The 57,671-nt window shown below is 64.2% G+C and carries 49 protein-coding genes and 1 tRNA gene (1 of these 50 running past the window's edge); 25 read left to right on the plus strand and 25 right to left on the minus strand.

Going from position 1 to position 57,671, the window contains the following annotated elements:
* A partial coding sequence (nosD, locus tag G4223_RS11055; protein ID WP_205762483.1) for a nitrous oxide reductase family maturation protein NosD occupies positions 1–1,319 on the plus strand: 1,319 nt, incomplete at its 5' end.
* Positions 1,316–1,771, plus strand: a complete 456-nt coding sequence (locus G4223_RS11060) for a protein NosL (protein ID WP_163679277.1) — start codon at positions 1,316–1,318, stop codon at positions 1,769–1,771. The genes nosD and G4223_RS11060, both read left to right, overlap by 4 nt.
* Before the next feature lie 21 nt (positions 1,772–1,792).
* On the opposite strand, the gene G4223_RS11065 is transcribed toward G4223_RS11060, so the two are convergent.
* The 11 genes from G4223_RS11065 to G4223_RS11115 form a co-directional block, all read right to left on the minus strand.
* Positions 1,793–2,497 (minus strand): Crp/Fnr family transcriptional regulator, encoded by a 705-nt coding sequence (locus tag G4223_RS11065; RefSeq protein WP_163679279.1) that lies wholly within the window; start codon positions 2,495–2,497, stop codon positions 1,793–1,795.
* A gap of 81 nt (positions 2,498–2,578) precedes the next feature.
* Positions 2,579–3,286 (minus strand): pentapeptide repeat-containing protein, encoded by a 708-nt coding sequence (locus G4223_RS11070; RefSeq protein WP_163679282.1) that lies wholly within the window; start codon positions 3,284–3,286, stop codon positions 2,579–2,581.
* 93 nt (positions 3,287–3,379) lie between these two features.
* Entirely contained in the window at positions 3,380–3,865 is a 486-nt protein-coding gene (locus G4223_RS11075; RefSeq protein WP_163679284.1) for a TlpA family protein disulfide reductase, read from the minus strand.
* The gene (locus tag G4223_RS11080; protein WP_163679287.1) at positions 3,862–5,907 is read right to left on the minus strand and encodes a PP2C family protein-serine/threonine phosphatase; all 2,046 of its coding nucleotides are present in this window, start codon (positions 5,905–5,907) and stop codon (positions 3,862–3,864) included. Before G4223_RS11080 ends, G4223_RS11075 begins: the two co-directional genes overlap by 4 nt.
* Positions 5,904–6,689, minus strand: coding sequence for a hypothetical protein (locus G4223_RS11085; protein WP_163679290.1), 786 nt, complete (start codon positions 6,687–6,689; stop codon positions 5,904–5,906). Before G4223_RS11085 ends, G4223_RS11080 begins: the two co-directional genes overlap by 4 nt.
* Positions 6,679–7,392 carry a hypothetical protein gene (locus G4223_RS11090; protein ID WP_163679293.1) on the minus strand — a complete coding sequence of 238 codons (714 nt, stop codon included), beginning with the start codon at positions 7,390–7,392 and terminating at the stop codon, positions 6,679–6,681. Before G4223_RS11090 ends, G4223_RS11085 begins: the two co-directional genes overlap by 11 nt.
* A gap of 46 nt (positions 7,393–7,438) precedes the next feature.
* Positions 7,439–8,446, minus strand: coding sequence for an ABC transporter substrate-binding protein (locus G4223_RS11095; RefSeq protein WP_163679294.1), 1,008 nt, complete (start codon positions 8,444–8,446; stop codon positions 7,439–7,441).
* A complete protein-coding gene (locus tag G4223_RS11100; RefSeq protein ID WP_163679297.1) occupies positions 8,443–10,446 on the minus strand; it encodes an MFS transporter in 2,004 nt (667 codons plus the stop codon). The genes G4223_RS11095 and G4223_RS11100 overlap by 4 nt, the downstream gene beginning before the upstream one ends.
* On the minus strand, positions 10,443–11,231 hold the full coding sequence (locus tag G4223_RS11105) for a hypothetical protein (RefSeq protein WP_163679300.1): 789 nt from the start codon (positions 11,229–11,231) through the stop codon (positions 10,443–10,445). Before G4223_RS11105 ends, G4223_RS11100 begins: the two co-directional genes overlap by 4 nt.
* 1 nt (position 11,232) lies before the next feature.
* Entirely contained in the window at positions 11,233–11,898 is a 666-nt protein-coding gene (locus tag G4223_RS11110; protein WP_163679303.1) for an RraA family protein, read from the minus strand.
* Positions 11,899–11,902: 4 nt separating this feature from the next.
* Complete coding sequence (locus tag G4223_RS11115) at positions 11,903–12,877, minus strand: NAD(P)-dependent oxidoreductase (RefSeq protein ID WP_163679306.1); 975 nt, start codon at positions 12,875–12,877, stop codon at positions 11,903–11,905.
* A 174-nt stretch (positions 12,878–13,051) separates the two neighbouring features.
* Here G4223_RS11115 and G4223_RS11120 point away from each other — a divergent pair, with 174 nt between their 5' ends.
* Entirely contained in the window at positions 13,052–15,427 is a 2,376-nt protein-coding gene (locus G4223_RS11120) for an ATP-binding SpoIIE family protein phosphatase (RefSeq protein ID WP_163679309.1), read from the plus strand.
* Here the strand turns inward: G4223_RS11120 and G4223_RS11125 are convergent, their stop codons facing one another.
* Together G4223_RS11125 and G4223_RS11130 are read right to left on the minus strand one after the other, a co-directional pair.
* Positions 15,428–15,766 (minus strand): STAS domain-containing protein, encoded by a 339-nt coding sequence (locus G4223_RS11125; RefSeq protein ID WP_163679312.1) that lies wholly within the window; start codon positions 15,764–15,766, stop codon positions 15,428–15,430.
* Between the two features lie 12 nt (positions 15,767–15,778).
* Positions 15,779–16,198 (minus strand): DUF6524 family protein, encoded by a 420-nt coding sequence (locus G4223_RS11130; RefSeq protein ID WP_163679315.1) that lies wholly within the window; start codon positions 16,196–16,198, stop codon positions 15,779–15,781.
* 97 nt (positions 16,199–16,295) lie between these two features.
* Here G4223_RS11130 and G4223_RS11135 point away from each other — a divergent pair, with 97 nt between their 5' ends.
* Together G4223_RS11135 and G4223_RS11140 are read left to right on the plus strand one after the other, a co-directional pair.
* A complete protein-coding gene (locus tag G4223_RS11135) occupies positions 16,296–17,378 on the plus strand; it encodes a substrate-binding domain-containing protein (RefSeq protein ID WP_163679318.1) in 1,083 nt (360 codons plus the stop codon).
* A gap of 12 nt (positions 17,379–17,390) precedes the next feature.
* Positions 17,391–18,491 carry a hypothetical protein gene (locus G4223_RS11140; protein ID WP_163679320.1) on the plus strand — a complete coding sequence of 367 codons (1,101 nt, stop codon included), beginning with the start codon at positions 17,391–17,393 and terminating at the stop codon, positions 18,489–18,491.
* 74 nt (positions 18,492–18,565) lie between these two features.
* On the opposite strand, the gene G4223_RS11145 is transcribed toward G4223_RS11140, so the two are convergent.
* From G4223_RS11145 to G4223_RS11165, 5 genes are all read right to left on the minus strand, one after another.
* Positions 18,566–18,979, minus strand: a complete 414-nt coding sequence (locus tag G4223_RS11145; protein ID WP_163679322.1) for a hypothetical protein — start codon at positions 18,977–18,979, stop codon at positions 18,566–18,568.
* A gap of 18 nt (positions 18,980–18,997) precedes the next feature.
* Positions 18,998–20,338: a COG4223 family protein gene (locus tag G4223_RS11150; RefSeq protein ID WP_163679325.1), complete on the minus strand. Its 1,341-nt coding sequence runs from the start codon at positions 20,336–20,338 to the stop codon at positions 18,998–19,000.
* Positions 20,339–20,341: 3 nt separating this feature from the next.
* Entirely contained in the window at positions 20,342–21,034 is a 693-nt protein-coding gene (locus G4223_RS11155) for a ParA family protein (protein WP_163679328.1), read from the minus strand.
* Between the two features lie 3 nt (positions 21,035–21,037).
* Positions 21,038–21,760 (minus strand): hypothetical protein, encoded by a 723-nt coding sequence (locus tag G4223_RS11160; RefSeq protein WP_163679331.1) that lies wholly within the window; start codon positions 21,758–21,760, stop codon positions 21,038–21,040.
* A gap of 134 nt (positions 21,761–21,894) precedes the next feature.
* Positions 21,895–23,517, minus strand: coding sequence for a Na/Pi symporter (locus G4223_RS11165; protein ID WP_163679334.1), 1,623 nt, complete (start codon positions 23,515–23,517; stop codon positions 21,895–21,897).
* Positions 23,518–23,598: 81 nt separating this feature from the next.
* On the opposite strand from G4223_RS11165, the gene G4223_RS11170 reads away from it, so the two are divergent.
* Positions 23,599–24,759, plus strand: coding sequence for a hypothetical protein (locus tag G4223_RS11170; protein WP_163679337.1), 1,161 nt, complete (start codon positions 23,599–23,601; stop codon positions 24,757–24,759).
* A gap of 135 nt (positions 24,760–24,894) precedes the next feature.
* Here the strand turns inward: G4223_RS11170 and G4223_RS11175 are convergent, their stop codons facing one another.
* From G4223_RS11175 to G4223_RS11190, 4 genes are all read right to left on the minus strand, one after another.
* Entirely contained in the window at positions 24,895–26,652 is a 1,758-nt protein-coding gene (locus tag G4223_RS11175) for a SpoIIE family protein phosphatase (protein WP_163679339.1), read from the minus strand.
* On the minus strand, positions 26,645–26,953 hold the full coding sequence (locus G4223_RS11180; protein WP_163679342.1) for an STAS domain-containing protein: 309 nt from the start codon (positions 26,951–26,953) through the stop codon (positions 26,645–26,647). The genes G4223_RS11175 and G4223_RS11180 overlap by 8 nt, the downstream gene beginning before the upstream one ends.
* A 10-nt stretch (positions 26,954–26,963) precedes the next feature.
* Positions 26,964–28,976: a methyl-accepting chemotaxis protein gene (locus G4223_RS11185; protein ID WP_163679345.1), complete on the minus strand. Its 2,013-nt coding sequence runs from the start codon at positions 28,974–28,976 to the stop codon at positions 26,964–26,966.
* Positions 28,977–29,103: 127 nt separating this feature from the next.
* The gene (locus G4223_RS11190) at positions 29,104–29,547 is read right to left on the minus strand and encodes a CBS domain-containing protein (RefSeq protein WP_163679348.1); all 444 of its coding nucleotides are present in this window, start codon (positions 29,545–29,547) and stop codon (positions 29,104–29,106) included.
* 273 nt (positions 29,548–29,820) lie between these two features.
* On the opposite strand from G4223_RS11190, the gene G4223_RS11195 reads away from it, so the two are divergent.
* A complete protein-coding gene (locus G4223_RS11195; RefSeq protein ID WP_163679350.1) occupies positions 29,821–30,606 on the plus strand; it encodes a hypothetical protein in 786 nt (261 codons plus the stop codon).
* A 69-nt stretch (positions 30,607–30,675) separates the two neighbouring features.
* Here G4223_RS11195 and greA read toward each other — a convergent pair whose 3' ends face one another.
* From greA to carA, 3 genes are all read right to left on the minus strand, one after another.
* On the minus strand, positions 30,676–31,149 hold the full coding sequence (greA, locus tag G4223_RS11200) for a transcription elongation factor GreA (protein ID WP_163679352.1): 474 nt from the start codon (positions 31,147–31,149) through the stop codon (positions 30,676–30,678).
* Positions 31,150–31,337: 188 nt separating this feature from the next.
* Positions 31,338–34,592: a carbamoyl-phosphate synthase large subunit gene (carB, locus tag G4223_RS11205; protein ID WP_163679354.1), complete on the minus strand. Its 3,255-nt coding sequence runs from the start codon at positions 34,590–34,592 to the stop codon at positions 31,338–31,340.
* Positions 34,593–34,727: 135 nt separating this feature from the next.
* The gene (gene carA, locus G4223_RS11210; protein ID WP_163679357.1) at positions 34,728–35,912 is read right to left on the minus strand and encodes a glutamine-hydrolyzing carbamoyl-phosphate synthase small subunit; all 1,185 of its coding nucleotides are present in this window, start codon (positions 35,910–35,912) and stop codon (positions 34,728–34,730) included.
* Positions 35,913–36,225: 313 nt separating this feature from the next.
* Between carA and G4223_RS11215 the strand changes: the two genes are divergently transcribed.
* The 18 genes from G4223_RS11215 to G4223_RS11300 form a co-directional block, all read left to right on the plus strand.
* Positions 36,226–36,684, plus strand: coding sequence for a GatB/YqeY domain-containing protein (locus tag G4223_RS11215; RefSeq protein WP_163679359.1), 459 nt, complete (start codon positions 36,226–36,228; stop codon positions 36,682–36,684).
* Between the two features lie 26 nt (positions 36,685–36,710).
* Positions 36,711–38,567: a DNA primase gene (gene dnaG / locus G4223_RS11220; RefSeq protein WP_163679362.1), complete on the plus strand. Its 1,857-nt coding sequence runs from the start codon at positions 36,711–36,713 to the stop codon at positions 38,565–38,567.
* A gap of 104 nt (positions 38,568–38,671) precedes the next feature.
* Entirely contained in the window at positions 38,672–40,696 is a 2,025-nt protein-coding gene (gene rpoD, locus G4223_RS11225; protein ID WP_163679366.1) for an RNA polymerase sigma factor RpoD, read from the plus strand.
* 62 nt (positions 40,697–40,758) lie between these two features.
* Positions 40,759–40,834: transfer RNA gene (locus G4223_RS11230), tRNA-Ile, on the plus strand.
* A 175-nt stretch (positions 40,835–41,009) separates the two neighbouring features.
* Entirely contained in the window at positions 41,010–41,909 is a 900-nt protein-coding gene (locus G4223_RS11235; protein WP_163679369.1) for a hypothetical protein, read from the plus strand.
* 67 nt (positions 41,910–41,976) lie between these two features.
* A complete protein-coding gene (locus G4223_RS11240) occupies positions 41,977–42,225 on the plus strand; it encodes a hypothetical protein (protein WP_163679372.1) in 249 nt (82 codons plus the stop codon).
* Positions 42,225–42,938 (plus strand): hypothetical protein, encoded by a 714-nt coding sequence (locus G4223_RS11245; protein ID WP_163679374.1) that lies wholly within the window; start codon positions 42,225–42,227, stop codon positions 42,936–42,938. The genes G4223_RS11240 and G4223_RS11245 overlap by 1 nt, the downstream gene beginning before the upstream one ends.
* Positions 42,939–42,996: 58 nt before the next feature.
* Positions 42,997–43,710, plus strand: a complete 714-nt coding sequence (locus G4223_RS11250; RefSeq protein WP_163679376.1) for a hypothetical protein — start codon at positions 42,997–42,999, stop codon at positions 43,708–43,710.
* Positions 43,697–44,569: a hypothetical protein gene (locus G4223_RS11255; protein WP_163679379.1), complete on the plus strand. Its 873-nt coding sequence runs from the start codon at positions 43,697–43,699 to the stop codon at positions 44,567–44,569. The genes G4223_RS11250 and G4223_RS11255 overlap by 14 nt, the downstream gene beginning before the upstream one ends.
* Before the next feature lie 303 nt (positions 44,570–44,872).
* Complete coding sequence (locus G4223_RS11260) at positions 44,873–45,451, plus strand: tyrosine-type recombinase/integrase (protein WP_163679381.1); 579 nt, start codon at positions 44,873–44,875, stop codon at positions 45,449–45,451.
* Between the two features lie 64 nt (positions 45,452–45,515).
* Entirely contained in the window at positions 45,516–46,502 is a 987-nt protein-coding gene (locus G4223_RS11265) for a hypothetical protein (protein ID WP_163679384.1), read from the plus strand.
* Positions 46,503–46,511: 9 nt separating this feature from the next.
* Positions 46,512–47,393, plus strand: a complete 882-nt coding sequence (locus G4223_RS11270; RefSeq protein ID WP_163679387.1) for an ArdC family protein — start codon at positions 46,512–46,514, stop codon at positions 47,391–47,393.
* Positions 47,390–47,722, plus strand: a complete 333-nt coding sequence (locus tag G4223_RS11275; protein WP_163679390.1) for a DUF3768 domain-containing protein — start codon at positions 47,390–47,392, stop codon at positions 47,720–47,722. The genes G4223_RS11270 and G4223_RS11275 overlap by 4 nt, the downstream gene beginning before the upstream one ends.
* A gap of 111 nt (positions 47,723–47,833) precedes the next feature.
* A complete protein-coding gene (locus G4223_RS11280; RefSeq protein ID WP_205762484.1) occupies positions 47,834–49,048 on the plus strand; it encodes a Druantia anti-phage system protein DruA in 1,215 nt (404 codons plus the stop codon).
* The gene (locus tag G4223_RS11285; protein ID WP_163679395.1) at positions 49,038–51,881 is read left to right on the plus strand and encodes a hypothetical protein; all 2,844 of its coding nucleotides are present in this window, start codon (positions 49,038–49,040) and stop codon (positions 51,879–51,881) included. The genes G4223_RS11280 and G4223_RS11285 overlap by 11 nt, the downstream gene beginning before the upstream one ends.
* Positions 51,878–53,005, plus strand: a complete 1,128-nt coding sequence (locus tag G4223_RS11290; protein ID WP_163679398.1) for a hypothetical protein — start codon at positions 51,878–51,880, stop codon at positions 53,003–53,005. The genes G4223_RS11285 and G4223_RS11290 overlap by 4 nt, the downstream gene beginning before the upstream one ends.
* Before the next feature lie 59 nt (positions 53,006–53,064).
* Positions 53,065–54,207 (plus strand): hypothetical protein, encoded by a 1,143-nt coding sequence (locus tag G4223_RS11295; protein WP_163679402.1) that lies wholly within the window; start codon positions 53,065–53,067, stop codon positions 54,205–54,207.
* 32 nt (positions 54,208–54,239) lie between these two features.
* Positions 54,240–57,671, plus strand: the 5' portion of a protein-coding gene (locus G4223_RS11300) for a DEAD/DEAH box helicase (RefSeq protein ID WP_163679405.1). It continues 2,103 nt past the right edge of the window; 3,432 of the gene's 5,535 nt are visible here — the first part of the coding sequence; its start codon is at positions 54,240–54,242; the stop codon falls past the right edge of the window.

The following is a 57,671-nucleotide window of genomic DNA, read 5'->3' on the forward strand; positions in this document are numbered from 1 at the left end:
TTGCGCGGTCCGGCGCGGGACGGTGCGTGATGGCCCGCCGTCTTTGGGTCGTGCTGGTGGCGCTGGCGTTGTCCGGCGCCGCCCACGGCGTCACCGAGGCGGCGGACGACAAACCCGCCGGCTCCGCCTCGGCCTATCCGCCGATACAGCCGCTGATCGACGCCACGCCGGACGGCGGCACGCTGACGCTGGACCCCGGCACCTATGCCGGACCGGCGGTGATCGACCGTCCCATCACCCTGGACGGCCAGGACAAGGCGGTGATCGACAACGGCGGCGAAGGCAGCGTTGTCACCCTCAACGGCGACGGCAGCACCGTCAAGAACCTGACCTTGCGCAATTCCGGCCACATGCTGGACCGCATCGATTCCGGCGTCGACGTGCGCGGCCGCTCCAACGTGGTCAAGAACAACGTGATCGAGGACTGCCTGTTCGGCGTCAACCTGCAACAGGCATCGAACAACGTGGTGCGACAGAACGTCATTTCCTCGAAACATATCGACCAGGGCATGCGCGGCGACGCCATCCGGTTGTGGTACAGCACCGACAACCAGATCGTCGGCAACCACATCGAGGATTCACGCGATACCGTTTTTTGGTATTCGAAAGACAACATCATCCGCGACAACGTGGTGATTCGCGGCCGCTACGGCATGCATTTCATGTACTCTCACTATAACCTTCTCGAAGGAAACAGCTATTACGACAACACGGTCGGCGTTTTCCTGATGTACAGCGACAGCATCGTCATGCGCGGCAACCACATCGAACGCAGCCACGGCGCCTCGGGCATCGGCATCGGTTTCAAGGAAACCAGCGGTGTGACCATCGCCGACAACCAGGTGCTGGGCAACGCCACCGGGCTTTACATGGACGTCTCGCCCTATGACCGGGACATGACCAACACCATCGAGCGCAACCGCATCGCCTATAACGGCATCGGCATCTTGTTCCACAACGAATGGTCGGGGAACGTCTTCCGCGCCAACGACTTCATCAGCAACTTCACCGAAGTGGCGGTATACGGCGGCGGCGGCGCCACCAAACACCAGTGGGAGTCCAACCATTGGGACGCCTATGAAGGCTTCGACCGCGACCATGACGGCATCGGCGACACGCCGTTCCAGCACTTCCAGTACGCCGACCGGCTGTGGATGGATATCCCCGAGGCCCAGTTCTTCCGTGGCTCGGTGATCCTTGAGCTTTTGGATTTCATGGAACGGTTGCTGCCGTTCAGCGAACCCCGCCTGTTGCTGAGCGACGCCCGCCCGTCCCTGAACGCCAACATCGCCCCTCCATCGGCCAAGGAACAGCCATGATGCGCCGTCGTGATTTCCTTTCCTCCGCGTCCGCCCTGGTCATGCTGTCCATGACCGGCGGCTGCGGCAATCAGCGCCAGGGACCCGAAGCGGTCAAGCTGGACCGCGACGTCTGCGAGTTGTGCCGGATGATCATCAGCGACATCCGCTATGCCGCCGAAATTCGCGGCGGGCCACGCGGCAAGCTGGTGAAGTTCGACGACATAGGCTGCGCCGTGCAATGGATGCAGGGCGTGGCGTGGAAGGACGCGCCGGAAACCGAGTTCTGGGTCATGAACAGCCGGGACGGCAAGACCTGGCTCGACGCCCGCGTCGCGGCCTATGCGCCGGGCGCCACGACCCCCATGGATTTCGGCTTCGCCGCGCTGGCCACCCCCGAAACCGGTACAGTGCCCTATGCGGTGATGGCCGACGCGGTCATGGCCCGCGCCACGGTGACCCCGGCCGGCTGAGATGTCTTCATGGGTCGGTGTTCACGGGCCGTCGGAAGCGATGGCCCGCAGGCCGTTGACGTCGCATTCGTACATGTTGCGGCGCAATTGGCGGATGGTTCCGGTTCGTTTGAAATCGGCCACCATGCGCGAGGCGGTCTCGGTGCTGATGCCCAGCATGGCGCCCAAATCCTCGCGCCGGAACAGGCCGCAACGCTGATGGCGGCCGTCCTGGGTCAGATACAGGAACAGCCGCGCCAGACGGGTCCGGGCGCTGCCGGTGGACATGTTGGTCAGCCACTCATCGGCCAGCCGGATGGAATCGTGCCACCGCCGCATCAATTGCCGGTAAAGGCGCGGCGTCTCGACACACAGCCGATGCACTTCCTCGACTGGAATCCGGCAGGCCCGCACGTCCTGGAGAGCGATGGCGTGATGTTCGTAGGGCTGGTCCACCAGGGCCTCAAGCCCGATGGTGCTGCCCGCCCCCAACAGCCGCACGATTCGCTGGCCGCCGTCGGGCTGGTACTGCACCAGTTTCACCACCCCTTCCCGGATGGTGTAGATGGCGCCACCGCAATCGCCTTCCTCGAACAGGCTGTCGCCGACCTCCGCCACCACCTGCGACACCGGCAGGAACATGCGGGCGATGTCGTCAGGCGTCAGTTCGGCGAACAACACCGCCTTGCGGATGTCGCACCGCAAACATTCGGATCGCGTACGGTCGCTGGAGCACATGTGGTTCATCGCGGCCTCGGGCGCAGCTTGTTCCCTCACAGGAAAAGCCTACGCCCGGCCGGCGATGCTCCACGTTGACCGCAGTCAAGTCTATGGCGCAGGTCTGTTGCGCACGCCCTCCATCCGGGCCTCGCTCAGGTCGGCGTTGGTCAGGTCGGCCCCCTTCAGGTCGGCATCGCGCAAATCCGCCCGCGACAGCCCCGCCCCGCTCAGCACCGTGCCCGACAGGTTGGCGCCGGTGAACACCGCACCGTCGGCGCTGGCCCCGGTCAGATCGCTGCCGATGATTTCGCTTTCGGCGAAACGTCCGTCGATCATCACCGCCCGCAGCATGTAGGAATCGACGATCCGGCCATGGCTGAGATCGATGCCTTCCATGTTGACGTCCTTGAGGTAGGCCGCCGTCAAATCGGCCCCCACCGCCTTGGCGAAGTTCATCTTGGCCCCGAACATGTTGGCCCGGCGGAACGACACGCCGCTGACGTCGGCTTCGTCGAAGATGGTGTGGAACAACTGGGCGCCGGACATGTCGGCGTCACGGGCCGAAGCTTTTTGCAGATTGGCCCATTTCAGGTTGGCGCCCTGAAGGTTGGCGTGATCCAAGCGGGCGCCGCGCAAATCGGCGTTCTCGAACTTCGCCCCCGCCAGGTTGGCTCCGCTCATATCCTTGCCGACAAGGTTGCATCGCGAGAAATCCGCCGCCGGCGCGGGAGGCGCGGTGCAACGGTCGACGGCGTGGGCGGAAACCGCCGTCATGACAACCGTCACGCAGACGGCAAGGGAAAGGACGGCACGCATGCGCAAGACTCCTCGAAAGACCTGCCATAGCTTAACCATTGCCGCCGCCGGATAAATGACGCCGGGCAATTTCGAAGTTTTTTTGTTTGTCGTTCAGCGCAATTGCCCGAGCATCCGGCTCAACCCGGCCGAGGTCTCGGCCCCGACCAGCCGATGGCGCAGGCGACCGTCACGGTCGAACACCAGCATGTGGGGAAAGGAATGCACGTCGTTGACACGCGCCGCCACGCCCTGTGGATCCCGCAGCAGCGCAAAGCGTACACCGGCGGCGGCCAGGGCCCGCGACGCCACCTCGGGCTCCTCGCCGACATTGACGGCGAACACCGCCAGATCGCCGTTCCATTGTTCGGAAAGCGTCTGCAACTGGGCCAGTTCCTGGCGACAGGGCGGACACCAGCTGGCCCAGAACGCCACCACCGTCACCTTTCCCTTGCCGGCAACGGGCAGTTCCAGTGTCCCGCCGGGGGCTTCGACGACGAAGGGCGGCACCGCCTTGCCCTCTTCGGGATCGCCGTCGCAACCGGCCAGGACCGTCAAGGCCAGCACGGCGGCAATTGCCGCCATCCGCACCGTTCTCATGGCGTCGGTTTCCAGCGGGCGGCCAGACAGGTGATGTCGTCGAATTGCGGCGCCTCGTCCGCGAAATCAGCCACCGCGCGGTTGATCTCTTCGATCACCGTCGCCGGGTCCTGCCCGGCCAGGGCCGACAGCACCTGAACCAGCCGCGGATCGCCGAACAACTGGCCCTGGACGTCCTGGGCCTCGGTGACTCCGTCGGTGAACAGGAACAACAGGTCGCCGTCCCCGAGCTGGATGGCTCCGTCTTTTTGCGGCATGTCGGGGAACATGGCCAGGGCCGCTCCCTTGGTCCGCGGCAACACGCTGGTTCGACCATCGGCATGCAGCAGCAAAGGCGGGTTGTGGCCGGCGTTGCAATAGGACAGCTCGCCGCTGCGCAGATCGAGAATGCCGTAGAAGACGGTGACGAACAGGTCCTTTTCGTTGTTTTCCACCAACAGGTTGTTGAGGTTGGCGAGACACCGGGCCGGCGTCGCGCCGAACAGCGCGGTAGCCTTGAGCAAAGTGCGCGAGATGGCCATGAACAACGCCGCCGGAACGCCCTTGCCCGACACGTCGGCGATCACCACACCCAACCGGTCGTCGTCGATGAAGAAGAAGTCGTAGAAATCGCCACCCACTTCCTTGGCCGGATGCATGCGGGCATGCAGTTCGACCCTGGGATTGTCGCGGGGAAAGTCCACCGGCAGCATGGACAACTGGATTTGGCGGGCGATATCCAATTCCTGCTGCAATTGAAAATAGGCCGCTTTCATCTTCAGCGCCTCGGTCAGGTCATCAACCAGTTGCTGAAGGTGCTGTTGCTGCTGGCGCACCCGCAACGACATCTTGTGCAATGCCCGCGCCATCATGCCCAGGTCGCCCGGTTCCTCGTCGCCGCCGCCTTTCTCGATCTCGGCCAAATCGCGCAAGATCTCGTCACGCGCCAATTCGTCCAAGGTGCCGGCCAAGGTGTTCATTTCGTGATGGATGAAGCGCTCTTGCCGGCGACGCTGGTTCTTTTGGGCACGGTCCAACCGCGCCAACCGCGCCATGCGGTCGCGGAAAGAATCCACCGCCTGGGCCATCCGGCCGATCTCGTCGTTGCGCCCACCGGAATCCACCACGACCGAGGTGTCGCCCGCCGACAGCGCCCGCAAGGCGCCCACCGCCACCGCCAGGGGTGCGAACATGCGCTTGAGCCACACCCACAACCCGACCGCCACCGCCAACACGCCCAACGCCGCCAGCCCCAGCGACCAGGCTTGGGTCCGGGAACGGCGGGTGGCCAATTCGGTGACGTCGCGGGTCGAGACCAGCCGCGCCGTCAACCCATCGGGATAGGACAGCGGCAGCGACACCACCGCCAACACGCGCCCGTCCACCTCGACCCAATGCATGTCGGGATTGCCGTCGTCCAGCGCCTGCCACAAATCCGGGGCGGTGCCGGCCAGCAGGCGGCCGCGCCGGTTGACGATCATCACCTCGCCCCCCACCGCCTGGGCCAGTTGCTTCAAGGTGGGCGCCACACCGGCGCTGACCGTCAGCACCAGATCGGCCCCGACGGCGGCGGCATGCACCGCCACCACCGAGCGTGTCCAGTCGGTCTGAAGGACGTCGAGCGCGTCGCCTTCCAGGACATGGGCCACCGCTTCGGCCCCCAAGATGGGACGCCAGACGAACTCGCCGCCGGAATTGAACACCGTGCGACCGGTGCCGCTCAGCACCTCGACCCGGCCCGATCCGAAACGTTCGCGCAGCCGGTGCAGATAAGGGGCCAGCGCGCTCGACAACTGGGTGGCATCGCCCATGTTCATGGCGTCCACCGTGTCGAAATCGGCCAGGATGGCATGGGCTTCGCCGGCCAGGGCGCCCGCGGTCTGGTTCATGGCTTCGCGCCAGGCCAGACGCAGGTTGTCGCGCATCATCTCGCCGACCGCCGCGCGGGCGTCGTTCTCGCGCACCACCGCCGCGGCGACGGCGATGGCGATCAACGCCGCCATGGCCGCCAGGACCAGCGCCAGGAGCCGCGTGCGCAAAGAGCTGTCGCGCCCGCCGGTCATGGTTCCAGCCGCTCCAGGATGGCCCGCACCCGACGGCGTCCCTCGGCCTCGGGCTGGGCCAGGGCGATTTCCTCAAGCTCCAGCAGCGCCTCGGCGTGGTGAGCGTGCAATCCGGCCTGAAGCCGCCGCACAGCCTGGGTCAAAGCCGCCATCTCGCCGATGACGCGATGGCCGGAAAGTTGTGCGGTTCGCGGATCGGCCAGAATGGTCCGCAACCGCGCCAGCGGCCGCGTCACCCGCCGGCCATGGGCCGTCAGCACCAGCCACGCGGCCAACGCCCCCGCCGCCAGGGACACCACAGTCCCGATGGTCAACGCCCGCCATGGTATCCAATTGCCCTCGGCCAAGCCGACGTGCACGCTGCCGCGGACTTGGCCGTCCACACGGAACGGCACCGCCACGTCCAACATGCCGTGGCCACGCCGCGCCGTCTGGCGTTCGGGTGGCGGCGGCACCCGTTCCGGCCCGCCGCCCAGACCATAAAGCACCCGCCCGTCGCCATCGGCCACCACCACATAGGCGATTTCCGGGTTGGGTTCGGCCATGGCGCCCAGGAATTCGTCCATGCCGCGAATGGCGTCGAAGGGAACCCCCACATCGATGGTCAAGGCCACCTGATCGGCCACCGAACGGCCGACAGCGGCCAGCTTGGACACCAATTCAGGACGCAGCACCGATTGGTGGCGCTCCACCAGATAGCCGCCGATCACCCCGCACAACGCCACGAACAGCAAGGCGGCGGCCAGGGCGGCCCGGATGGCGGCACGGCGATCAGGCGTCATGGTCGATTCTCCGTGCTTCGGCCAATGCCTCGTCGATGGCCCTATGCCCGGCGCCGACACGCGCCACCGCATCGGCCGCCAAGAGGGCCAGCGGCGACTGTGGCTCGGCGCCACGTCTTTCGACCACCGCGCGGGCTTCGCGCAAGTCACGCCCCAAACGGCCGAAACACCACTCGAACACCACCGCCAGCATCAGCGCGAACAGCGCGACGCCCCCCCCCAGCACCGCCAGGGTGGAACGGTCGAAGGCCGGCACGCTGCCAGGATCGGAAGCGACGTAACGCACCGCCACATGTCCCACCGTCACCCCGAAGCCATTGACCAGCGGCACGCCCACCGCGCCGTCGCCGCTGCGCCATGGCCCGCCGCCCGAAGCGGCCGCCAGATCGAGCCACCGTTCCTCGACCAGATCCCCCAGGAAGGAACGGTCGGTGCCGAACAGCACCCGCCCCTGAGGATCGAACACCTCAATGGACAAGGTGGCGGGGGTGGCGCCCTGTTCGCGCTCCAGCATCTCCTGGACGCGCGGCAATTGCTCCAGGGCAAGCCCCAGGGTCATCCCCGCTTCAAGCGTCACCTTCAGATTTTGCGCGGTATTCAGAAACCGGGCCGCCCGCAGATCGGCCATGCGGTGGCGCAGATCGACGGCCCCCCACAGCGCCAGCGCGGCGGCGACCAGCGCCGCCAAAGCCACCACGCGCAACCACGGCCGCCCCAGAAGCAGCCATGGCGCCGAGAAGGGCCGGCGGTCAGTGCGCGTCGATGATTTCGGCATAACGCAGCATGGTGATGGGCGGATAGACCCGCAAGCGTCGGGACACCCGCATGTTGATCAGCAAGGAAAAGCGCGACAACGATTCCACCGGCACCTGTTCGGGATGTTTGCCGCCGCGCAGGATCTGTTCGATCTTGTAACCGGCGAACTGTCCCACCTCGTAGAACGAGGCCACCAGCCCGGCCATGGCGTCGCCCGAGCGGATCATCGGCTCGTTGGCGCTGAACGTCGGCAGACCCAGCGCCACCGCCTGTTCGGTCAAGGGCTTGGCCAAGGGGATGAAGAACGACGTGGACGGCAGATACAGCACGTCGGGCCGGGTCGCCGCCAGACGGGCCAGTGTCGGCCCGATCAGCTCGATCCGTGGTTTGCCGTCGTCCGCCAACGGCGTGTCCACCGCCAGTTCCACCCCCGCCCGCGCCGCGACCTCGCGCAATTGCTCGACCGCGCCGCGTCCATAGGTTTCAGCGGCGTTGTACATCACCGCCATCCGTTTGGCGGCGAACAGCGACAGCATGGCCTCGAACTGCACCGACACCGGAGCCAGATGCATGACGCCGGTGGCGTTGCGCCCCGGCTTGCGCAAGTCGTGCACCAATCGGGCGCTCAAGGGATCGCCGACGGCAGCGAACACCACCGGAATGTCGGTGACGTAAAGGGCCGGATCGCCGTCCACCGGCCCGGCGATTCCCAGCGCCGCCTCGGTGGCGAAGACATAGACCAGATCTGGACGCTCGCGCTTGATCTCGGCGACGATGGCGGCCAGCGCCTTGTGGTCCTGGCGGGCGTTGCGTTCGGTGTAGCGGACCTCGACCCCGGCGCGGGCTAGGTAATCCTTCATGCCGCGATCGACGTCGGTGGCGCCGCGCCATTGCACCGCGAAGACATGGAACGGCCGGCCCTGCGCACGCGCCGGCACCACCGCCCCGGCGACAAGACCGGAACCGAGGGCGAGAAGGCGGCGACGGGACAGCCCCATCATGGCTCTACTCCGCTTGGGGCGGGGGCGAAACGGTACAGGCCCAACAGCAACAGCGTCGCCAGCACCAACCACCCGCCGAACACGACGATGGCGTTACCATACCCGAACAAGGCGGCCAAGGCGCCCCCCAACACCGGGCCGATGAAGGCCGGGATGCGTTCGCCCACCCGGAACACCGCGTAAATGCGCGGCAAGCCCAACACATCGGCCTGACCGGCGGTGACGGTGGGCAACATGGCCATCTGCGACGGAATGCTGAGCGACTGCCCCAATCCCATGGCGAAGATAGCGATCCCCACGCCCAAGGTCCCCGGCAGGAAGAACATCGTCAGCCCGCCGGCGGCGGTCAACGCCGAACCGGCGGCGACCGAAGCGAAATGCCAGCCGCGCCGGTCCACCAGACGCGCCGCCAGCGGGGCGACCAATGCCATGGTCAGACCATAAAGGGCGACGATACGCCCGATCTCGGCCTTGGAATTGTCGAGCGAGAACAGGAAGACCGGCGCCAGATAGAACACCAGGGCCACGTTGAAGACGCGGTTGGGCAAGGCCGAAAACAGCAGCAGCCCGACGAAACGCGGATTGACCAGCAGCGGCCGGTAATCCGCCGCCGACACCGGCGCCGCCGCCTGGGCGCGTCGTGCACGGCGATCCTCACGCGAGGAACCGAAGCTCAGATGCGCGAACAGCGCCGCCAGCACGGCCACCACCGCCGAAACGAGGAACGTGGCGCGGAAACCGATTTCCTCGGCCACGACACCGCCCAGCGCGGCACCGGAAAAAGTCGCCAGAAAGAACACGCCGGTAAAAGTGGCGATGCCATAGGCCCGTCTTTCCTGGGGAACGTGAGTCAGAATGGCCGCCTGACAGACCATGAACACCAGCCCCAGCCCCAGCCCGGAAAGAGCGCGCCCCGCCAGCAACACGGCGAAGTTCGGGGCCAGGGCCGACACCAGCGCCCCCGCCACCGACACCGCCGCGCCGCCACCGAACACCGCGCGATGGCTGAAACGGTCCAGCAGCCCCGCTCCCGGAAGCTGGACCACCGCGCTGGTCAGCCAATAGATCATCACCGGCAGCGACAGGCCGACCTCGGACCCGATCCCCCACAACGGCGTGAACACCTCACGCGCGAACAGCGGCAGGAACGACAGCGACAACGTGTCGGCCAGGACGAAGGCGAACAACGCCACCCGGATGAAGCGCAGCATGACCGGCCATGGCAACGCCGCACCGCGCCGGCCGTGTTCCGGCTGCGGCCACCTCATGGCGTGGGCCAGGCCGTGCAAGCGGTCGACGAAACGCCCCAATTCATTGTCCACCCGCCAATGCAACGGCAGCGGCAACATCCGCCGCGACACGGCGCCGGCCCAGGCCTGTATCCCCAGCATGGGGGCGGTGACCCAAAAGTCGAAACACAGCAACAGCACTTCCACGGTCAGGATGGCGCTGACGATCTGAACCGTCACAAGGTCGAACAGCCGGTCTCCGACCAGACGGGCGACATAATGGCCGTCCACGCCGATGGCCAGCCGCCCGAGAACACCACCGTCGCGTCCCGCCACCGGCAGGGCCAACACACCGTGACCGTCCAGTTCGCTGACCACCGGTTCGTTGCCATGCCCGGTCAACGGCAAACTCCGCAACCGGGCCCGATCTCCCGGTATCGTGCCGTCGGAATCGGCCGTCATCCCGGCGCCGTTCCCAGGGGTGAAATGAATGAAGGCGATTTCCGGGTTGGCGACACGCACGTCGCGGAACAACAAGTCCAGCCCCCGCAACTCGGCCAGCGGAATGCCAAGATCGACGGCGCGGCGGATCTCGCGGCCCAACAGGTTGCCGACATTGACGTGCTTGGCCGCCAGTTCCGGCGGCAGGGCCACGTATTGATGGCGCGCCACCACCCCCAGCACCAAGGCCGAACAGGCCAGGATCACCGCCAGGGCGACCACCAGAACCCGCGTCCGAAACCGCCCCAGCGCAAGATCGAAATCGCTCATGGCGTCCCCTTGACCCGCGCGGCCAGTTCATCGCGCAAATCGGCCAACGGTTGGGCGACAACCAAACCGACGATGTCGTCCGCGGACGCGACAGGCCCCCGGGACATGGGAACAGAGGACAGTGGCGCCCCCCCTTGCGCGGCCACGGTCAAATGCTCCGCCGTGATCGCCCAGGTCCCCAGCCGCGACAGGTTGCGCCGCACCACCCACGGCAACAGCAGCAACAGCACCAAAGCCCCGGCCGCGCCGCCTCCCAGGGCGACCACGGCGACGAAACGGTCGAATCGCCACAACGGCTCGGCCACCACCTTGCGATCCTGAAGAAAGGCCAAAAGGCCGATGGTGGTGCCAAAGGTGCCGTTGACCGGCACCAACACGCCGAACCCTTCCGGCCCGTCCACTTGCCAATGCCGGGCCGAAGCGTCGCGACGCAGGGCCGCCGCCCAATTCACCGGCAGCGGCCGGCCGGCCTGGACACCGCCCAGCGCCAGGGTGGCGAAACCACCGGGGGTGGGATGGAACACCAGGATTTCGGTAATCAGAGGGTCGAAATGCCGGGCCTCGGCCAGAACCTGTTCGCCACCGTCGAATTGGGCCAATGGCAACCCCAGACCGGCAGCGCGGGCAAACACGTCGCGCACGTCGAACGCCACGCTCAACAGCCGTTCGTCATGGGTGTTCACCAGAAAGCGGTGGAAGAACAGGCTGTTGAACACAGCCCCGCCAGCCAGTCCGCCCACCAGCACGCCCACGGCAATCAACACGATGGCAAGCCACAGCCGCACGTCAGCACTCCGCGATTTCGGGGGGCGCGACGCCGAAAATCTCCACCAGCGTCCGCCCGTCTTCCAGCGCCTTGACCCAGCGTTCCTCTTTTTCCAGATGGCGGTGCGCCAATTCCAGCACAACCTCGATCTTTTCCAGGGGCACCACGGCGACGCCGTCCTCGTCGCCCAGGATCAGGTCGCCGGGCCGAACCGCCACGCCGCCCACCGCCGCCGGCAGATCGATATACCCGCCGAATTCCTTGTGCGGGCCACGCGGTGCGCGGCCGGCGGCGAACACCGGAAAGTCGAGATCAAGAATGGCCGCCGTGTCACGCACCGCGCCATCCACCACGATGCCGCCCAGACCGCGCAAAAGCGACTGGCGCGTCACCATTTCCCCCAGCATGGACACCTCGACCAGACCACAGGCGGCGACCACCACCACCTCGCCCGGTTGGGCCGTGCTGCACAGCCAATGCACACAGGCATTGTCACCCGGCGTCGCCGCCACCGTGCGGGCCTGTCCACAGATGCGCCAACCGGGTTTCAACGCCTGGATACGACCGCTCATGGCCATGTTGCGGTTCTGGCAATCGGACGCCACCGCCGCCGGAACACGGCGCCATGGCGCCAGTTCGGCCTCGGTCAGGCGACGAAAAGGGGCTTCACAGAAACGGATGCCCATGAACCTACTCCTTTGTTTGACGCCGATCCCATGTGGCGGGATTGGCGAGATGGGCCGGCCGCCGGCCGGCCAACACGTCGATGACCTGTTCGGCCACGGCACGCGCCATGCGTTCCAGCGCCGCCCCGGTGGAGCCGGCGGCATGCGGCGACAGCACCACGTTGTCCAGCACCAGAAGCGGGTTTCCGGGAAGCGGCGGTTCGGGGGCGAACACGTCGAGCCCCGCCCCGCCCAGCCGTCCCGAGGACAACGCCTCGGCCAACGCCGTTTCGTCCACCAACGACCCGCGTGCGGTGTTGACCAGGATGGCCCCCGGCTTCATGGCGGCAAAGGCGGCGGCTCCGAACATTCTGGCATTGTCCGGCCGCGCCGGCACATGCAGCGACACCACGTCCGCGCACGCCAGCAACTCCGCCAGCGAAAGTCGCGTCACCCCCCATTCGGCGAACACCGCGTCCGGCACCGACGGCGAATGGGCAACCACCCGCATCCCCAGCCCCAGCCCGGCCATGCGGGCCAATCTGCGACCGCTGTCGCCAAGCCCGACGATCCCCAGGGTCAGCCCCTGCAATTCGCGGAAATCGCTGCGGAACTTGAAGGCGAAATCGTCGGCGCGCATCGCCTTGTCCGCCGCCACCAGCCGCTTGGCCACCGCCAGCATCAGCATCAACGCATGTTCGGCCACCGACTGGGCGTTGGCGCCGGGAGTGGCGACCACGACAATCCCGCGGGCGTCGGCCGCCGCCATGTCGATGGCATCGATGCCGGCACCATGCTTGGCGACCACCGCCAGTTCCGGCAGGCGATCCATAAGGGAAGCGTCCACCGGCGCGTTGCGCGACACCAGCGCCCGCACCCGTGCGGGGGCGGCTGGCGCTTGCGCGCCCTGATGAACGTCGATTCCCGCTTCGGCCAAAAGAACACCGGCCACGGGATGTACGGGCTGCATTATCCAACAGACCGGCGTTTCAGACGCCATGGCCCCTCTCCCCCCGCTTCCGCACAGAATGTGCCTTGATACGGCCTTATGCGCCATGAACTTTTTTCACCGCCACTCAGCGGAGGCGGTGGACGACCACCACCCTTGCCGCGACGAAAGGCTCGGTCGATAATCGCCCTGGTTGGCCCAGGCCTTACCAGGGGAGAAAAGCCCATGAAGTTCCAGGCCCGATTGGTCCTGCTGGTGACGGCACTGTTGTCGGCGACCATCGCCGTCGATACCGGAGTGCATGCCTGGAAGACTTATGACGCCTTGCTTCAGGGGGCCCAGCGTTCGGCCGAACGGGTGGCCCGCCTGATGGCGCGCAGCGCCGCCTTCGGGGCCCATGTGGGGCGCGACCTGGAAACGGTCACCGGCGACATGATGGTGGCCCAGGCACGGCTGACCGCCCTTTACGTCGCGGCGGCGGAGCGGGCCGGCCAGCCGCCCGAAACCATCAGCCGCACCCTGGCGCGGATCGCCGAGACCTCGTTGATCGACGAATTCTGGATCACCGACGAAAAGGGCCACGCCTACATCCATTCGGTCGAGGGGGTGGATTTCACCTTCGATCCCGACCCCGAACGCCAACCCCAGGCCCATCTGTTCTGGCCATTGCTGACCGGGGCCTCCGATCAGGTGGTGCAAGAAGCACGGCGGCGCGAACTGGACGACAAGGTGTTCAAATACGTGGCCGTCACCGGCGTCGACCACCGCCGCATCGTCGAATTGGGAATCCACGTCGATTTCCTGGACCAGTTGTCGGCTCGCATGGGATTGAACGGCCTGATCGGGGCCCTGGTCGGCGAAGGCGACATCAACGCCATCTGGGTGCTGAACCGCGGTCTCGACACCTTGGCGCATGCGTCGCTTTACGGCACGCCGGCCAACCCCGAACCCAATTCTCTGGAAACCCAGACCCTGAGCCAGGTCATGACCCAGGGCGAAAGCGCCTATGTGATGGAGGGCGACCAACTGACGGTGATCGCCCCGGTGCGCGACGGCGAGACGGTCATCGGCGCGGCCTTGGTGCGCATGTCCACCGATTACATGGACCGCGCCTTGCGCAGCCAGATGTGGACGGCCGCCGTGACCGGGCTGGCGATCATCTTGTTGGGCGCGGTGGTGGCCGTGGTTCTGGCCCGCCGTCAGAGCCGGCCGATCGAGGCCATGACCAAGGCCGCACGCGCCATCGAAAAAGGCCGCTTCGACCCCGCCACGCTGGAAGCCATGAGCGCACGCCGCGACGAGTTCGGCACCCTGGCCAAGGTGTTCGTGGCCATGGCCCGCGAAGTGGCCGCGCGCGAGGAACGGCTGGACGGCCTGGTCCGTGCCCGCACCGCCGAGATCGAGCACAAGCACACCTTGCTGATGAAGGCGCACCGCCGCATCGACGAGGAATTGGAAATCGCCCGGTCGTTCCAGATCGCCATGCTGCCGCGCGGTTTTATCCAAGACACCAATCACGAAGTCTTCGGCTTCATGGTGCCGGCGCGCGAGGTCGGGGGCGATTTCTACGACCATTTCCCACTCGACGAGCATCGGCTGTGCCTGGTGGTCGGCGACGTGTCGGGCAAGGGCGTTCCGGCGGCATTGTTCATGGTCCAGGCGCGAAGCGCCATCCGGGCAGCGGTCGCCGCCGGTCAAGGTCCGGCCGAAGCGCTGGCCTCGGTCAACGACGCGCTGATCGGCAACAACCCGCTGGAATTGTTCGTCACCGTGTTCTTGGCCGTCTACGACAGCGCCAGCGGCGTCCTGACCTTCGCCAACGCCGGGCACCCGCCGCCCCTGGTGGTGGACCCGGACGGCATGGTGTCGCCATTGCCACGCCCTGGCGGCATGGTGGTCGCCGCCCTGCCTGGTCTTCGCTTCGGCGAGGCCTGCCAAACGCTACAGCCCGGTCAGTCGTTGGTGATCTATTCCGACGGCATCACCGAAGGCATGGACGAAAGCGGCGCCCTGTTCGGCGACGCCCGCCTGAGCGTCGTCCTGAAACAAGGCCTCGGCCTGTCGGCTCAGGCGATGGCGCATCACGCCGCCAAAGCCGTCGCCGATTTCGCCGGATCGAGTGAACAGGCCGACGACATCACCTGTCTGGTGCTGCGCTGTCTGCGGACCATTCCGACCGTCCGGCAAGGGCGGCTCGAGCTTGTTTTCGCCGACAGCATCGAAGACATCCCCCGCGTCATCGCCGCCGCCGAAACGTTTTGCACCAGTCACGGCGTGACACCGCGGGTGTTCGGCACCGTGCAACTGGCCTTGGACGAATGGCTGGCCAACGTGATCAACCACGCCTGGAGCGAAGCCGGACCGCACCGGGGCGAGGTGACGCTTGTCCTGGACGACAGCCGGCTGGTGCTGGCGATCAAGGACGACGGTCCCGCCTTCAACCCGCTGGAGCGCGCCGCCCCCGACCTGGACAGCCCGCTCGAGGAGCGCGCAATCGGCGGTCTGGGCATCCACCTGATCCGAAGCATGATGGACGAGGTGCGCTATGCCCGCGACCAGGGGCACAACGTGCTGACCCTGGTGAAACGGCTGGAGGAGTGATCAGCCCCCCAGCGCGGCCATCGCCGCCGCACGGTCGGGATAGGTGTCCAGAATGGCGGTGAAGCCGGCGATGTCCAAAACCTCGAGGATGGCGGGGCACACCGCGGCCAAGGCGAACTTGCCGCCCGACGACTTCAACCGCTTGGCCGCCATCAGCATGACCCGCAGCCCGGCCGAGGACACGTATTCCAGTTGCGCCATGTCCATGATGACGATGCCGGCCCCGCCTTCAAGAGCCCCCAGCACCAGTTTCTCCGCCTCGGGGGCGCTGGCGCTGTCCAGCTTGCCCGCCATCACCACGATATGGGCGCTTCCCTCGGTTTCAAGCGCGGTGCTCATCACATCTCTCCTTCACGGGCGAATTCGTTTCTTCTTGCCGGCATAAATCAGAAAACGCTTGTTGATCTGGCCGCTCAGCCGGGTCACCAGCGTCGACCACGACAGACCAATCCCCAGGAACCCGGCGAAACACACCAGCGCGACCAGTTGGAACACCATGCCGGCCGCGCTGTCGGGTGCCGCCAGCAGATAAAGCTGACGCCCCACCAGGGCCGCCAGCACAAGGCCGCTGAGCGTGCCGACAATCCCCAGTTCCGCCACCACCACCCACACCAGGAAGGCGTAGATGATGACGAGCATGATGCCCACCGCCGCGTTGGTGGTCGTCACCCCCTCGGCCACCCAATCCCAATAGGAATATCCCGACGGATTGTAGGTTGCCAGGACGAAAGCGACACACGCCAGGGTGCGGATGAAGACATGGTAGAACATGGTGCCGCGCCCCAGGTCACAAACACATAATTGAAGACAGAAGCGAGGATCAGTATATCATCGGTTTCGGTTCGTATTGCCAATAAAGGGGGCTCGGGTGAAACATTGTCAATGGATAGGCCGAGCCGCACTGGCGGCGGCGCTGTTGTTTTCCGCGCCCCTCGGGATATCGGCGGCCCGTGCCGCCGATGGCGAGGAACGCGCGCCGTGGATCGTCGGCTCGACGCTGATGAACCCGTTGACCATCGAGGTGTTCAAGCACCTCAAGCAACGCGCGCCCCAACTCCCCGACCCACGCATCGACTCGCGCGGAACGTCCAAGGGCATCACCGATTTCTGCGCCGGGACCGGCGCCGACACCCCCGACGTGGTCGCCATGAGCCGGCGCATGCGCGGCGGCGAGTTCGAGACCTGCACCAAGCACGGCGTCGCCGACATCATCGAGATTCAGTTGGGCATCGAGGCACTGGTGCTAACCGTGTCGGCCCGCGACGAGGATTTCGCGCTGACCTTCGACACGCTGTACCGGGCCATCGCCGCTGAACTGCCCGAATCCGAGGAGTTCCTGCCCAACGCGGCCGAAACCTGGAACGACGTCGACAAGTCGCTGCCCAAGACCCGCATCAACGTCATCCTGCCGTCTTCGGCGCTGGGCGCACGCGGCTTCTTCGATAACCGTTTCCTGCAAGGCGCCTGTCGCGAGATGCACGCCTTCAAGAACATCTTCGAGGCCGACGAACGTGTCCGCCAATGCACCAACCTGCGCAAGGACGGCCACGTCACCGAATTGGGCGTTCCCTACGACACGCTGGCGGTGAAGGCACTGGAAAACGCGCCGCGCGGCACAGTGGCGATCATGCCGTTGCGCTTCGCCCTCGACGCCGGCGACAAGCTCAAGATGCTGCGTTTCGAGACCACGATCCCCAACCGTGAGAACGTCTCGACCCGCGAGTATATCGGCACCCGTCCCATCTATTATTACGTCAAGCGCGCCCATGTTAAGGACTACAACGGCGTCGGGCTGGTGCCCGGCCTGCGCGAGTTCATCACCGAGGTGACACGGGAAAGCACCTTTGGCGACGACGGTTATCTGGTGCCGTTCGGTCTGGTGTCCATGCCGGAACGCAAGCGCGCCGAAGTCCGTGACGCCGCCTTGCGTCTGAAACCGATGGTCCGCTAAGGAGAGCGCGCGATGGCTTCGATCAAGACCGCCCTGGCCGCCTCGGTGCTGGCTTCGCTGTTGTGGTGCGCGCCCGCCCTGGCCGCCCAGAGCTCAGCCCCCGCCACGGCCATGGCCCCCACCGCCGCCGGCGACGAGCCGTTGGACCTGATCATGGACCGGCCGTCCACGGTCTCCACCTTTCTCGGCACCGTCGGTTCCGCCCTGGGATGGGCATGGGACAAGACCACGGACGCCATCTCGGTGATCCTGCCGCCGTCGCCCATCTCGTTGGCGAAGTCGGTGGATTCCGACGACCAGGCCGAACTGGTCACGCTGTTGTCCTATGCCGGCTACAAGCTTAAGGAAATCGACAGCCAGGTTGGCGTCATTCCCACCATCGCCTTCAAGTTCGCCCTGACCCGCGAATTGTCCGAGGCCGATTGGGACTACCTGGACTACCGCCTTGAAGTGTCGCGCTTCCGCACGCCCGGCCTGGGAGCCGCGCTGCAACGGGCCATCGTCGGCACGGTCATGAGCATCAACACCGGCGGCGCCTATCAGGTGTCCGAACTGAAAATCCAAGCGTTGCCCCTGCCCAAGGTGGCGTTCAGCGTGACGCCCAAGCAGACGGCGCTGGGCGAGGAAAGCAGCGCCCTGCTGCGCGCCATCCAAAAGACCGAACGCCGCCTGCGCGGCGATTTAGCCTCGATCGCCGGCAAAATTCTGCCCGGTGCCAAGCTGTACAGGCTGTACAAGGCGCGCGACGGCATCATCGTCTCCGCCATCGCCTTGTTCGTGGTGGCGATCTTGGTGGAATTGCGCCGCAATCTGCGTTCGCCCGCACGCGGCCGCGCCGGCCGGGCAATCCCGTTGGGACTTTTGGGACTGGGGACCCTGGCCTGGGTGGTGGCGGCGTTGGCGCCGCTGTCGCTGTTGACCCTGAGCGGCGGCATCGCCGTGTTCGGCGTCACCGCCTTGCTGGTCGCCGCCAAGGGACCGCAGGCACCGGCCAACACGGCGGCGGACACCACCCCGGACGCCCCCGAGGCGCCCCCCGAACCCACGACGGCACCGGCCGTGGCCGTGCATGTCACCGTGGAAACCGACGCCAAGGCAGCGGTTCCCGCCTGAGCCTGCTCACTCACGAAAAAGGCGGCGATGCCAAAGCATCGCCGCCTTTTTTCATGGCCTTGCCCGGCCGCGCTTCAGCGCGGCTCGACCTTTTGCGACAGGCTGCGCGAAATGGTCCGGCCATCGCTGGGCGGCGACTTGCGATAGAAATAATCGGCAACCAACGCGCCGGCCACGCCGGAACCGACGGCCAGCACACGGCTGGCGGCCACCGGACCCGAGGTGAAGCTGGCGCCGGCGCCGGCTTCGTACATGAACGGCAACGCGGCGGTGCCGCCCATGCTCAGGTTGAGGGCAACCACACCGGCCAAGGCACCAAGACCGGCGACCAGCAAACGGTTGCCGCCATCGTCGGCGGCGGGAGTCGGCGCCTCGGTGGTGGTGGCGGCGATCAACTGGGCGGAAAACGACTTTGGCTGTTCGGCGGCATAGGCCGGAACCGCACAAACAAGGGCGGCGGTCAACGCCAGGGTGGCGGTCTTACGCATGATCCGAAATCCCCTTTCTCAATGGGTCTTGCTGAGTTCTTCCAGTCCCAGGGACAGCAAGGTGTCCATGGAGCGATCAATGGCGATGCGGCTTTTGGCTTCGACCACCCAACGGGTGGCCAGGGTCGCCGGGGCGCCGTCCAGCTTGGACAGATGGTCCACGGCACCGCGCACGTCCTCTTCGGCCAGCTTCTCGATGGTGGCGTCGACCACCAGATCGATGGGATTGGCCACCGCCGCCTGCGGCTGCGGCGGGGCGATCCACGACGACACCCACCCGCGCATGCGGTCGAAGAACCCTTCCTGCGCCCCTTCGGACAGGGACCGCAGCTTGGGGGCCAGGATCACGCTGAAGCTGTCGCGCAATTCGGCGACGGTGGCCACCCCCCGTTCGGCGTGGGCGGCCAGAACCTCCAACTCGCCGTTGACCGGGGTTTCGGGCCACAGCTTGCTGACCGCGTCCAATTCCCGCAGGAACGGCCGATGGGTCTGAACCACGTTGTTGAGTTGAAGGATCGCCACCGACAGACGCAACGCCGCCTGACTGCCGTCGGCGGCGGAGGCGGCAGTTTCGATGCCGGCCAGACGTTGGCCGAGGCCGTCGATCAATGCCTCGGCCGCCCCCTGACGGGTGCCGATCTCGTCGAAACGCGGAGCCAGGGCGGCCACCTGCTCGGCCACCCCCTTGGTCTGGGTGACGGCGTCGGCCAGGGCGGCGTCGGTCTCGGCCACCTTGGCCTCGACCTCGTCCACGCGCTGCGAGAAGCTTTTGCCGTTGGACCCCAGGGTGTCCAAGGTGTCGATCCGTTTGGTGGCGATGGCCAGCGCCGGCTCCAACGCGCCGACACGGGCGGCCAAGTCGCCCACATGGGTTTCCAGCACCCCAAGACGTCCGGCATCGGCACTGCCATCAGCAAGTGCCGCCGGTTCCGCCGGGGCGGCGGCGCCTTCGGCGGCGACCGGCGCGGCCGTGGTGCCGACCTCAAGCCGGCTGACCCGTTCGGCGGCGGCGGCAAGGCTGGCCTCGATGGCTTCGATGCGGGTGGTCTGGGCGGCAAGGCGTTCGTTGGTGGCGTTCAACGCCAGTTGCGCCTCGCGCAGGGCCCGGCCGTTCTGGGTCAAAGCCTTGACCACCGGATGGTCGGGATAGACCAGTTCGACCAGAGGCGCCCCCACCGGAACCACCAGCGCCCCCAAACCGGTCAGCAACGCGAAAGCGGCAACGGCGGTGGTGCCGCGACCGGCACCGCGCATGACCACGATGGGTTTGTCCTGAGCCTGCGGACGGGACGGATTGTCGTCGGGGCGGGCCTGCAACACCGGGCGATCCTCGGCGCTGTTATCCTGTTGCACGCTCATGCTCTAGTTCCCCTTTCCCTGCGACCACAACAGCGCATCCAATTCTTTCCCCACCAAATCGATGTCGCCGCTGGCCGCGCCTTTCGGCTGCAACACAGATGGCGCCGTTCCAAAAAAGCTGGCTTCCTGAAACGCGACACGATCATTCAACTGGGCGTCGAGAACGACCAACCCCAATTTCTGCAATTCCTGGCGCGCATGCTGGGCGACCGCACAGCGTTTGACCCGACACAGCAGGACGCGGGACTCGATCGCCCGCCGCGTCAGCGCCGAGGCGTTGCGCACCAGTTTTTGGGTACGCGCCGCCTCGAACAGGTTGGCCTCGTCGGTCATCGCCGGAATCAGCACCATGTCGGCGGCGCCAACCGCGAACAGCATGGACTGGCTGGTAAAACCGGCGCAATCCACCACCACCACGTCACAACGCGCCGCGTAATCCTCGATGGCCGGCAACAACGCGTCGGCGTCGTATTCGGCGGTCAACGGAATCTCGCGCAAGACATCGCCACGGGCATGCCAGCGCGCCAGTGTCTGGTTGGGGTCGGCGTCGATCAGGCAAACCTTGAGCCCGCGCCGCGCCCAATAAACAGCAAGGCAAGCCACCGAGGTCGTCTTGCCCGCGCCCCCCTTGCCGGTGGCGGCGACAACCACGCGCGCGCGCGGTGCGAGAACGGAAGAGGACGCGGCCACCGCCATGGATCAACCACCCTGGCCGGTGCTGACCGGCTGTAGCCAGCGGCGGTTCATGGACGCGCCGTCACGCACGGCGGCGTCATGCCACGACCGCGTGGTGATCCGCTGGGTAACGGAATAATCCGCCGCGGGCGGCGTGTAGGTGTAGGAATACCAGGCTTGGCCGGCGAGTCCCCCCACGAATGCCGCGGCAGCAGCAGGAATGCCGATCCCGTCCAACACCACCAGACCGCCCAGGACGCCGACGCCGATGGCCGCCAACTGTCCCGCCGGCATGGAAAACGTCACGTCGTTCGAGGTCCAGGACGGCGCCGGCTCCATGGCCAAGGGCGGCTGAACCGTCATTGGCGGCTGTTGTTGCGGTGCGGGTGCCGGTTGCGTCGGTGCCGGGGGGGCGTCGGTCGCGGCCGGGGCCGGAGCGGCCGAAGCTGTTTCTCGTGCCGCGGGGGGCACGATCTCCGCGGTCGGAGCCGCCGCCGCTTCCTGCGACGGAACCGAGGACGGCCCCGGTGTCGAAACAGCGGGGGGTTCCTGGGCCATAACGGCCGGCGGCGTCGGCAGCGGCGCACGGGTCACCGCTTCGCGCGGCGCACGCTCGGGCGCCGGCGGCTCGACAGCCACCGCCTGGACGGGAATCAGGCGCCCACTCATGGCGCGACGCAGATCACTAGCTTCAGCGGTGACGGCGGCCAAAGAAGAAACCGCCGCGACCACGACAAACGTGCGCATTTTGCCCCCTTGCCGGTATCCCGGCGCCCCAATACCGGGAACCTTTGCGGGAAAAGCTTAGCATGCCACCGGGATGGTGCAAACGCCCAAGTCCATTTCCCACACAGGATTTACAACCGGATAATTCCGTTCGCTCATTTTCCGGCCGCCTCGGACGACCGTTCCCCATCGGCATCCAGCAACGACAGCAATTGCCGCATTTCCCACACGATCCGCTTGAACAGCATGGTGGCGTTGAACAGCATTTCCTGGGCCTCGACGGTATCGTTGCCGCCACCGGCCAACGATTTGCGCACGCGGTCCATCAGTTCCGGCCGGTCGCCGGTCAGACGCTTCAACATATCCAGAGTGTCGAAATCGCATTCCGGCCCCATGGCGGCAGCGGCAAGAGACACCAGGGCGTGGGTGGCCTCGACCAGATGGCCGATCATGCGATGCTCGACCTTGCGCTCCCGCGCCGCCTCGAGAAGCTTGGCGAAATCCAGCAGGTCGTCCTGAAGCTGGCCGATCAGCGTCCCGCGATTTTGCAGGTTGCCAAGCTCGTTCACCGTCCGCGCAGTTTCCGCCCGCTCCAGACTGCGCTTGAGACAATCGTCGATCTCGCGCATCACCAAGGCGTTGGCGGAATGCAGGCTGGCGGCCGGAAGCGGGTCCTGGACCTCGCTGTCCTCGCGATAGGGTTCGAGATAGCCGGGCAGATACGACATCTGTCGGTGCTGTTCGCGCACCACCAAGGTCGCGGCGGTTTCCGGCGCCCGCCATGCGCCGTCGAAGATGAACTTGGGCCGGGCCAGTTTCTCCTGGACGGTGATGGGCGACAGACGATCCAGCCACAGGATCACCCAACCCTGTATCGGCGCCAGAACGACGATGGCGGCGACCTGAAGCACCAGATAGACGATAGCCACCTGGACATGCGGCGGCACGTCGAACCACGCCAGAAGCTGTTCCGGCGAGACGCCTTCCACCACCCACAGCACGATCAACGGCAAGGTTGCCGCCACCCCGGCGACCTTGAGCAACGCCTGATAGATGGAGAGTTGCCGCCCCCGGCCGCGAATGTTCGAGGACATGAACAAGACGTTGACGCACGACCCGAAATTGGCCCCCATCACCACCAGCACCGCGTGGTCCACCCCCAACAGACCGGCGCTGATCAGGGCGACGGTGATGGTCGATACCGTCTTGGCGGTCTGTACCAACGGAGTCAGCAACGCGCCCAGGACGAAAGCCAGCCACGGCGAATGCTCGGCCAACAGCAGGATGTCCCGCAGGGTTTCCGATCCGCGCAAACTGGTCGAACCGTCGCGCACCCATTCCAGACCGACGAACAGCAACGCCAACCCCAGCAACGCGCCGACCATGTGACGCCAGCGCGGCGTTCCCTCAACGCCTCGGTAATAGGCGAAACCGGTCAGCACCACCATGACCAGGATGGCGTCGTGGATGGAGATGGTGGCCAGGAACACCAGGACCGAGGTGCCGACATTGGCCCAGGCGATCACCGGCAGCGCCGAACGCACCGCCAACGTACCCGAGTTGACCAGACCGATGACGATGAAGGTGATGGCGTTGGTGCTTTGGGTCAGCATGCCGACCAGGGACCCCAGGACAGCGGCCAGGAAACCATTGGCGGTCGCCCGCTGCACCACCTTGCGCAGACGTGGACCGGCGATGTGGGTCAGGTTGGAGCCAAGATGCTTGACGCCGATGAAGAAAAAACCCAATCCGGCCAGAATTAACAGCGCCGTTTCCACCGCACCCCCCCAAAAGCCGTGGTCATCTTGTTGCCTTTATGGTTAAAGCAGGAAAAGCCTGTGGTTGAAAGGGGATTGGCAGTGATCGAGCCGACGACGACGGACATCACCCCGGCCGCGCGCCCGAAGCGGCTGTGGGTCAAGGTTACCGTCGCCGCCGTGGCCGCCGCCTTATTGGCTGCGCTGACGCTCGTGTTGTGGCCCGGCCGCGCCTACCGCCCCGCCGCCCCGATGGTCAAGGTTTCCGAAACGGCCCCGTTGACCCCGGCCATGCGGCCGTTGCCGGCCCGCGACTGGGGAAAGGTCGAATCCCGCGTGGCCGAATTGCTGACCACCGCGCGCCTGCAACAGAGCATGGCCCTGCAAGAGCGGGTTTCCGCCTTTTCCTCGACCCTGCGCGGCCGGGTCGAACGTACCTTCCTGCCCTGGTACCTGTCGTTCGGTCGCCGCAAGCTGGAAGAACTCGGCGCCTACAACCTCTATGCCCGCGACCGCCTGACCGAATGGATGGGCGGCGGACGCCAGGAAAGCGCCCAGGTCAAGTTGATCACCACCTTCGAGGCGGAATTCGCCAAGCAGGTGCTTCGCCCCGACGAAACCCGCCACACCCTGCGCCGCATCGCCCAGGATGTGGCCGACGGCTACGCCAACCGCGTCGCCATCGGCTTGCGCGAGATTCAGAACGACGACGCCATTTCCTTCGCCGACTGGCAAACCTTCCTGGCCCGCCATCCGCCGCTGGTTTTCACCGACGCCCACGGACGGCGGCGGCAGGTGCCGCTGGCCGCGCTGGCCTCCCCCGACCCCAGTTGGGTCGAGATCGGCGACGCCATCGGCGACGCCGCAATCCAGCGTTTCGACCGTCTTCCCAGCATCATCGACCTGACCGCCCTGGTGGATTCCGACGGCCGCAGCATTTTCTCGGCCGGCGAGAACGCCGCCATCTATTTCGGCTCCTACCTGCTGTATTGGGCGGTGCTGATCATCCTGCTGCGGACCGGGGTGATCCCGTTCAGCATCTTCAGTTTCCTGCTTGGCTGGATCTTGTGGGAAATCTTCGCCTGGGGCAGTTGGATCGGCATCGAATATTTCGACTTCGAGCAGACCCGAGCCCGTCTGGCCCCGGTCATCGAGACGCGCACCGACGCCTATCTCGGCCATTTCACCGCGTCCATCGCCGATTCCGGGCCGATGGGGCCGCTACAGGTTCTTTATCATCTGGAGCGAAAGCCGCAGCCCTGAACGCAGGGCGCGACGGATTATACCGGCGAGCCACTGAAATTTGCCCCTCGCCGGGCGAGCGCATCCGCGCTCTTGGCCGCGGCCGCAATGGCCGCATAATACCGGCGAACAGCCTTCTGCAAGTCAGATCAAGCGTTAATCCGCCATCCGGCAGCATACCGCCGTCAGGTCGTCGCGCAAGGGCCGCGCGACAGTGGCCAGGAACGGCGCCAGGATCGCGTCCACGTCCACCTGCCCCGCCCTGGCGGAAACCACCTCGGCCACCAGATCCGCCACGCCGCCCTGGCCCAGCTTCTTTCCGGTTTCGGACGGCGATTCGGGCAAGGCGTCGGACGCCAGGAACAACACGCTTCCCGGCGGCAGATCCAGACTGCGCTCGACATAAAGCGCCGAACGGGCCACCCCCAGGGGCAAGCCGGAACCGTCGCCGGGAACCGCCGGCTGTCCGGGAATCGCCACCACCGGCCGTGGAGCGGCGGCGGCGGCATAGGTGAAACGCCGTTCGCGCACGTCAACGACGCCATAGAGCATGGTCGCGTATTGTCCCTTGGGCAAAAGCCCGATCAGCCGCTGGTTCAACTCGCTCAGGAATACCGCCGGCCGGTCGCGGTCCTCGGTGGTGTGTTCCAACAGCGTGTGAAGACGGAAGGTATTGAGTGCCGCCGTGACGCCATGCCCCGAGAAATCGGCCAGCCACAGAATGAAGCGATGGTCATCGAGCGGGTCCAGCCCCCAGATGTCGCCGCCCAGGCTGCACGATGTCTCGAAAAAACCGGTGACGTGCACACCATAGCGTCGGGCCAGCCAAGCCAGTTCCGCCTGGGGGGGCAACAACTCGGCCTGCATGGAGCGGGCCACCGCCATTTCGTCGTTGGCCGCCGCCGGAGCGGCACCGGCCAGAGCGGCAACGGCAGCGGAGCGAGGCGCCTCTTCGGCCACCGACAACGCGCCACATGGCTGCCCGGCAAGATCACCGTCACCGACCCGGATGACGCAAGTCACCTGGTTGCCCGGATCCTGGTATTCCAGGGAATCGAAGGACAATTGCCGGGCCATGGCGATGCCGCGCCCATGCACGGCGAAGGCCCTGGCCTGATCCAGTTCCATGTAACGGCGCCAATCGAACCCCTTGCCTTCGTCGCGCACGGTGATGCGCACTTCACAGGCCAGACGGCGGAAGGTCACGGTGACCCGCTTGTCACGGTTCTGGGGGGCGTCCAACAGGGCGTCCACCTGTTTGCGCCAGCGTTTCTCGGCCAGCAATTGGGCCTTTTCCTCGAAGGTGATGCCCAGATTGCCGTGTTCGATGGCGTTGGTGAAGATTTCCGACAGCCCCACCACCAGATGGGAGGAACGGGGACAGGCGCGGGCCAGGGACACCGCCAGATTGTTCGCTTCCGCCAACGTGCGGAACCGGAAAACCCCCTCGTCCATCAGGATGATGGCGGTGGTGCGGCGCGCCACGTCGTCACGCAGGCGCAGGAACCGCTGGTGTTCCTCGATGGCGGCGGCGGTGACCGACAGCAAAAGCTTGCGGTCCAGCGGCTTGGCCAAATAGTAGTAAACGCCGGCCTTGATGCCCTCGACCACGTCCTCGGCCGAGGCCTGGGCGGTCTGCATGATCACCGGAATATGGCGAAGCCGGTCGTCGCCCTTGAGCTTGGCCAGCAATTCCATGCCGTCCATGCGCGGCATGCGGCGGTCCAGCAAGATGACGTCGAAATCATCGGGGGCGGCGTTCGCCGTCAGCCACGCCTGTTGCCCATCCTCGGCCGCGACCGTCTCGTAACCGGCGGCGCGCAAATTGGCGATCACCACCTCGCGGTTCATGCGCTCGTCGTCGACCACCAGGCAACGGATGGGCCGTGACTTCTGAGCGCCCGAATCAGCCATGTTCGATCTTGAACAGCGTGTCGAAGCAGGCCAGCACCAAAAGCTCGCGGACTTCCGAACGCGGCCGGCGCAACACCACGTCGGCGCCGACCCGTTCGGCACGGTCGCGCAAGGTCAGCAACATGCCAAGACCGGCGGAATCCATGTAATCCAGCGCCGAAAGATCGACCGCGACGACACGGCGCTGACGGGCCAGAAGCTTGTCGATGACGTTGTCGAACACCTCGCGGTCGGCGAAGGTCAACTGGTCGCGCAACATCAAGGTGGGACCGGTCTCGTCGTCGGTTATCTCGTACTTCACGTCATCCCCCTCAGGCCTTGGCGCCACGCGCGGCCAGGAATTCCTCGAGACGGGCCGACTGGGCCTCGTCCAGGTCGAAGCGCACATGGGTGTTCTGATCGGTCACCGCCACCACCGATCCGCGCCATGTGCCCAAGGTGGGCAATTCGGCGTCGAATTCCACACCCCGTGCCGCCTCGAGCGGCCGGTCCAGAACGCCGGTGCCGATCAGAGCGATTTCCTGCAACAGGCAGGGACGCTTTTCGTCGTTGATGTGCACGGTGGCGGCGATGTTGACCGTATGGCGGTGGTTATTGTGGCGGTTTTCGTCGGAACTGGCCCGAACGATATGGTCGATAGCCGCTTTCATGGTACCCAGGCGTTCGCGGACGCTGGTGGCGGAGCCGCGTACTTCATGCGCCTTTTCGCCGGTTTCATCGGTGGAACGCGACACCTCGGCGATTTCGGCCGCAGCCTGCTGCGTGCCGCCAGCCGCCGTCTGGGCGGCGTGGGCGATTTCCTGGGTGGCGGAATTCTGTTGGTCCACCGAGCGTTTGATGTCGTCGGAAATGGTGGCGATCTGTTCGATGGTGCCGACAATGCCGCGAATGGCGGTGACCGCGTCATGCGTCGCCGCCTGGATCGAGGTGATCTGTCCGCCGATCTGTTCGGTGGCCTTGGCGGTCTGGTTGGCCAGCCCCTTGACCTCATTGGCGACCACCGCGAAGCCCTTGCCGGCCTCGCCGGCACGGGCCGCCTCGATGGTGGCGTTCAAGGCCAGAAGGTTGGTCTGGCCGGCGATGTTGTTGATCAGGCTGACCACCTCGCCCACGCTTTCGGCCGCCTTGGCCAATCCCTGGACGATGTCGCTGACCTTTTCCGCCTCTTTCTCGGCCTCGCCGGCGATGCGGGTGCTGGCACCGACCTGCCGGCTGATCTCCTGGACGCTGGAGGCCATCTGTTCGGCGGCGGCAGCCACCGAATCGACGCTGCCATTGGCCGATTCGGCCGCCGAGGCGGCGGCCTGGCTGCGCTCGCGCACATGTTCGACGGCGTTTTCCATGGCTCCGGCCGCGGCCAGCATGGTGTCGGCCTGGCCCATCACCGAACCGATGGCACCCGACACTTCCTCGTCGATAGCGTTGGTCAGCGCCAAAATCTCGGATTGCAGCTTGCGACGGTTGCGGCGGTGTTCGGTTTCCTGCTGGGCGGCGGCCTGACGCACCTTGTGGGCGTTCTCGCGGAACACCTCGACCGCGCTGGCCATGCGCCCGATCTCGTCGGTCCGACCGATTCCCGGCACCTGCACCGACAGGTCGCCTTCGGCCATGCGGGCAGTGGCATCGGTCATGCGGGCCAGCGGCTTGACCATCTGGCGGTCCATCAGCAACAGGGTGATGACCACCAACGCCAGCGACAGCAGAGCAGAACTGCCCTGGATGATGGCCTGGCGCTGCACCAGGGCTTCCAGCCCTTCGCGCGCCTCCAGCAATTGGGTGGCGCTTTCCGCCACGGCGATCTGTTCCGCCTCGACCAGGGTTTCGGTCAGCGATTGCAGGCCGGCGGCGCTGGCTTCGAAATCGGCCTTGAGCTCGTGCCCCTGAGGGGCGCCCTGTTCGACATAGGCCCGCGCCATGACGATCCCGGCTTCGTAATAGGTGTCGAACGCCAGCTTGACCCCCTCCAGGGCCCGCATGGAATCCTCCAGCGCCAAGCCTTCCGCCAGGGAATAGGCGGTGGACTGGTGGTGTTCGAAGCTTTCCGCGATGTCCTGAGCTTCCGCCAAACCGCTTTCCAGCCGTTCGGGCGTCCGCACCGCAGCCACGTCGGTCAGGATTCCTTGGACGCGGGCCACGTCAAGCTGAATGTTCTTGATCAGCTCGATCAGCGGGATGTGTTCCTGGGCCACCACCTCGGACACATGGGCCATGTCACCGGTCAGCCGGAACTGTTTCAACGCCACCAATCCGTTGACCGCCAGACTGGCAAGGCTGGTGACGAGGATGAGGGCGAAGGCAATAAAAAATTTTCGGCGGATCGTCATCGATCACCCCTGATGTCAGCCGGGGCGAATCTTGACCCTTTCCGCGCTTTTGCGCAACTCCTCGGCAATTGATTTCGATCAGGTTTTGCACTTTTGCCGGGGCGGCCGTGACACCACCCCGGCGACTTCAGCGGGCGGCCACCACGTAGTGGCGCAAATTGTCCACTTCCATGTCCACCTGATCCAGACGGCTTTTGACCACGTCGCCGATGGTGACGATGCCGCAAAGACGGCCGTCGCCGTCCACCACGGGCAAGTGACGGATTCGCCGTGACGTCATGGTCTGCATCAGGCTCTCCACCGTATCGTCCTCGGTGCAGGTCAGCACCGTCGCCGTCATCAGGCCTCGTACCGGGCCCGACAGACAGACGGCTCCCCCTTGCCCGACACCCCGAACGATATCACGCTCGGACAGGATGCCGGCCAGCCGACCGTCCGCCTCGACCGCCACCAAGGCACCGATCCTGTGCTCGGCAAGAATGCGCGCAGCCTGGGCCACGTCGGAATCGGGCGAGATGGTCACCACGCCGGCACCCCGCGCCTTGGCCTTGAGAATGGTTTTGACCAGCATGTCGTCTTCCTCCACTCGGTCTTCGGGGAGGGGGCGAGCCCCCGCCTCGCTCCTTTGAGATAAGGGGAACCGCAAAGGCAACTTCAAGGACAACGACCGATCGGCATAGGCGGCACACCCCACGACGAACCACTGTAAACATATGATAAACACCGTATTTTTCCGGCTCCTTGTGCAAGAGGCTCTTGAAATCCATCTATCGAAAGTAAGAGAATGGACGACGCGCAGAAGCGCGTAGAGGCTTTCGGCTTACTGACAAGAAGGGTCACGGCCATGGTCGACGAGGTTGCACCAGCCGCACGGGCGCATTCCGCGGGACTTGCCCAACAGGAACGCCAGTTGGCCGAACGGCCGACGATCGCAGAAATCTACATGCGGGCCATGACCGATGCGGTGACGCTGTCGGCGCAGGCCCGTCAGGTCATGCAACAGATCGACAGCCGCCAGACGGTGGCGGAAGCGTGGTTGCAGCACCTGACCGACCCACCCGACCTGACGGCAGGCCAGACCCAGGGCACCACCAACGGCGAAGGCAGCGAACAGCGCGCCGCCGAGATTCAGGCCGCCATGCGCCAAAGCCTGAACCGCGCCACCTCGAACCTGTCGTGGTTGTTCGACGCCATGAGCCCGCCCAAGGTGGACATCGACGAGGTCGCCCGCGCCCTGGCAAAGCGCATGGCCGCCGACAATGTCGGCGTCAGGCCGCCCAAGGACCAAGTGGTCGCCGAGGCCGAGCAAGCCGGCAAGAGTGCCGTCATGTATGTGGAAAACCTGAGCGTCACCACCGGCCAGGGCACCACCACCGCCAACGTCGATCGCGTCACCTTGACCACCGTCGACCCGTCGCTGCTTCAAGGCACCGCCGAAGGCGAGCGCCCGTTGGTTCTGGACGTCGGCGGCGAGGCCAAGAAAATCCCCGAATCCATGCTGTTGCCCGGCGAACGCAAAGCCAAGGAAGCCGCCGAACCACAGGCCCTGGTGGTGGTGCGTCAGGGTGGCAGCACGCTGCCCGAGGGAACGCTGCACGTCAAACTGGACCTGCTGGTGCCCATCGGCTGACGGCCGGCGAAACGCGAAAGGCGGGCTCCACACGGGACCCGCCTTTTTCATGCGCGCGGACCTGCCGGCTCAGCCGAACTTGACGTCCACCACTTCATAGGATTTGGAACCGCCCGGCGTGGTGACCTCGACGGTGTCGCCGATATGCTTGCCGATCAGGGCGCGGGCCAGCGGCGAATGCACGCTCATGCGGCCCGCCTTGATGTCGGCCTCATGGGCGCCGACGATGGTGTAGACCACTTCGTCGTCGGAATCCTCGTCGGCCAGGGTGACGGTGGCGCCGAAGCGCACCTGATCGCCCGAAAGCTGACTGGCGTCGATGACCTGGGCCCGCGAGATGATGTCCTCAAGCTCGGCCACCCGGCCTTCGATGAAGGACTGACGCTCACGCGCGGCGTGATATTCGGCGTTTTCCGAAAGGTCACCATGCTCGCGCGCTTCGGCGATGGCCTTGATGACCGCCGGCCGTTCGACCGACTTCAAATTCCGCAATTCCTCCTCCAGCTGAGCCAAGCCCGCCGGAGTCATCGGGATCTTTTCCATACCTCGAAAGCCCCAACCGTTTGAAGCGGAAGGCCGCGTCGGTAGCGCCGACGCGGCCCCTTCCCCCCCCGCATCGCGGCTGGGGAATTGGCCTGCGACAGGCAAATTCCCCAGCCGCGATGCGGCATTGAAGAACAGCGGCCCGCTTGTCCGCGGGTGCCGTCTGAACGGCACCCACAGGCAGGACGCTAGAAAGAACCCTTAAAATACGATTGCAACGGCGCAACATCAAGCGCGCCGCGTTTCAACGCCTCGATGGCGTCCACGGCGGCACCCGCGCCGGCCACGGTCGTATAATGCGGGATGTTGTATTGCAGGGCGGACCGGCGGATCGAGAACGAATCCTTGACCGCCTGGCTGCCCTCGGTGGTGTTGACCACCAGTTGGATCTGGCCGTTGGTCAAGGCGTCCACGCAATGGGGACGTCCTTCCAACACCTTGTTGACCACGGTGACCTCGTCCACGCCGCCTTCGCGCAGGGTGCGGGCGGTGCCCTCGGTGGCCATGACGCCGAAGCCCATGGTGCGCAGGCGCTTGGCCAACGGCACCATGGCCGCCTTGTCGCCCTCGCGCACCGAGATGAACACGGTGCCCTGGGTCGGCAGGGTGCAACCGGCCCCAAGCTGGCTCTTGGCGAAAGCCATGGCGAAAGACTTGTCCAGGCCCATCACCTCGCCGGTGGACTTCATTTCCGGGCCCAGGATGATATCGACGCCGGGGAAGCGGGCGAAGGGGAACACCGCCTCCTTCACCGCCACATGGTCGAACACCGGCTTTTGGATGTTGAAGCTGGCCAGCGTCTCGCCGGCCATGACACGGGCGGCGATCTTGGCGATCGGAATGCCAGTGGCCTTGGCGACGAAGGGCACGGTGCGCGAAGCGCGCGGATTGACTTCCAGGATGTAGATCACCCCGTCCTGCACCGCGTATTGCACGTTCATCAGGCCGCGCACGTTCAGCGCCTTGGCCAACAGCACCGTCTGGCGCTCCAGTTCGGCGATGGTGACGTCGTCCAAGGAATAGGGCGGCAGCGAGCAGGCCGAGTCACCCGAATGGATGCCCGCCTCCTCGATGTGCTGCATGATGCCGGCGACATAAACGTCGGTGCCGTCGGCCAGGGCGTCCACGTCCACCTCGATGGCGTTCTTGAGGTAGAAGTCGATCAGCACCGGGTCGTCACCCGACACCACCACCGCTTCCTTCATGTAGCGTTCCAGCGCCTCGTGGTCATAGACGATCTGCATGGCGCGGCCCCCCAGCACGAAGCTGGGACGGATGACCACCGGATAGCCGATGCGGTCAGCCACCGCCTTGGCCTCCTCCAGCGAACGGGCGGTGCCGTTCGGCGGCTGCTTGAGGCCCAGATCGTGCAGCAACTTCTGGAAGCGCTCGCGGTCCTCGGCCAGGTCGATGCTGTCGGGGCTGGTGCCCAGGATCGGAATCCCGGCCTGTTCCAGCGCATTGGCCAGCTTCAGCGGCGTCTGGCCGCCGAACTGGACGATACAGCCCAGCACCTTGCCCTTGCTCTGTTCACGGCGCACCAGTTCGACCACCGTCTCGCCGGTCAGCGGCTCGAAATACAGCCGGTCCGAGGTGTCGTAGTCGGTGGAGACGGTTTCCGGGTTGCAGTTGACCATGATGGTCTCTTTGCCGGCGTCGTCCAGGGCGTATGCCGCGTGCACGCAGCAATAGTCGAACTCGATGCCCTGGCCGATGCGGTTGGGACCGCCGCCCAGGATCACCACCTTCTCGCGGTCGGAAGGATCGGATTCGCACTCGGCCGGATTGACGCCATCGCCTTCGTAGCACGAATACATGTAGGCGGTGCTGGACGGAAACTCGGCGGCGCAGGTGTCGATGCGCTTGAACACCGGCTTGACGTTCAGCACCTCGCGGCGGAACGCGGTTTCGGTCAAGGTCTTGCCCGACAATTGCGACAGGCGCTGATCCGAGAAACCCATCTTCTTGAGCCGCAGCATGCCGGGCGCGTCGATGGGCAGGCCCTTGGCGCGAACCTCCTCCTCGGCGTCGACGATGGCCTTGATCTGCTCCAGGAACCACTTGTCGAAGGCGCAGGCGTTGTGGATCTCGTCCACGGTCAGGCCAAGGCGGAAGGCCTGGGCCACCACCAGCAGGCGGTCATGGCGCGGAATGGCCAACTGCTTCTTGACCGCGTCCTTGCGGTCGGCGGCCGAGGCGCCGGGGATTTCCACTTCATTGAGGCCGGTCAGGCCGGTCTCCATGCTCCGCAGGCCCTTTTGCAGGCTTTCCTGGAAGGTACGGCCGATGGCCATGGCCTCGCCCACCGACTTCATGGAAGTGGTCAGGTTCGGGTCGGCGCCGGGGAACTTCTCGAAGGTGAAGCGCGGAATCTTGGTGACCACGTAATCGATGGTCGGCTCGAACGACGCCGGCGTGACACCGGTGATGTCGTTGGCCAACTCGTCCAGGGTGTAGCCGACGGCCAGCTTGGCCGCCACCTTGGCGATGGGGAAGCCGGTCGCCTTGGACGCCAGGGCCGAGGACCGCGACACGCGCGGATTCATCTCGATCACGGTCATGCGGCCGGTCTTGGGATTGACCGCGAACTGGACGTTGGAACCGCCGGTATCGACGCCGATCTCGCGCAGCACCGCCAGGCTGGCGTTGCGCATGATCTGGTATTCCTTGTCGGTCAGGGTCAGCGCCGGGGCGACGGTGATCGAGTCGCCGGTGTGCACGCCCATGGGATCGACGTTCTCGATCGAGCAGATGATGATGCAGTTGTCCTTCTTGTCGCGGACAACCTCCATCTCGTACTCTTTCCAGCCCAGCACCGATTCCTCGACCAGCACCTCGTGCACGGGCGATGCCGCCAGGCCGCCCGAGACGATGGTCTCGTATTCCTCGATGTTGTAGGCGATGCCGCCGCCGGTGCCCGCCAGGGTGAAGCTGGGGCGGATGATCACCGGCAGGCCGACGAAGTCCAGCGCCTCGCGCGCTTCCTGAAGGGTGCGCACCACCTTGGACTTGGGGCTTTCCAGCCCGATCTTGTCCATGGCGTCGCGGAACAGCAGCCGGTCCTCGGCCTTGGCGATCACGTCGCGCTTGGCGGCGATCATCTCGACGCCGAACTTCTCCAGCACGCCATCGTCGGCCAGCTTCATGGCGGTGTTCAGCGCCGTCTGGCCGCCCATGGTCGGCAACAGGGCGTCGGGACGCTCCTTCTCGATGATCTTGGCGACCACGTCCGGCGTGATCGGCTCGATGTAGGTGGCGTCCGCCAGGCCCGGATCGGTCATGATGGTCGCGGGGTTCGAGTTGACCAGGATGACCCGATAGCCCTCCTCCTTCAGCGCCTTGCACGCCTGCACGCCCGAATAATCGAACTCGCAGGCCTGGCCGATGACGATCGGACCGGCACCGATGATGAGGATGGATTTGATATCTGTACGTTTGGGCATGGCGGCGGCTTCTTCCCGAGGAATTCTTCAATCAGACACGGATCGACACGGATAAACACGGATGAGAATTGAGACTTTCCCGTTCATCCGTGTTTATCCGCGTCCATCCGTGTCACTCAAATCAAACGGCGCGTCCTATTTCGACGCCTCGATCAACTCCACGAACCGGTGGAACAGGTAATGGCTGTCCATGGGGCCGGGGCTGGCTTCCGGGTGGTACTGCACCGAGAAAGCCGGCTTGTCCTTGGACTTGATACCCTCGACCGACTTGTCGAACAAAGACCGGTGGGTCACCTCGACATCGGCCGGCAGGGACGATTCATCCACCACGAAACCGTGGTTCTGGCTGGTGATCTCGACCTTGCCGGTGGCCAGATCCTTGACCGGATGGTTGGCGCCACGGTGGCCGGTGTCCATCTTGAAGGTCTTGGCGCCCAGCGCCAGCGACAGCATCTGATGGCCCAGGCAGATGCCGAACAGCGGCGTTCCCGCCTTCAGCACGCCCCGGATCATGGGCACGGCGTATTCGCCGGTGGCGGCCGGATCGCCGGGGCCGTTGGACAGGAACACGCCGTCGGGCTGATGGCGCAGCACGTCCTCGGCGGTGGCGGTGGCCGGCAGAACGGTCACCTTGCAGCCGGCCGAAGCCAGACAGCGCAGGATATTGCGCTTGGCGCCGTAATCGATGGCGACCACGTGGTGTTTGGGCTCGGACTGCTTGCCGTAGCCTTCGGCCAACGTCCACTCGGTCTCGTCCCAGCCGTATTGCTGACGGCAGGTCACATCCTTGGCGAGGTCCATGCCCTCGAGCCCAGGCCAGCCGGCGGCCATCTTCCAGGCGGCCCGAAGGTCGACGTTGCCGTCGGGGGCATGTACCACCACGCCGTTGGGGGCGCCCTGGTCACGGATGCGGCGAGTCAGCGCGCGGGTGTCGATCCCGGCCAGACCGACCATGCCATAGGATTTCAGCCACTCGTCCAGATGCTTGGCGGCACGCCAGTTGGCGGGGTCGGTGACGTCGGCGCGCACGATCAGGCCGCGCGCGGCGGGGGTCACCGTCTCGATGTCCTCGAGGTTGGTGCCGACGTTGCCAATGTGCGGGAACGTGAAGGTGATGATCTGACCGGCGTAGGAGGGATCGGTCAGCGTCTCCTGATAGCCGGTCATCGAGGTGTTGAACACCACCTCGCCCACCGACATGCCCGCCGCACCGATGCCCTTGCCCCACAGCACGGTGCCATCGGCCAGCACCAGGGCGGCGGTGGCGCCGGGGGGACGCGGGAGGTCGAGGGCCGGCTCCGTCGAGTGCTCTTGCGGCATGTCAGTCCTTTTTATTAGCGCACCCGGGCGGGCGGGTGCGGTGAGAAGATAGCACCAGGCCGCACACGGGCGCGAGGACTCGCTTTCAGGGGGCGACGTCCTCCGGCGGGACCCATCCGGGTCCGGGTGGCGGCAGGTAAATTTCCGGCCTTCTATAGAAATCCCGCCGCCCTGTCAAGCCCCGCCGGCATTTTAGCAAAAGCTTTGTTTTTCAAGGCACTATACTGCAAGAGAGTCTTTGCCTTTGACTGTGTTTTCCGCTAGCCTGGGCGCTTTCCCGTGGGGGAATTGACGCGCACACCGGGGAGGCCCCATGCTGCGCCCGCAGCTTAACGAAAAGTTGAAAACCGCCATGCTGGCCAAAGACGCCCGCATGGTTTCCACCATTCGTCTGATCTTGGCCGCGCTCAAGGACCGCGACATCGCCGCGCGCACGCGCGGCGTCATGGACGGCATCAGCGACGACGAAATCCTGTCCATGCTGCAAAGCATGATCAAACAGCGTCGCGAATCCATCTCCCTTTACGAACAGGGTGGCCGGCTGGAGCTGGCGCAGCAGGAACAGGACGAAATCTCGATCATCGAGACCTTCCTGCCGCAGCAGATGAGCGAGGCCGAAACGCTGGAAGCGGTGCGCGCGGCGATCGCCGAGATCGGCGCCGGCGGCATCAAGGACATGGGCAAGGTCATGGCGGCGCTGAAAGAGCGTTTCGCCGGCCGCATGGACTTCACCAAGGCCAGCGCGGCGACCAAGAAGGAGTTGGGGGCCTGACCCCCGCTTTGGGCTAGGCGCCGGCCATGGCGTTTCCGCCCGAATTCCTGGACGAGCTTCGCGCCCGCGTCAGCTTGCCCGGCATCATTTCGCGCCGGGTCAAGCTGACCAAGCGCGGCCGGGAATATTCCGGGCTGTGCCCGTTCCACAACGAAAAAAGCCCCAGCTTCACCGTCAACGAAGACAAGGGCTTCTTCCACTGCTTCGGCTGCGGCGCGCACGGCGACGCCATCAGCTTCGAAATGCGGGCCAACCATCTTGGCTTCACCGAAGCGGTGGAGAAGCTGGCCCAGGAACTGGGCCTCGAGGTTCCCAAGGCCAGCCCGGAGGAACGCCGGCGCGAGGCCCAGCGCGCCTCCCTGCACGACGCCATGGAGGCGGCCTGCCGCTTTTACGAGGCCCAACTGCGCTCGACCACCGGGCGCGAGGGGCTGGCATATCTGCGCGGACGCGGCCTGTCGGAAGAGACCATCGCCCGCTTCCGCCTGGGCTGGGCCCCCGACTCGCGCGAGGCCACCAAGAAAGCCATCATGAGCGAGGCCTGCCCGGAAAGCCTGTTGCTGGAGGCTGGCCTGCTCAAGAAGCCGGAAGGCGGCGGCGCCAGCTTCGACTTCTTCCGTGGCCGGGTCACCTTTCCCGTCACCGACCGGCGCGGCCGGGTGGTGGCGTTCGGCGCCCGCACGCTGGGCGACGGCCAACCCAAATACCTGAACTCGCCCGATACGCCGCTGTTCCACAAGGGCTCCATGCTCTATGGCTTGGCCCATGCTCGCGAGACCGCGCGAGACCGCAACCTGGCGCTGGCGGTCGAAGGCTACATGGACGTCATCGCGCTGCATCAGGCCGGCTTCACCTATGCGGTGGCGCCATTGGGCACGGCCTTGACCGAAGGACAGATCGAGGAATTGTGGCGCCTCGCCGACGAACCCGTCCTGTGCTTCGACGGCGACGCCGCCGGCCAACGGGCCATGACGCGGGCCGCCGAACGCGGCCTGCCCATCCTGAAGCCGGGAAAGTCGCTGCGTTTCGCCACCCTGCCCCATCCCGAGGACCCGGATTCGCTGATCAAGGCCAAGGGGCCCGAGGCCATGCAGGCCGTCCTGAACGCCGCCCGGCCATTGTTCGACGTGGTCTGGGAACTGTCGACCCGCGAGCGGCAGCTCGACACCCCCGAACGCCGCGCCGCCCTTGAACAGGAGCTCAAGGACAAAGCCTTCGCCATCACCGACGAAACGGTTCGCTATCAATATCTGTCGGCTTTCCGCGAACGCATGAGGACGGCGTTCCGGCCGCAATGGCAACCCCGCTCGCAAGGCGGCGGCTTTGGCGGCGGCAAGCGCCTTGAAATCAGACGCCGCCCTGGCGACCCGCCCTTGCGCGCCCCCGACGGACGCCTGCCCGGCGCCGGCCGGCCGCTGCCGCCCGCCTCGCCACGGGTGCGTCAGGAGCGGTTGTTGCTGACCCTTCTGGTGGTGCATCCACCCTTGGTGGAAAACGTGGCCGAACGGTTGGGGGAAACCACTTTCACCGATTCCGAGCTTGACAAGCTGAGACGCGGGATTCTAAAGCACCTCGATATTGCCCGCGACCTTGACTCGCCGTCATTGCAGGGCCATCTAAGGTCGGACGGGCACACCCAAGTGCTGGACTCATTGCTGGATGCGAATGCATATAAGATCGCCCGGCCCGATGCGATCCACGAGGCCAGAACACTTTGGGACCATATTTTCACTCTTTACACCCGTAAGGAAATCCAAACCGACGTGGCACACGCCGTCGAGAGCTTCGCGCGGGACCCGTCGGAAGCGAACTTCAATTACCTCGCGGCCTTGCTGAGCAGCCGCGGGAAACGACTGAACCAGGACGACGGGCGCGACCCCTGACGGGAGACGCCGCGTTTTCTTTTTTGGACCAAGGGCGGTCGGAACCACGTTCCAGGGGGGAACGCGGCGCCGGCCCAGGCAAGTATCCCAGGAGCGGTGGTTTAATGGCGACCAAATCCCAGAACACGGCGGAAGTGAACGAGAGCCAGGACGAGAATCTGGACGGTCCGCTGCTCGATACCCTTGGCGTCGCCGTCAAGAAGATGGTGGCCCGTGGCCGCGAGCGCGGCTACGTCACCTATGACGAGTTGAACGCGGCGCTGCCGCCCGACGAAGTGTCGTCCGAGCAGATCGAAGACACCATGGCCATGCTGAGCGAGCTTGGGGTCAACGTGGTGGAAAGCGAGGAAGGCGAGGAAGCCGCCCCGGCCGAGGCCGAAGGCGAGGAGGAGGCCGAAGGCTATTCCGCCAGCGGCAACGTCGACGAAGAGGATCTGGGCCGCACCGACGACCCCGTGCGCATGTACCTGCGCGAGATGGGATCGGTCGAGTTGCTGAGCCGCGAGGGCGAAATCGCCATCGCCAAGCGTATCGAAGCCGGCCGCGAGATGATGATCGGCGGTATCTGCGAAAGCCCGCTGACCATCCGCGCCGTGGTCGATTGGCACGACGCCCTGCAACAGGGCCGCATGCTGTTGCGCGACATCATCGACCTGGACGCCACCTACGGCAACGGCCCCGGCGCCGACATGACAGAGGAAGACCTGGAGCGCGAGGTCGCCGGCGACGACGTCGAACCCAAGGTCAAGGAAGGCGCCGAGGAAGGCGAGGAAGCCGAGGAACCCGAAGGCGCCGAGGGCGAGGAAGGTGCCGAAGGCGAGGGTGAGGGTGAGGGCGAAGGCGAAGGAGACGGCGAGGAAGCCGGCATCTCGCTGGCGGCCATGGAAGCGGCGCTGATGCCGCAGGTGCTGGAAACCTTCGAAGCCATCGCCGCCACCCATTCCAAGATGGAAAAGGCGCTGAAGGACCGCCTGGCCATCCTGTCCAAGGGCGAGACCGTCAGCCCGGCGGCGGAAAAGAAATACGCCAAGCTGCGTGACGAGATGATCCGCCTGATGGACGGCGTGCACCTCAACAACGCCCGCATCGAGCAGTTGGTCGAACAGATGAACGGCCTCAACAAGCGTCTGATGATGCTTGAAGGCCGCTTGCTGCGTCTGGCCGAATCGTGCCGCGTCAAGCGCCAGGACTTCCTGGACAGCTATTTCGGCAACGAACTCGATCCCAAGTGGATCGAGGTGGTCGGCGTCAAGACCAAGCAGTGGAAGGACTTCGCCGAGAAGCACGGCCGCGAGATCGGCGACATCCGTGCCAAGATCGCCATCGTCTCGGGCGAATCCGGCTTGCCGATCTCTGAATTCCGCCGCATCGTCCAGACCGTGCAGCGGGGCGAGCGCGAGGCCAGCAAGGCCAAGAAGGAGATGATCGAGGCCAACCTGCGTCTGGTGATCTCGATCGCCAAGAAGTACACCAACCGCGGCCTTCAGTTCCTCGACCTGATCCAGGAAGGCAACATCGGCCTGATGAAGGCGGTGGACAAGTTCGAATACCGCCGCGGCTACAAGTTCTCGACCTACGCCACCTGGTGGATCCGTCAGGCCATCACGCGCTCGATCGCCGACCAGGCGCGCACCATCCGCATTCCGGTGCACATGATCGAGACCATCAACAAGCTGGTCCGCACCTCGCGCCAGATGCTGCACGAGATCGGCCGCGAGCCGACCCCGGAAGAATTGGCGGAAAAGCTTTCCATGCCGCTCGAGAAGGTGCGCAAGGTTCTGAAGATCGCCAAGGAACCGATCTCGCTGGAAACCCCCATCGGCGACGAGGAAGACAGCCACCTCGGCGACTTCATCGAGGACAAGAACGCGGTGCTGCCGCTGGATGCCGCCATCCAGGCCAACCTGCGCGAGACCACGACGCGGGTGCTGGCCAGCCTGACGCCGCGTGAGGAACGGGTGCTGCGCATGCGTTTCGGCATCGGCATGAACACCGACCACACCTTGGAAGAGGTCGGCCAGCAATTCAGCGTGACCCGCGAACGTATTCGCCAGATCGAGGCCAAGGCGCTCAGGAAGCTCAAGCATCCGTCGCGTTCACGCAAGCTGCGCAGCTTCCTCGACACCTAGACGCAATTGCGCTATCAAAAGCCCCCGCCCGTGTTGCGAGCGGGGGCTTTTCGTCTTCGGTGGGGCCTGTAGCTCAATGGTTAGAGCCGGCCGCTCATAACGGCTTGGTTGGGGGTTCGAGTCCCTCCGGGCCCACCAATTTTTTCAATGAGTTAGCGCGCAGTGCTGCTTGGGGCGAACCCGGCTGTAAGTGAGCTGTAAGTGCAGCGTTGCTCCGCGAACCCTTGCGGAGCGCGGCGAAGCGGGCTGTATCCACACGCAGAACCTCGGCAGAATGGTCATGACGCCACATGACCGCGCTGGAGGAAGACCGATGCCTGCCCACCACCGGGAGCCCGTTGACATTCCGATGCCTGACGCCTTCATCAAGGCGGCCAGCACCATAAAGGCGGAGATGCTTGCCGAGAAGCCGCACGCTTTCCTGTTCGACCACCGTGAGCAGCGGGCGGGCGTCATTGACCGGCTGCTGCAATCCACGGAGGTGGCGTTTCATGCGGAGAAGGCCCTGCGGCTCACCGGAGGACTGGAGGTTCTCTGTACCCTGGCAGAGGCGGCGATGCATTTGCCGGAAAATTTGGCGACCACCGATGCCCGCCCCCCTTCCGAAAAGCGTCAATACCTCGAAGCTCTCCAAAACCAAGTCAACGGCATTATCGTCTTGCTCGATCAGGACCGGCCATGTGGATCGGAACTGGAGATCAGCAAGCCGACCTCTGGGCAATGGCCGCCCCACCCATTCTACCGTGATAGCCTGCTGGAGGGCCTCGTTACGGAACCGTTCCGACTGGGCCGCCACCTGGAATTCACCGGGCGCGGCGGAGCGACATGCGCAGAGGCCAAGGCGAGATTACCCCTGTCCCGCCTGCATCGTCTGCTGGGCTTGGTCGAAAAGTCACTTGCCCGAGCCATCCCCGCTACGGAAGCAGAGACGAACCTGAATAAGGGTAATGGGGCGCTCCGGATCGCGATCTATGCCCTGAACGATTCCCTCGGCAAGCATACCGCTCTGTTTGCGCAAAACCCACGCCGCGTGAGCCGAAACGGACTCATTGCCGCCTTCATCAAGGCAGCCTGCCCAGACCAGTTTGCCTTCAATGCCATGCCCCTGACCCAGAAGGAAGTAAGCGACATCCTCAAGGACCGAGAGCGCCGTGAAGGCACAAGTCAATCGGCGAAACGGGCGCAAAAGGAGAAATCTGGGCCGATATCTTAGCCTTCAGGGGTGGCGGATGCTTTCCCCCGACCGGTCCCGAACCGGTTTGAACAGAAGGAAAGCATCCATGACCAAGCCCCTGACCAGTCCGGTCGCATTGATGGTCAAATCCTCGGCCGTCATCGGCATCGCCGGATCGTCTACCATCAGTCAGTTCTGCACCCGCCACAACGTCGGCCGCACCACGTACTTCAAGCTGCGCAAGGATGGGCACGGCCCCACGGAACTGCGCTACGGTCGCCTCGTTCGCATCACGGCGGAAGCCGAACGCGAATGGATGGACCGCATGCAGACGCCGACGATGGAGGTGCTGTGATGAACATGCAGCCCGCGTCCTCCACCCCGCCCTGGCTTTCTCTGGCCTCGGACGTCTTGCGTCCTCAATGGATGTATCGGGAACATCCGCAACTCCAGGAAATCCAGAACGATCTGGACGGCCGCGTCTCCCTGTCTGTCCAGGGCAGCTTGGAGCGTTGCATTTCCCGCTTTGCCAACAATGTGTGTCGTCTCGCGGGAGATGGTCCGGTCTACAGTGGCTGGATCACGCCCTATCATCCTTATCGCTTTCCGGAACTGACCCAGACGACGTTCCTGCGCCTTCGCAAGCAGGTCAATCCTCATTTGGCCCGCCTGATGGTCCTCCCTGGCGTCAAAGGGGTGGCGGGACATTTCTTGCCCCATTACCTGTCCTGCTACGACGCTTGGCTCTGTCTGGCGCATATCGTGATCTTCGGCAATGCGGTCTTGGAAGATTTGTCCCAAGCTGTTTCTGCCCGGACAAGCAGTCGGTTGAAGGTTCAGCATCCCAATTCTTATGGGTTCGAGACTGACACTCGTTTCCCGAGGGGGCACATTTCCGGCTCTTGCTCAGCGCGTTGGGCGTCTCTTCACCTTCGTTACCATGTGGATCAGTCGGCTGCCGACCCGACCCAGTTGGGTCGCTTCGTAGCGGGCCTTCGCGAAAGCGACCTTCTGATCCTGCGCGGCATCCACCAGATGCCGGGCGGTCGTCTGGCGTTCAAGAACTGACATGACGGCGGGGGCACCGCGCCCCGCCCATCCCCACCATCAGCATCTGGAGACTGTCATGACCCATCATGACCGTGACGGGGGCGGCTTGCCCCCTGAGAGCGACCGCGAAAGGCGGCGCCTGAAGCGTTTGGCCGAGCAAATGTCCGAGGTAGAACAGGACGCCGACGCCGTTCTCAATGCCTGCCACAAGACTCGTCAAAACGCCCGGAAGGCAGAAAAGCTGTTCCGGGCCGGTGTCTACGACAATCTGGTCAATGTCTTTCGTCTGCTCTGCCTGGCTCAGATCAATCCGGCAATTTGCAAGGAGGCCAATCGACGTGCGAAGCGTTTGGGCATCCGCCGGACGAAGGCCACCTCGACGGCGCTGTTCTTCGTCAAGGTGTTCAGCCACAAGGCCATCAACCCCGGCACAGCGGACCTGTACGCTGCTGCGTTGCGTGGCGCGGCCCTGCTTTCCATCCCGCCCGACAAGCTGCTTGCGAGGCTGAAGGAGAAGGGCGGCATAACCGCCCTGGCCAAGTATTTCCGCGAAAGCACTCGCCCTCAACCCGCAGAGGAAAGTCCCCCGGAGGATATGGGCGGGTTCAAGCCGGTCGATCCCCTGCTGACGCTCTTCTGGACGAAAAGCGCCCAGAAGGTCTGGCGGAAGGCCGCCAGGAAGCAGCTTCGGGTCAAGCTGACCGTCATCCCCGACGAGAATGGTGGTGGCCGCATCCTCAAGGCCCGCCTGCATTCCAGCCGAAAGGAGCGGGCCGATGAACAGCGATGAGCTACGCCATCACCTTCGTCCCCGGCTTGGCGGCCCCCTGCCCAAGGATCGCCGGCTGGATCACTCCGCCGTTGCCGACTTACCCCTCCGGTACCGGCGGGCCTACCAGCGGGTGGAACGCGGCATCCTGCACGCCTGCATGGCCAAGGGTGCCGCACCCCAATGGCAGGCTCTGGCCTTGAAGGTGGCCAGTTGCACGCCCCGCCGACCGTGCAGGGAGACCGCGATCTGCTGGTGGTGCAAGACCAGGATGGGGTTGGCGGAGGCCGAGGCGATGATCGACCATTTCCCATCCTCTACCCGCCGAAAGACGATCAGCGTCATCACCATCATCCTGGCCGTCGTTCCCCTCGACGAGGTGGACGAGGCCCGCAGCAAAATCAAAGCCTTCCGCCGCTACTGGCGGCGCCTGTGCCGGGCCTGGCCCGGTTGCCGATGGCGCGGCCGGGTGGAACTGGACCTGCTGACCGGACACCCCAAGCAGGAACTCGGACTGTACGCCCGCAAGACCTTGCTGGTTTTTGGCTATCACCCGGAGGAAAGCGCCCCCTCCATCGGCATTCACGCCCATGTGGTCCTGCATCATCCCGGCATCAGCCGAAGCCGTGTCGCCGGGTACCTGTCGATGGTCTATTCAGCATTCCGACAGGTGATGGTCACCGGGACGAGGGAGACCCAGGAACTGCCGGAGGCGCTGGCCCGGTGCGGCAGCTATGCCGTCAAGGCCCGCCCGCCGACCTTCGCCCTGGCCGGGCGCGGTTCGCGCACCTGCCGTCCCCGGCACCCTCAAACCATTCTTTCCCATGTCGATCTGCACCGACGTTTCCATCCCGATGATCTGCTGATCGAGGGGGAATGATACGGCCTTTGTCTTCGGCTGAACGCCTATGGCGGCTCTGCTGTCGCTACGCTGTACAACTGATCGTATCTTGCCGTCAATCAGGCCCGGAATCTGTGTTCCGGGCCTGATTTTCGTCGTCTCCGGCTCAGAATCGATGATTCCAGTTTTTCATTAATTGAATAGTTGCACCGGATTCCGAAGCGCCAAGTCAGAGGCATGACGGCTGAGGTCCGGGCCATCGAGAATTCGCTGCAATTTGACATTTGCCACACCCTATGCTACAATTAATACGTGTATATTGACTATCTCAGGAGGGGGCCTATGGCAGGCCGACAGGCGAAGATTCTGACACGAACACAAGAGCGCGCGCTGCTGCGCCATGCCGCCTCGGGGCGGTATCCCGAGCGGGACCGGGTGATGGTGCTGCTGTCGATCAAGGCCGGCCTCAGGGCCGGGGAGATCGCCAAGCTGACTTGGCCCATGGTGCTGGACCCGCAGGGCCGCATCGCCGAGCGGATCGAGTTGCACGACAAGGCGGCGAAGAAATGCAGCGGGCGGACCATCCCCATGCATGCCGATTTGAAAGCCGCCCTGGTGCGGCTGCGCCGGGTGCAGGGAAGCGACGGGCCGGCGGTGATCCGTTCCGAGCGGAGCAGCGCCATGCGGCCGGGCAGCGTGGTCAACTGGTTCCGCGCCGCCTATGAGTCCTTGGGCTTCGCCGGCTGCTCGTCCCATTCCGGACGGCGCACCTTCATCACCGCCGCCGCAAAGCTGGTGTCCAAGGCCGGCGGATCGTTGCGCGACGTCCAGCAACTGGCCGGGCACCGTTCCATCGACATGACCCAGCGCTATATCGAAGGCGACACCCAGGCCAAGCGCCGCCTGATCGCCATGTTGTAGGGGCAGTTGCCCCCGCGCCCTCGGGCGCCGTTCATTCCCCCAACCGTTCATTCGGAGATTACCCATGACGCGACCGACTCCGTCGGCTCGCATCGCGGCCGTGTGCGTGCGCGGCCAGCGATGCAAGACCATTGCCCGCAACCCCAGACGCCTGGACCTGGCCGAGGCCATCGTCTCCGCCCTGCTGGAGACAGCCTGGCAGCCCCTCGACGCGGTGCTGCTGCCCGCCGGCTTCCTGCGCCTACCCACGTCCATCGCCGATCTCGACTTCACCGGCCGGGCCGAGGCGCTGGCCCGCACCCGCATCGGGCGGTCCCTGATCCGCCAGTGCCGGCGACTGGAAGCGGCCTTCCCCGGCATCCTGATGGTCACCGGTATCGACGGCGACGGAATGGACGAGGGCGACGATCAGCTGTGCGTCGCCTTCGGCGCCCGTGGCGTGGTCGGGGTGGCGCGCAAGCTGTTCCCCACCGATCACGACACCCGCAATCCTGAGCGTGCGGTGACGCCCCGGCTGGCCGATTACGATTGTCCGGGCCGCATCGTCGCCCTGCCCTCGGGCCGGCGGGCGGCTTTGTGCGCCTGTTACGACGTGTTCGGCTTCCACGAGGGGCCGGACACGCTGTCGGCCCGCACGCGGGCCATCCGCCAGATTCATGACGGCAGAAGGGTCCTGGCCGATGACCAGGATGGTTTCGCCGCCTTGCGCCGCGCCGCATTGGCCAGTTGGCAGGCGCGCTGGCGGGGCGCGGGCGTCGATCTTGCCCTGGCCGCCATCCACGGCTTCGAGCAGCCGGGCCGCGACGGCTATTGGCAGCGTCACGGCATGGCCTGCGCCGCCGCCGCGCTCGGCGGGGCCTCCGTCGGTGCCGCCCATTTCGAGGACGGCTTGCCGGACCCGAAATCCTCGACCCTGACCGCCGCCAAGGTGCCCAAGGCGCACCTGAAGGCCGGACCCTATCGCCGCGCCCATGCCCTGGCCCCCACCGCCTGGGTCACTGTCCGCAAGGGCGGACGCGAGGCCGCGCTGATCCGGCTGTTCCAGGTATAGGGGGCAGCCATGAGCCGACGCGACATCCATGCCGAAATCACCGCCCGCATCATCGCCGCCCTGGAGGCCGGAACCCCACCGTGGCGCCGCCCCTGGGGCAAGGGCGGCCCTGCGCCATCGTGGCCGCGCAACGCGGTGACGGGGCGGCCCTATCGCGGGATCAACGCCCTGCTGCTGGCCTGGCACCCGCTGGCCCTGGCCGGGGGCGATCCGCGCTGGTGCACCTACAACCAGGCCCGCGACAAGGGCTGGCAGGTGCGGAAGGGCGAGAAGGGCACCGTCATCATCTTCTTCAAGCGCATCGAGATCGACGACGAGGAGTCCGACGACGATCCCCGCATCATCCCGGTGTTGAAGACCTTCGTGGTGTTCCATGCCGGCCAGATCGACGGCATGCCCCCCTGGGAGCGCCCGGCCCCGCCATCCCCCGATTGGCAGGCACCCCAGGCAGTGAAGGCGCTGCTGACCGCCAGCGGCGTCACTTTGCGCATCGGCGGGCGCGAGGCCAGCTACAGCATCGCCCGCGACCTGATCCGCCTGCCGCCCGAGGCACTCTTCCGCAGCCCGGAAGGCTGGGCCGCCACCGCGCTGCACGAACTGGCCCACGCCACCGCGCACCCCAGCCGGCTGGACCGCGAAATATCCCGCCATTACGGCAGCCCTGCCTATGCCCTGGAGGAATTGCGGGCCGAACTGGCCTCGGCCTTCGTCTGCGCTGAGTTGGGCCTGCCTCCCGACCTGGAGCAGCACGCCAGCTACATCGACGGCTGGCTGGAGGCGCTTCGGGGCGACAAGCGGGCGGTGTTCCGCGCCGCCTCGGCGGCCCAGGGCATCGCCGACTGGATTCTCGCCCTCATCCCCAACCCCAATGCCGAAGGGAGCGTATCATGATCATCGACAAAGCCGAACGCATCCGCCGCCTCAACGATTCCTTCCGCCGCAGCTTCCAGGGCGGCAAGGTCTTCCTCACCGAGGGCGTCCGCGCCCTGGGCAACGATCAGCTCCGAGCCATTCTCCGCCAGGTCCGCACCTTCGACGCCTTCACCCCCGACAACGATCCCTACCAGGAGCATGATTTCGGCGCCTTCGACGAAGGCGGCAAACGGGTGTTCTGGAAGATCGATTATTTCGACGCGGAGATAGAGGGGGCGTCGGCTGATCCCAGCGACCCGGAGGCGACGACGCGGGTGATGACGGTGATGCTGGCGGAGGAGTGGTGAATGGGGCGGATATGGCACAGAAGAGCACGGAGACATGCTTGCGGATCAATCACCATCGCTCTATCCTTGCGAGCAAAGATTGAGGGGAGGGTATCCGTGAAAAAGGGGGGCGTGGCCGATGCGTTCAAGCCAGAGGCCAAATTAAAGCGAAGCATCCGCCGCCATTTCACGAAGCTGGGATTCGCCAAATCTCAGGATGGCACTCTTATTCTCCCCGGTACCGGCAAGGATGTCGTGCGACGCCTTCACGCAGGTCAGCGGAATGAGAAGCTGGAAGCGGGAAAGAATTTCCTCGCACGAGCCCTGCCGAAACATCTGCAGTATTTTGCGGATGGCGCCGAAATCGATCCGTCGCGTATCCGTCTCTCGTTGAGACGGGTCAAGAGTGACACGGTGGAGGCCGACCTGTTTCGTCTGGCGACCCTCACATGGTCGGTGCCGGTCTCGGCAGGCTTCGGACGACGCATGCGCTATCTCGTCTGGGACGAGGCACACGATCGGGTCGCGGGCGTGATCGCCCTTGGAGATCCGGTGTTCAACCTGTCAGTTCGGGATAATCATATCGGTTGGACGGTTGGTGACCGTTCGTCCAGGCTCGTCAACCTTCTCGACGCCTATGTGCTTGGTGCCGTCCCGCCCTACAGCCACCTGTTAGGCGGCAAAGCCGTCGCTTGCCTTGTCCGCTCAAAGGACATATTCGACGATTTCCGGTCGACTTACGGAGATACTGTTGGAATTATTTCAAAGAAGGCAAAATCGGCAAATCTTCTGGTCGTAACGACCACATCTTCAATGGGGAAGTCATCCGTCTACAACCGGCTCAAGCTTGACGGAACACAGTATTTTACGCCGGTCGGATACACGGTCGGGTGGGGGCATTTTCATATTACCGACGCCCTTTTTGACGAGATGCGTGAGTATCTCCGGATGATCAGTCACCGCTATGCGGATCATCATCAGTTTGGCCAAGGACCGAATTGGCGACTCCGGACCATTCGCGCGGCGCTTGGGGAACTCGGGATTAACGAGATGGTCTTGCGCCACGGTATTCAGCGTGAGGTGTTCATCTCCACCCTCGCCACCAACGCAGCGGAGATTTTGAAGACAGGAACCGGGACACCGGATGTTTCCGGCCTGCGGACAGCCTCGGAAATCTCGGATATGGCGCGGGAACGTTGGATGGTGCCGAGGGCCAGTCGGCGCGAAGATTATCGCGCATGGCGGAAGACGGGAATTGCCGACCTAATCCAAGGATCGACAGTCATCGCGCAAGAATCGAATGCAGCGAGTGACGCTCAGGGGTGGACCGGGAGAGATGCTGGCTGAGGCGCAAGAACGGCTCGACGAACATTTCCTGTCGCTGAGCCGCGAGAGAGCGGGCCTCGGTTACCCTGTTTACGCGCTTGAACACGGACTTGATCCTTCCGGGATTTTGGCGCTTCGCACGGCGCTTGCCGACGCCTTGGCTCGTGACGGGGCATTGTCAAGAGCCCACTGGCTCCCATGGATCGTTGTGGCAGCCGAAATCGGCTACGACTACGATGGCGACGAGTACTGGGACTCGTTCGCGCGTGCCATTCCCAACTGGCGTGCCTACGGGAATCGCGCGACGATTCGGACCTGGTTCGACGCCTTTGCTAAGCGTTACGGCGGGTTTCGCCCGAGCGGGCGGTGGGCGCAGCATTTTTCGATCATCGCTTGGCCGATTGCTCACGCTATCCTTCCGCGTGATCTACAAGGGCAGTTTGCGCGGCACCTCTATGACCTGCGTTACGAGTTGGCCCGCCGGTCGGGCGTGCCCATCGGAGAACTCGGTTCGATCATCCGAGCCGGCGACCCGGCCGGTTCTTCCCGCTTCCAGCATCTCCTCGATCAAACGGAACTCACGGCGAGGCTTGTCCTTGCGCTCCGCGACGAAGACGTGCTCGACGCCGTTCCAGCTATCCACCGACCGACCCTCGCCCGGATCGTTGCCGATTTGGAACGCCGACAGTCCGCACGCGATTGGCTGAAAGAAGCGAGGACGGTTCTCCGAGAAGCGAGGATGCGTGCGAGTGCCGCTCTGAGCCGACGAGGTGGCGGTACAGCAAGCCGGAAAGACGCGGAGCCGGAGGGGGGAAACGGAGCACGATTGGTTGCCCGGCAGTCGGCGGAGGGGGCCTGGGTGCTCGGCGTCAGCTTGCCCGACCTTGCACAAATTGTTCGGCAGGCGGGGCTTGACCCAAAAACTCTCGATCAGACCCGCTTCCGCTTGGGCGACCATACCTCGAGATGGATGCCAGGACGGGGGCTTCTGACCTTGGCAAAGACGGAGCAGCGCATCCGATCTCTCGTGCAACTGGCTTCCCAGTCCATCCTTTACTTTGAACGAGATATTCCGTGTTTGTCTGGCCTCCTGGCGGGGGCAGCGCGGATCAAAGGGAATTCGCCGTGGCTCCTGCGAATCCAGGAGGATGGTGTCGCGCGACAACTTATCGGGAACTATGTCCGCGCGGGTCAGAACTATCTCATTGTGTCTGAGATCGAACTGGCGCCAGAAATTGTTCACGTCCTCAAGCTTCAGGCTATCGCCGCTGGCGTGGAAGACGGAACGGTCTACATCTTGAGAATCCCCCGTACGCTCGGAGCCAACGAACTCAAAGCCCTCGACGCAATCAAGATCGGCCACAGGCTTTGCGCCAACATTGAACCGATGGGGCTTGTGCCCCGGTGGGATGGTGCCGCCGGGTGTTCCGTGTGGCTGACAACGGAAGAATTGCTTCTTCGACTGTCAGCCGATCACCCCGTGCAGGAGTTTTCCGTCAGCGTCGATGGATGCCCCGTTGTCCGCATTCCCGTCGGTAATCTGCCCGAAGCGATCGTTTCGCTGGGCTGTTTGCCGGCAGGACCGCATGTGATCGAAGTCGGCGCTCTCACGAAGGGGGCACAAGGGGGCCAGCTTGAACCGGAACGCCTCGATATTGACGTGCGGACGCCTCTGCCGTGGCGGCAAGGTGTGCGTCAGCAAGCCGGCTTTCGCGCGATCCGGGAGCCGGACGATGCGTCGCTCGATAACATACTCGATGGCAAGGCGCGGCTCGCGATTGTCGGTCCCCCCGAGCGTGCCGTCGCGGTCGATGTCAAGTTGTTCAATCTCAGTGGCCAACCGACTGAACGCATCCCCCTTGGTCGTGTGGCGTCGTTAGCAGACGAACCCGCGCTCCGGCGATTACTCGCCAAACTCGCCCAGGGAACGCGTGCCGAGGAGATTCATTCAGCGCCTCGGGTCGATCTTGCCTTCGCCGTCGATGAATTGGGCGTGGATACGCTTTCCTTCTTCCATAAAGTCCGGCCCCTCCGCTGGCGATTGGAGGTCGAAGATCGGGCGTACAGCGTCCGCCTCATTGACGAGGCCGGCGCGGATCATGCCGTCACGATCAAACAGTTCAATGTCTCCCGGCCGGACGTTGGAGTTGACGTAGACTACGACCAATGCCTCGGCGGGTGCGCCGTCGCAGCGCCCGGCGCATTGTTTGTCGCCACCAGTGAGAAGAAGCCCTTTTCAGCAATCGTAAGTGTCCCGCCGCAGCGTGACCGGATAGCTCTGACCGATTTAGACGCCGCCGTAACGGTTTCGCCCTCGCTCGACGGACCGAAACATATCCCTCGCTTGCTCGCCTTGCTTCGCCACTGGAGCCGTGCGCATCAAGTTCTCGGGCCTATCGGCATGGTGAGGAAGGCCGAAGTCTGTGCAGCCTTCGAGCAGCGCGTGGCGGCCATCGTCTGCGGCACTGATTGGGCGCGCCGGGCCTGGCAGTGCCGAGCAACTCAGATTCCATCGCTGGATCAGTTACAGCGCGAGATCGGAGCATCACCAGGGTTCGGCTCCCGGCTGAAGTCAACGGATTGGCGGCAGGCAATCGGCGACGGTTCGGCTCCAACAGCATTCGCGCACTTTGCCGAGGTCTACAGGGTTTCCAGCGATCCGGAACTATGTGCATTGGCCTTGCAGTTGGCCTTGTCGCCGGCCACCGTCAAATTCGACACGCCCGACAAAGGCGTGCCGTCTTGGGAGCGTCTGGCCCAAGTTCCGGCACTGGCAAAAGGCGCATTCTTCGTCCGGCTTGTTGTCGGCCTCGCGATTAACACTGTCCCGACAACCGAGATGGTGTGCGCATGACTATTGCGATCCTCACTAGAGACGCAGCGCTCCGTCGTGTCGAACAGGCATTGTGGGTTTCGGCCGATAGTGTCGCCGAAGGACCTTCCATTCCCCTCATCGCACAGGCTCTCCGCCGTGCCGTGCATGTTCTAGCGCCCTGCCCAAGGCATGAACTGGAGCGCGCTGTCGTGCAATCCCTGTCGGGGCTTGCGGCGGATCATGAACAACTCGTCGCGAGTACTGACGAAACACTGGAATCCCTCATCGCCTATGGCGACATCCTTGAGATGCGGTCACCTGCCGATGATCCCTGGTCGATTAGCCCGCTCGTCGTGCGGCCAGCCCCACCGGCTTTCGTGGTTCGGAACAATGGAGATGTGATCCTTCTTGGTGTCGCGGGCGACGAAATCTCGCCGCTGCCGGGAGAATGGACCAGGCGTATCGTCTGCCGCGGCGTTCTTCGAACCCTGGTGCCAAAAGAGGGAGAGGACCTTCGCCTCTTTCTGATGGAACTGGGATTGATCGAGTTGTCTGAGAAGACTTGGCTGCATTTGCCGCCGACGGAGACGGCACAGCAGTTTGCGGCGGGTTGGATGCATAGGCTATCTGAATCTCCGCCAGTGGCAACCATCGAAGGGTTACAGGTTCTCGATACCCGGAAGTCGCCATCCTATTACACCGGCCGCTGGACAGAGCCTGACCGCATAGCGAACGGCATGCACATTGGCCGCCGACCCCAGCGTTATGGTTCCCCCCTGTGGTGCCTTGTTGATCTCTTCGACGGTGTCCCCCGCCACTTTATCGACCTTGCTTCGCGGAACAGACGCGAGCGGCCCTGTGATATCGCCTGGCGGATACAGATGGCCTTGGACGCCGCCGCAGGCGCCCCCCAACAGGTTCGCATCCGGCCATCCGATCGCGGTTCGATCCTCGATTTCTTCTCACCGCTTCCGTCCTGGGCCGAACGGAAACTGGCTATCTCAGGAGGGCGGACACCTCCCTTTCGTAGCCTCCTCGCCTATGCCGTTCCGGCATGCGGTACGGATGAAGCGCTTTCCTTTCTGGAAGATTATCTCTGGCTTACTCTCGCCGATAAGGGCAAACATGCGAGTTCGAATGCCGGCAATTGCACCTATCTCTAGCTTGTCAGTACTGGTGAGCTCAGTGCACGTCGCTGCGACGCCAGTGAAAGGATATTAAAATGCATCTCTGCCTCTCATCATCCTCTCGTGAAGGATACAGCCGCGACGTCGTTGATACGTTGGCTGCACCCATAGGCTCAGAGATACAGTTCCGCTATGATAGCAAATGGATATCGCCAGATATTCTCGGCAAACCCGCGAATGAGTGTGATGCAATACTCAGTTTTATCGAGCTGCGGGGCAAGCCTGGCAAGCCATTTATCATGCCGCTGCGGGTGGCCAAAATTTTTGCCGTCGAGCGCATGGGGACAACGGCAGTTGTTATGTTTCGTCTCGGCGGCTACCCAGTGCCTTCTGATATAAAAGAATTTTCCGATAAATTGCACGCTACGCACCGTGATATCCATAAATACCAGGATGCCACAAAGCCGAGTGGATATTTGTGGTTAGAACTTGGCGATGAGATCGCCTGCCCACCCATTAATCCAGGTGGGCCCGAATTTGCCTGGGAAAGCATCGTAAATAATTTTGTCAACGCCATCAAATACCCAGATAATTACTCGCACGAAATTCACGATAAATCGGCCCTGAATATGTCGCCTTACGCCGACGCATCCCCATTCTACATGTTCCATTCAGTTATCGACAGGAATTCAGGTCAGCCTGCCGCCAAAAAAATCGATGGCGACAGAAGTGTATTCTCTGTCCGTCCGGGTGAAGAATACACAGTAAACATATACCACAAACATCCCAGCAAGGACTTCCCAGGCGTCAAGCTCAGGATCACACCAGAGGACTCCGGCTCCAGCATCATTGGCGCTAAAGAACACCCATTTAACACTAGATACGATATGAAAAAATTCAACGTGGCAGTTCCAAGAACAATCTCTGGCTCGACCTCATCGTTATTGGTGTCTCGTATATTTGAAGAAAAATCCGGAAAGCAACTGCAAATTGACGATTATAGAATATATCTAGAGGCAAGGCCATCGTTTGCGCTTCTGGCTTTGTATTGTGCGTTGATAGGCGCCCTATTTTTGTTGGCGCAAATTCCGATTCTTTTCAAGGCCACGGGAACAGTTGAGTGGTGGGCGGTTTGCCTTATTGGCGTCGCTGGTATTCTCTTGGGATTCGTCACATGGGCTAAAGACAATATTATTGGAATAACAAATTATATAAAATACAGGTTTCCAAATCTATAGGCGCATGAACATCCTCTACATGGAGAGAGGCCGTGACGGGGACGATTCAAGAGACAATCGACGAACTCCGCCAAACCCTGACGGATTATATCGAGGCGACCTATCATATCGGTCACCCTCTTCTCGTCGAACAGCGGAAACGGCTTCTCGCCGAATCCGGCGGCATTTTTCAAATTCCCTATCTTGAATCGACGCCGCGCTACGTCGCGGGAGAAACTTATCAAACCATGGCTGGGTTGCCTGACGCGGTAAAGGAAGCTTTCGCCCGTCTGTCCGACCCAACGAAGGGTAAGCCTCCCATCTTCAATCCGCCCTACCTGCACCAGGCCGAGGCGATCCGCCAATCGCTCGGAAACAATAAGAACCTGATGATTATGACGGGCACGGGCTCGGGAAAGACCGAGTCGTTCTTGTTGCCGATCCTCGGAAAGCTCGCGATCGAAGCTCGGGACCATGCGGAACAGTTCCGATCCCTTCATGCCGTCAGGGCGATTGTCCTCTACCCCATGAACGCGCTCGTCAACGACCAGTTGGGCCGCCTCCGCTTGCTTTTCGGCCACCCTGCTGTTGTGTCGATGTTCGAGGAATGGTGCGGTCGTCCTGCTCGTTTTGCCCGCTACACCAGCCGCACCCCTTACGCTGGCGTTCGGTCGCCGGCCAAAGACCGTAACCGCCTTCAGTCGATCGAGGATTTCTTTGTCGCGATCGAAGACGGAGCACGCCGCCATCGAGAGGGGCATCAGCAAATCGCCGAAGAGGACGAAAAAGCATTTGGACTACAGGAAAAACTCGCCAAACGAGGCAAGTGGCCAGCAAAGCCCAGTATCTCGGACTGGTACGGAGCGCCTCACGCGCATTGGCGCGATCGGAACGGCCATTACCAGCGCGCAATTGCCGGCGCTCACGACTCGGAGCTTCTGACCCGCCATGAGGTGCAGGAGTTCCCGCCGGACCTTCTGATTACGAACTATTCGATGCTCGAATATATGATGATGCGTCCCATCGAGCGTTCGATCTTCGACAAGACGCGTGCATGGCTTAACGCCTGCCCGAACGAAAAGATCATGATCGTCCTCGACGAGGCGCACCTTTATCGGGGCGCCCAGGGCGCCGAGGTCGGGCTGCTATTGCGGCGTCTGCGGGAAAGGCTTGGAATCTATCAAGACCGCTTTCAGGTCATTTGCGCATCGGCGAGCTTCAGTGAAGAAGGTCGCGCCAGTGCCGGGAATTTCGGAGCACAATTGGCGGGTGTCCCCCCTGAGACATTCGTTCCCGTCACGGGCACCCTGGCGACAAGGACTCCTGAAGGCCAAGGATCGGCCGCCGATGCCAATGCCTTGGCCGCCGTCGATTTGTCCAAGTTTTATGCTGATACCCTTGCCGACCAGGCCGAGGGAGCGAGGCCATTCCTCAATTATCGAGAGGTCGAGGCCAATCAGGATCTGGGAGCCGCTCTTGTGGCTGCTCTCCAAGGTTTTCCGCCCTTCAATCTCCTCGTCAACGAAACCATGAAATCCGCTGTTCCCCTCAAAGAACTTGGAACGAAGCTCTTTCCGAGGATTCCCGAGGATCGCGCCAATGACGCGCTCACCAAATTGCTGGCTCTTGGAAGCCGGGCGCGGAAAAAGGCCGACGAGCCGAGCCTGTTGCCGTGCCGCATTCATTCGTTCTTTCGCGGCTTGCCTGGGCTCTGGGTGTGCATGGACCCCGATTGCACCGAACTTTCCCCGGAGGAAAGGGGCGGACCAGCGGGCAAGCTCTACGGTCAGCCCCGTGAACGATGCGGCTGCGGCGCTCCCGTACTTGAGTATTTCACATGTCGGTACTGCGGCACATCATACGCCCGCGCCTACACGAACGACGTTGCCCACTCGACACTCCTCTGGGCTGAACCGGGTCATGTCCTCCGAACGGATGCCGGGGTTTTTGAGGCGTGCCAACCGATTGACCTTCTTCTGGAGGAACCGACCAATCCGGCGCAGGGGCTGCCATCAGATTATGATCTGAGCACCGGCATGCTCAATCCGGCAAACCTTAGCGAGCGCCGTCGCACGGTATTCCTGCGGCCAGACATCGGGGGGCTTGCTCCGGCGGAAGACCAAGGCCATGCCAGCGCTCATCCCGGAACTTTTGTTCCCTGCGGTTGTTGCGGTAGGCAATACCTTTTCGGCCAGTCAAGCGTGCAGGATCACCAGACGAAGGGCGATCAGCCGTTTCAATCCTTGCTTGGAACGCAAATCCGCGTGCAGCCGCCAGGTCCGCAACCCGCAACAGAGTTTGCCCCGCTCAGAGGGCGAAAGGTGCTGGTCTTCTCGGACTCGCGACAGGTCGCCGCGCGCCTTGCGCCGACTTTGCAGAACTATTCGTTGCGTGACACTGTTCGCGCTTTGCTACCGGTCGGATTTCAAATTCTGTGCCGCGATCCGCAAATTGGCGGCGAGGTCGTTCTTGATAATGCATTTCTGGCGGTCATCGTTGCCGCGCATAGGTTCGGGGTCCGTGTTCGTCCGGAATTGGGGCAAGGAGAAGTTATGCCCCGCATTGAGAGCGTCCCTATGGGGCAGGTTCCAACGGGCGGCGAACTGCTCCGACTCTTTAATGCGTCCTGTCCCGTTAATCTCATGGGCGCAGTCTGGAATGTTTTGACGGACAATAATCTTGGGTTGGAGCCATTGGCTGTGGCGTCAGTCCGGGAGAGTTCCCGTTTTACCCAGCGACTCTTAAATCTTCCAGACTTACCAGGTGTGGCCGAAACTCATGCATCGAAACTCGCGGTCGTACGGACTTGGTTCCGATGCTGGCTCCGTGGTCCGGGCATTTGGTTTAGCAAGATGCCGGGCAACTGGTGGTCAACGAAAATCACCCAGCATCGCGGTTCATTTAAGGACATGGATTGCGTCCTTGTCACTAAACAGGCCAAGCAGACTTTTGCAAAACTTTGGCTACCCCGTCTTATGGGCGATTTCACGGAGACGGTTGACGGCGGTACACGCCTCCTTGCGGCGAATCTTTTGCTGGAAATAGGTGGCGTATGGCGGCGTTGCCCCAAGTGCAAATCTGTTCATCGGCCGATCAGTGGTCTCGACATTTGTATCGACTGCCTCGCGCCGGGCGTTGAAGACTTCGATCCGGCGACCGATGCGGTGTTCGTGGCACGGCGCGGCTTCTATCGTGATCCCGTGATTCACGCCCTTACCAGCGACAACCCGGCGATTATGTCTTTGATTGCTGCCGAGCATACGGCGCAGTTGAACGCCGCCCAACCAGAGGACGCCTTCTCGCAAGCGGAAAACCATGAAATCCGCTTCCAGGACATCGACATCGCTTGGCGCGATACCGATCCGCGCGAGCCGGCGATCGATGTTCTGTCGAGCACGACCACGATGGAAGTCGGCATCGACATTGGCGAACTTTCCGGCGTCGCACTCCGCAATATGCCGCCGGGACGCGCGAACTACCAGCAG

This window comes from Magnetospirillum aberrantis SpK (assembly GCF_011022235.1).
Classification (GTDB): domain Bacteria; phylum Pseudomonadota; class Alphaproteobacteria; order Rhodospirillales; family Magnetospirillaceae; genus Magnetospirillum; species Magnetospirillum aberrantis.

What these genes read in the sequence shown, in the direction of transcription:
- G4223_RS11060 (WP_163679277.1), top strand. Translation starts at nt 1,316, where the DNA reads ATGATGCGCCGTCGTGATTTCCTTTCCTCCGCGTCCGCCCTGGTCATG.
- G4223_RS11065 (WP_163679279.1), bottom strand. Translation starts at nt 2,497, where the DNA reads ATGAACCACATGTGCTCCAGCGACCGTACGCGATCCGAATGTTTGCGG.
- G4223_RS11070 (WP_163679282.1), bottom strand. Translation starts at nt 3,286, where the DNA reads ATGCGTGCCGTCCTTTCCCTTGCCGTCTGCGTGACGGTTGTCATGACG.
- G4223_RS11075 (WP_163679284.1), bottom strand. Translation starts at nt 3,865, where the DNA reads ATGAGAACGGTGCGGATGGCGGCAATTGCCGCCGTGCTGGCCTTGACG.
- G4223_RS11080 (WP_163679287.1), bottom strand. Translation starts at nt 5,907, where the DNA reads ATGACCGGCGGGCGCGACAGCTCTTTGCGCACGCGGCTCCTGGCGCTG.
- G4223_RS11085 (WP_163679290.1), bottom strand. Translation starts at nt 6,689, where the DNA reads ATGACGCCTGATCGCCGTGCCGCCATCCGGGCCGCCCTGGCCGCCGCC.
- G4223_RS11095 (WP_163679294.1), bottom strand. Translation starts at nt 8,446, where the DNA reads ATGATGGGGCTGTCCCGTCGCCGCCTTCTCGCCCTCGGTTCCGGTCTT.
- G4223_RS11100 (WP_163679297.1), bottom strand. Translation starts at nt 10,446, where the DNA reads ATGAGCGATTTCGATCTTGCGCTGGGGCGGTTTCGGACGCGGGTTCTG.
- G4223_RS11110 (WP_163679303.1), bottom strand. Translation starts at nt 11,898, where the DNA reads ATGGGCATCCGTTTCTGTGAAGCCCCTTTTCGTCGCCTGACCGAGGCC.
- G4223_RS11115 (WP_163679306.1), bottom strand. Translation starts at nt 12,877, where the DNA reads ATGGCGTCTGAAACGCCGGTCTGTTGGATAATGCAGCCCGTACATCCC.
- G4223_RS11120 (WP_163679309.1), top strand. Translation starts at nt 13,052, where the DNA reads ATGAAGTTCCAGGCCCGATTGGTCCTGCTGGTGACGGCACTGTTGTCG.
- G4223_RS11125 (WP_163679312.1), bottom strand. Translation starts at nt 15,766, where the DNA reads ATGAGCACCGCGCTTGAAACCGAGGGAAGCGCCCATATCGTGGTGATG.
- G4223_RS11130 (WP_163679315.1), bottom strand. Translation starts at nt 16,198, where the DNA reads ATGTTCTACCATGTCTTCATCCGCACCCTGGCGTGTGTCGCTTTCGTC.
- G4223_RS11140 (WP_163679320.1), top strand. Translation starts at nt 17,391, where the DNA reads ATGGCTTCGATCAAGACCGCCCTGGCCGCCTCGGTGCTGGCTTCGCTG.
- G4223_RS11145 (WP_163679322.1), bottom strand. Translation starts at nt 18,979, where the DNA reads ATGCGTAAGACCGCCACCCTGGCGTTGACCGCCGCCCTTGTTTGTGCG.
- G4223_RS11150 (WP_163679325.1), bottom strand. Translation starts at nt 20,338, where the DNA reads ATGAGCGTGCAACAGGATAACAGCGCCGAGGATCGCCCGGTGTTGCAG.
- G4223_RS11155 (WP_163679328.1), bottom strand. Translation starts at nt 21,034, where the DNA reads ATGGCGGTGGCCGCGTCCTCTTCCGTTCTCGCACCGCGCGCGCGCGTG.
- G4223_RS11160 (WP_163679331.1), bottom strand. Translation starts at nt 21,760, where the DNA reads ATGCGCACGTTTGTCGTGGTCGCGGCGGTTTCTTCTTTGGCCGCCGTC.
- G4223_RS11175 (WP_163679339.1), bottom strand. Translation starts at nt 26,652, where the DNA reads ATGGCTGATTCGGGCGCTCAGAAGTCACGGCCCATCCGTTGCCTGGTG.
- G4223_RS11185 (WP_163679345.1), bottom strand. Translation starts at nt 28,976, where the DNA reads ATGACGATCCGCCGAAAATTTTTTATTGCCTTCGCCCTCATCCTCGTC.
- G4223_RS11190 (WP_163679348.1), bottom strand. Translation starts at nt 29,547, where the DNA reads ATGCTGGTCAAAACCATTCTCAAGGCCAAGGCGCGGGGTGCCGGCGTG.
- G4223_RS11195 (WP_163679350.1), top strand. Translation starts at nt 29,821, where the DNA reads ATGGTCGACGAGGTTGCACCAGCCGCACGGGCGCATTCCGCGGGACTT.
- greA (WP_163679352.1), bottom strand. Translation starts at nt 31,149, where the DNA reads ATGGAAAAGATCCCGATGACTCCGGCGGGCTTGGCTCAGCTGGAGGAG.
- carB (WP_163679354.1), bottom strand. Translation starts at nt 34,592, where the DNA reads ATGCCCAAACGTACAGATATCAAATCCATCCTCATCATCGGTGCCGGT.
- carA (WP_163679357.1), bottom strand. Translation starts at nt 35,912, where the DNA reads ATGCCGCAAGAGCACTCGACGGAGCCGGCCCTCGACCTCCCGCGTCCC.
- G4223_RS11215 (WP_163679359.1), top strand. Translation starts at nt 36,226, where the DNA reads ATGCTGCGCCCGCAGCTTAACGAAAAGTTGAAAACCGCCATGCTGGCC.
- dnaG (WP_163679362.1), top strand. Translation starts at nt 36,711, where the DNA reads ATGGCGTTTCCGCCCGAATTCCTGGACGAGCTTCGCGCCCGCGTCAGC.
- rpoD (WP_163679366.1), top strand. Translation starts at nt 38,672, where the DNA reads ATGGCGACCAAATCCCAGAACACGGCGGAAGTGAACGAGAGCCAGGAC.
- G4223_RS11235 (WP_163679369.1), top strand. Translation starts at nt 41,010, where the DNA reads ATGCCTGCCCACCACCGGGAGCCCGTTGACATTCCGATGCCTGACGCC.
- G4223_RS11240 (WP_163679372.1), top strand. Translation starts at nt 41,977, where the DNA reads ATGACCAAGCCCCTGACCAGTCCGGTCGCATTGATGGTCAAATCCTCG.
- G4223_RS11245 (WP_163679374.1), top strand. Translation starts at nt 42,225, where the DNA reads ATGAACATGCAGCCCGCGTCCTCCACCCCGCCCTGGCTTTCTCTGGCC.
- G4223_RS11250 (WP_163679376.1), top strand. Translation starts at nt 42,997, where the DNA reads ATGACCCATCATGACCGTGACGGGGGCGGCTTGCCCCCTGAGAGCGAC.
- G4223_RS11255 (WP_163679379.1), top strand. Translation starts at nt 43,697, where the DNA reads ATGAACAGCGATGAGCTACGCCATCACCTTCGTCCCCGGCTTGGCGGC.
- G4223_RS11260 (WP_163679381.1), top strand. Translation starts at nt 44,873, where the DNA reads ATGGCAGGCCGACAGGCGAAGATTCTGACACGAACACAAGAGCGCGCG.
- G4223_RS11265 (WP_163679384.1), top strand. Translation starts at nt 45,516, where the DNA reads ATGACGCGACCGACTCCGTCGGCTCGCATCGCGGCCGTGTGCGTGCGC.
- G4223_RS11270 (WP_163679387.1), top strand. Translation starts at nt 46,512, where the DNA reads ATGAGCCGACGCGACATCCATGCCGAAATCACCGCCCGCATCATCGCC.
- G4223_RS11275 (WP_163679390.1), top strand. Translation starts at nt 47,390, where the DNA reads ATGATCATCGACAAAGCCGAACGCATCCGCCGCCTCAACGATTCCTTC.
- G4223_RS11285 (WP_163679395.1), top strand. Translation starts at nt 49,038, where the DNA reads ATGCTGGCTGAGGCGCAAGAACGGCTCGACGAACATTTCCTGTCGCTG.
- G4223_RS11290 (WP_163679398.1), top strand. Translation starts at nt 51,878, where the DNA reads ATGACTATTGCGATCCTCACTAGAGACGCAGCGCTCCGTCGTGTCGAA.
- G4223_RS11295 (WP_163679402.1), top strand. Translation starts at nt 53,065, where the DNA reads ATGCATCTCTGCCTCTCATCATCCTCTCGTGAAGGATACAGCCGCGAC.